This window comes from Streptomyces sporangiiformans (assembly GCF_005768555.2).
GTDB lineage: Bacteria > Actinomycetota > Actinomycetes > Streptomycetales > Streptomycetaceae > Streptomyces > Streptomyces sporangiiformans.
In genome coordinates, this window is the sequence record NZ_VCHX02000046.1 from 1 (window position 1) to 56,002 (window position 56,002).

Sequence of the window (56,002 nt, forward strand, 5' to 3'; positions counted from 1 at the left end):
GGCCCAGGGCCCGCTGGTGCCGTAGCCGGAGATGGTGCAGCAGATCAAAGACGGGTGCGCCTTGGCGAGGGTGGGCGCGTCCATGCCCAGCCGGGCGGCGGCGCCGGGAGCGAGGTTCTGCACGAACACGTCGGCATCCCTCAGCAGTTGCTCCAGCACCGCCCGGCCCGCATCCGACTTCAGATCGAGGGTCAGGGACTCCTTGGAGCGGTTGAGCCACACGAAATAGCTGGACTGGCCGTGCACGGTGGTGTCGTACCGGCGCGCGAAGTCGCCCTCTCCCGGACGCTCCACCTTGATGACCCGCGCGCCGAGGTCGGCCAGCTGCCGCGTCGCGAACGGAGCCGCCACCGCCTGCTCGACACTGACGACGGTGACACCGGACAGCGGCAGCCGTCCCAACGCCTCTTCGGGATGCTCGGGGTGCTCGGGGTGCTCGGGCATACGGTGACCTCCGGGAGCGGGCAGAGCACCATCATGAGCACTCATGACATCCTGAGTGAAATAGCAAGAACTGATGTCACCATGTCAGGACCGGATGGAGGTGAAGAGGACCGTTGGACATCAAGCAGCTCAAAGCGCTCGTCACCGTCGCGGAGGTGGGCAGTGTCACGCGTGCCGCGGAGCTGCTGCATCTGGTGCAGCCCGCCGTGACCCGGCAGATCCGCACCCTGGAGGAGGAACTCGGCGTCCCCCTCTTCGAGCGCACCCGGCAGGGCATGCGTCCCACCGAGGCCGGCGCGATCATGGTGGACCGAGCACGGCGTGCCCTGAACGAGCTCGAACGGGCCCGCGCCGAGGTGCAGCCCACCCCCGGCGCGGTGACCGGCATCGTCACCGTCGGTCTGCTGGAGAGCACCAGCGACCTGCTCTCCGAGTCACTCGTGTCGGCCGTCGCCCACGACCACCCCGGAGTTGAACTACGTCTGATGACCGCCTACTCGGGCCACCTCCAGCAGTGGCTCGACGACGGCGACCTCGACCTGTCCCTGCTCTACAACCTGGACAGCACGCCGTCCCTCAACGCCCGCCCGCTGGTCCGGGAGCACCTGTGGGCCGTCGCTCCCCCGTCCGCCGGGCTACGGGCCGACCGCCCCGTGCCGTTCTCGGAGGCCGCCTCGCACCCCCTGGTCATGCCCGCCTCCGGGCACGCCCTGCGTACGCTCATCGACGGCGCGGCGGCACGGGCGGGGGCCGCCATGGACGTCGTCGTCCAGACCAACTCCATGCGGGTACAGAAGCAGCTCGTCCTGGCCGGGCACGGCTGGACCGTCCTGCCCGGCGTCGGCATCGCCGAGGACGTCGCGCAGGGCACCCTGAGCGCCGCGCCCCTGTGCGAACCCGACGTATGGCGCTCGATCGTCCTCGGCACTCCACGGTGGGGCCGCACGCCGCCCGCCGTCCAGGTCGTCGCCCGGGAACTGGTCCGCCAGATCAACTCGGCCGTGGCGCAGGGCAGATGGCCCTCCGCCCAAGTCCACGGGACCGATGCGGACGTCTCGTCGCATCCCGGCGCGTCATAGTCCGCAGGCCGCCCGCCGTGCGGGGGCGCGTCATGGGGAAGGGCATGCGGGCAGGGCATGCGGGCATCACCGTTTTCTATTGTTCAACCTCATCCATCAGTGCTCATGATGAGTGCACGTTGAGCAGACCGAGGAGCGGAGTCGCTACGGATGAGCCAAACCCACGCACCGGCACCCTCCTGGCAGGAGGACGTGTTCGCCGCGCTGAAGAAGCGGGGCATCCAGCTGATCGCCCATGTCCCTGACTCCGGCCACTCCCACACCATCCTCGAAGCCCAGCGCGACCCGGCCATCCACGACGTGGTCCTGACCACCGAGGAAGAGGGCGTAGCCGTCGTCAGCGGCGCCTGGCTGGGCGGTCAGCGCTCCGTGCTTCTGATGCAGAGCAGCGGCGTGGGCAACTGCGTCAACATGTTCTCCCTGCTGCAGATGTGCCAGTTCCCCTTCCTCACGCTGGTGACCATGCGCGGCGAGTACGCCGAGTTCAACCCGTGGCAGGGCCCCATGGGCCGTACCACCCGGCAGGCCCTGGAACTCATGGGTATCACCGTCGTACGGGCCGACCGCCCGGAGGATGTCGAGGAGGCCGTCGAGGCGGCGCTGGACTCGGTGTTCGAGGCGGGCGAGCGCGTCGCCGTACTCCTCGGGCAGAAGCTGATCGGCCGCAAGAAATGGGAGCGCGACTGATGACCGCCCTCGGTACCCCGGCCCGCACCGGCACCCCGGCCCGGATCGACCGCCGCCGCTTCGTCGCAGACCTGATCGCCCGACTCCCCGAGGACGCCCTGGTGGTGTCCGGGCTCGGCTCGCCCAGCTACGACGTGTTCGCGGCCGGCGACCGTCCCGGCAACTTCTACCTCTGGGGCGCGATGGGCGCCGCCGCGCCGCTCGCCCTCGGTCTCGCCCTGGCCCGGCCGGAGCACCCGGTCGTCGCGATCACCGGCGACGGCGAACACCTCATGGGAATCGGCGCGTTGGGCACCATCGGTGCCCAACTGCCGCCCAACCTCACCGTCGTCGTACTGGACAACGCCCACTTCGGCGAGACCGGTATGCAGCCCAGCCACACCGGGCTGGGCACCGACCTGGTCGCCGTCGCCCGGGGCTTCGGCATCCGCGACACCGTACGGATCAGCGGCCTCGACCAGGCCGAGGATCTCGCCGCCCGCATCAGGGCCGGCACGGCGACCACGTACGCGCAGGTGCTGATCACCACCGACGAGCCGCCGCGCGCCCTGCCGCCCCGTGACGGCGTGGCCAACAAGAACTCCTTCCGCGCCGCGCTGGGCCTGAGCACTTTCTGACCCGTGCCCGACCGCACCGGGCCGATGAATCGAGATTCGCCATGCAGCGCTACGACATGTTCATCGACGGGGAGAGCCGGGGGCACGCCGGGGGCGCATGGTTCCCCACCGACAACCCCTACCTGGGCACCCCGTGGGCCGAGATCGCCCAGGGCGGTGCGCAGGACGTGGACGACGCGGTACGAGCCGCCGACCGCGCCCTGCACACCGGCCCCTGGGCCGAGTCGACCGCCAGCGCGCGAGGTGCGCTGTTGCGGCGGCTCGGTGACACGATCGCCGGCAACGCCCGCCGTCTCGCCGAGACCGAAGTGCGTGACAACGGCAAGCTCTTCACCGAGATGTACGGTCAACTGAGCTACGTGCCGCAGTGGTTCCACTACTACGGCGGGCTCGCGGACAAGATCGAGGGCACCGTCCCCCGCTGGACAAGAAGGGCTACTTCACCTACACGAAGAAGGAGCCCGTGGGGGTGGTCGCGGTGATCACGCCCTGGAACTCCCCGCTGTTGCTGCTGGCCGGGAAGATCGCCCCGGCACTTGCCGCCGGGTGCACCGTCGTCATCAAGCCGTCGGAGTTCACCTCCGCCTCGACCGTGGAGCTGGTCCGGCTCTTCCACGAGGCGGGGCTGCCGCCCGGCGTGGTCAACGTCGTCACCGGGTTCGGCAAGGACGTCGGCGCCGCCCTCGTCGAACACCCGCTGGTCCGGAAGATCACCTTCACCGGATCGGACGCCACCGGCCGCCACATCAACCAGGCCGCCGCCCGCGACTTCAAGCACGTCAGCCTCGAAGCGGCACACAAGATCTGAAGGACGGAAGGACCATGCTGCCCACCCCGCCCCCGCTCAGTTCGTACGTGGAGTCCTGGACTCCCGGGCCGGTCACGGACGGCGACTCCCTGCCCACCGGCCCGGTGACCGCTCTCTCGGCCGTACTGGACCTGCCCGGCGCCGTCGCCGAGGCCGGTGAGCCGCTTCCCCCGCTGTGGCACTGGCTGTACTTTCTGAACTGGCCCGCCGGGCGGGATCTCGGAGCCGACGGCCACCCCCTGCACGGACACTTCCTGCCGCCGATCCCCCACCGGCAGCGCATGTGGGCCGGAGGCCGTTGTGAGGTCGCCGAGCCGCTCCGCCTCGGCGAACCGGCCGAACGCGTCAGTTCCCTGAGTTCCGTCACCGCCAAGCACGGCCGCACCGGCGAGATGCTCTTCGTCACCGAGCGCCGGGCATTCCGGCAGCACGGCCGGATGTGCCTCGTCGAGGAACAGGACATCGTCTACCGGTCCGGACGCGGCGCCGGACAACACCCCGGCCCAATCGACGAGTCCGCCTTCCCGCGGCCCGAGGACCCCTGGCAGCTGCCGCTGCGCCCCGACCCGGCGCTGCTCTTCCGCTTCAGCGCCCTCACCGCGAACGCCCACCGCATCCACTACGACACCCCGTACTGCCGGGACGAAGAGGGCTACCCCGGGCTCGTCGTCCACGGCCCGCTGCTGGCCCTGCTCATGCTCGAACTGCCCCGCCGCCACACCCCGGAACGCCAGGTGCGCACGTTGTCCTACCGGCTGCGGCGGCCGGTGTTCGGCGGCGAGCGCCTCGTGGCCTGTGGCACCCCTTCCGAGCAGGGCGCCGAACTGCGTGTCGCCACCCACAGGGAGGCACGGCACGCCACGGCGCAGGTGGCCTTCGTATGAGCACGCTCCCCGACCGCATCGCCACGGCCAGAAGCCTGCTGTTCGTGCCGGGAGACCGGCCCGACCGCTTCGACAAGGCGGTCTCCTTTGGAGCCGACCTGGTCATCGTCGACCTCGAAGACGCGGTCGCCGCGGAGGACAAGGACCGTGCCCGCGACCACGCCGCCGCCTGGCTCGCCCTCGGCAACCGGGCGATCCTCAGGATCAACCCGCCCGGAACTCCCTGGGCCGAGGCCGACCTCGGCACTGCGGCCGACCACGGATGCCCGGTGATGGTGCCCAAGGCCGAGGACCCCGCCGTACTCGCCGACCTCGCAGCCCGCACGGCCGGACGGTGCGACCTCATCCCTCTCGTCGAAACCGCCCTCGGGGTGGAGCGGGCCCACGACGTGTGCGCCACGCCCGGCACAACGCGCGCCGCTTTCGGCAACGTCGACCTGGCCGCCCAACTCGGCGTCGCCCACGACGACCACGCGGCGCTGGCGTACGCCCGTGCCAGACTGGTCGTCGCCTCGGCCGCGGCAGGCATCAGCCCGCCCGTCGACGGCGTCACCACCGCCGTACGCGACGTGGTCGTGCTCACCGCGGACATCGCCCACGCCCGGCGGCTGGGCTTCACCGGCAAACTCTGCGTCCACCCGTCCCAACTCCCCGCCGTCGCCAGCGGGTTCGCCCCGTCAGCGGAGGAACTGCGGTGGGCCCGCGCCCGCCTTGACGCCGGTGGCTCCGTCACCACGGTCGACGGAGAGATGGTCGACAAGCCGGTGCTGGATCGCGCCCGGCGCATTCTGGCACTGGCCGACGAAGGCCGACCTGTCCCCCACGAATGAGTCCAGTTCACTCGAAGATGCTTCCAACTCCTGGGGCACAGAGGTTTTCTGACGGATCATCGGGTAACTCGGCGGGGCGTCGGCCGGGAGGGACCCGGTCGGGAGAGGAGTTTCGATCATGAACCGGACAGTTGGCCGGACGGCCGCGATCCTGGCGAGTGCGACGGCCATGGCCGTCCTGCATTCGGTCAGCGCGGCGGCTGCTCCCGCACAGGCCCAGCCCTGCGTGCAGAAGGTGGCCGTCGTCAACAACGCGGGCTTTGTTCTTTCATGGACCCCCACCGCCCGCACCGGCGAACAGTCGGCCCCCTCCGACGACTACCCGATCAACCAGACCAGGATCATCGATCTGTCCACCACGGCCTTCTCGGAGGGGACCGACGTCCGTCCGTATGCCCAGGCGGTCGGCGGGACCAATGAGTTCGGCAGCTCCTACGTGTCCTATTGCGACAACGGCCAGACGGCCACGTACACCGTCACCGGGACCACCTTCGACTACTCGGTCACCCGGCTGACCTGACCAGCCTTCCACGGAGGCCGCGCCGGAAGCGGACGTGAGGTGACCGCCGCATCTCTCGTCGGGCCGGCCGTCGTCAGGCGCGCGACGGACCCCAGCCCACTCGTCGCGCAGTTCGTGCGACAGGCATCGCCGAGTCCGCTTCCCCGGCTCCCTGGAGGGCGTTCCGCCCCCGCACGTGCGGTGATTCTGGGAGAATCGGGTCAACGTCCTTTTCTCGTAGGAGTGCATGTGCGTGTCGGTTCGGTGGGGCCGGGCCTCGTGCGGCACCGCCCCGTGCGGCATCGGTGACGCAGTTTCCCCGGCAGCGCCCCCAGCCGGAGACAACGGCCCGTCTGCTGGGATCGCGCCTGCGCCAACTGCGCGTCGCATGCGGCGAGACCCTGGAGCAAGCGGCCGTCGTGATCCGCGGCTCGGCCGCGAAGGTCAGCCGTCTGGAGCGAGGCATCACCTCGGCGAAAGCGCGCGATGTGCGCGATCTGGCGATTCATTACGGGGCGAGCCCTGAGGACACGGCGGAGATCGAGTACCTGCTGTCCCAGGCTCACAACCGCGCCTGGTACAGGCAGTACAGCGACGTCACACCAGGTTTCCTGCGGCGTCTGATCAGCCTTGAGCAGGGCGCCGAGCGCATCATCACTTACGAGGCCTTCGTAGTGCCGGGCCTTTTGCAGATCCATGACTACGCCCGAGCCGTGGTGGAGGCGGCACTGCCGCAGGACAGCGCCAACGAGCGGCGCGTCGCACTCCGTATGGAGCGCAAGCGGATCTTGAAGCAGCCGGACCCGCCGCACATGACCGCGCTGCTGGACCAGGGTGTGCTGATGCGGCCACGTGGCGGACCTGAGGTCATGTGCCGCCAGCTGGAGTACCTGCTGGAGATGGGGCACATCCCGGGAATCAACATCCGCGTGATCGAGTTCGAGCACAGCGGCGCCGTTTCACCCCCCTACCCCATCACCCACCTGCGCCTTCGTGACGGCGGACCGCCCGAGGTGGTCTATGTGGAGAGCATCGACAGCGCGCACTACCTGACGCGTCCCGCAGAAACCGAGACCTACCGGTTCGTCCTCAACCGGCTGATGGACGCCGCCGCCGACCGACTGCGCAGCGAGGAGCTGCTGAAGCAGGCCGCGACGCGCTATCGCGCGATGACCTACCAGAGCCGCCGCGGTTGACGGACGGCTCGTGACCGGGGCCGGGTGCCCGCCGTCGAAGTGCCGGCATCACAGGCGTACGACGCCGCCCCACTCCTCCCACTCGTTGCCCTCGCGCCACACCGTCAGGTCCGAGTCCGGGCGCCACGTACTGACTTCGACCAGTCCGGGATCCAGCAGCTCCCAGCCGTCGAGGAAGGTCCGCACCTCGGCCTTGGACCGGACTCGCCCCCACCGCCCGCCTGTCGCACCGGCCATGAGGTCGGTGACGCCTTCGCGCACCCGGGCGTCGTCGCTGACGAGTTGGCAGACCACCATGTAGCTTCCCGGGGCCAGCCTGTCGGCGACACGGCGCAGCAGCGCTGCCGGGTCGTCCTTGTCGGGCAGGCAATGCAGCACGGACACGAACAGCGCGGCGGTGGGCTCGTCGTCGCGGATGAGACGCCGCACGTCCTCGTGATCCAAAATCTCGTCGGTGTCACGCAGGTCGGCGCAGAGAACGGCTGTCTGATCATTCTCGGCGAGCATCGTCCGCCCGTGAGCCAGCACGATGGGGTCGTTGTCCACATAGGCGACTCGCGCATCGGCATGAATCCGCTGAGCGACCTGATGGACGTTGTCCCGGGTCGGGAGACCCGAGCCATGGTCGAGGAACTGCCGGATCCCGCAGTCGTCGGCCAGGAAGCGCACGACACGGCGCAGGAACGCGCGATTGGTCAGCGCCAGTTCCCTGCTGCTGGGAGCGATCTCCAGCAGCGCGCCGCAGGCCTCACGGTCACTCGCGTAATTGTCGGTCCCACCCAGGAGCCAGTCATACATCCGGGCCACACTTGGTGTGCTGATATCGAAATTCGGTTCGCTCTGTGCCCCTTGGCCCATACGTCCTCCCCGATGCGGCACCGAGTGCAGCAGGCGCTGCGACAACTGGTCATCGTATAGGCCCAGTTACGACTCCGGAATTGCCTCAGCTGATCCTTCACAGGCACAGTTCGGGGCCGCAGCCCAATGCGGTGTGACGCAGGAGAGCAAGGAGCCAGGGAGGTGCCGCACGCTCGGCCACCGCGACAAGGGCGCCCATCTCCTCGGATTTCACGCCCATGAGGTCGGCGGCGTCGTCCCGCGACAACTCCAACGCGTGACGCAGCACCAGGGCGTCGGCATAGGAGGGACTCAGCAGGTGATGCGCGAGCCCCGCCGCCACGGCACTGCAACAGCACGGTGCGTGCCGGGCCAGGGCGGAACGCAACAGATGCCACACGACAGCTGCCGGCCCGGCGCTGCTGAGCACTCGGGGCCAGACGGCGACGAGATCGTCGAAGAGCGCATCCACCACCTGAGCGGCCGTGTCGTACCGCCCGGTGCGAGCGACGGCATACCGCAGATACCCGTGATACGTACGCTCACGGAAAGCCGCATAGTCCAGCGGTCCACTGGACACCTCACCGGCCGGCAACCGCCTTCCCCTCCCCTCCGGTAGGCAGACCTTGGTCGGGCGAGCCCCGGATTTCCCCCTGATGGACCCGGTCACATTAGCTGCGGCACGGGAGCCGTGCCACACCTTCGAACACCATGCAAGGCGCACCTCGGCGCCCCTGTCGACGCGGGATGGAGAGGGCTGAAAAACAAGCCCGCACACACTCGCCCCAAGTGGTCACTTTTCATGGACGATCTCGCTCGATGCGATCAATTTTTACAGCCAGCGGAGGCTTTTCGGAAATTCTGGAGCCACTTCAGCCATTCACGTGGCGCATGCACATTGCATCTGGTAGGACGCCCGCCCCGGAGAATATCCGAACTGATGCTCATCAGTTCAGCCTTTGGCCTGACGGGCGGAGTGGCGAATTCCATTCCACTGCACGTGCAGATGCAATGCGGAGCCATTTTTGAACACGTTCAACTTCTTGCGCTAAGCTCGCCCCCACACACAGAGGGGGAACTTGGTGAAGATAGTGATACCGGGAGGAACCGGGCAGGTGGGCACGGTCCTCCACCGCTCGTTGACCGCCGCGGGCCACGACGTCGTGGTCCTGACCAGACGGCCGGTGCGCGACTGCGAAGTCCACTGGGACGGCAAGACCCTGGGGCCGTGGGCCGAGGCGATCAACGACAGCGACGTCGTGATCAACCTGGCCGGACGCAGCGTCAGCTGCCGCTACACCGCGACCAATCTGCAAGCCATGATGGATTCGCGGGTGCACTCCGCACGAGTCGTGGGAGAGGCGATCGCCGCGGCCGCGCGGCCTCCTGCAGTCTGGATGCAGATGAGTACGGCCACCATCTACGCCCACCGCTTCGACGCGCCCAACGACGAGGCGACCGGCGTCATCGGCGGCACTGAACCCGGCACCCCCGGCTACTGGGCCTACAGCGTCGAGATCGCCAAAGAGTGGGAGCAGGCACAACAGCAAGCCGAAACCCCCCACACCCGCAAGGTCGCCTTGCGTTCCGCCATGGTGATGAGCCCCGATCGCGGCGGCGTCTTCGACGTTCTGTTGCGGCTGGCGCGGCTCGGGCTGGGCGGCCCGGTCGCGGGCGGCGCGCAGTACGTGTCATGGATTCACGACCGTGACTTCGTCCGGGCCGTCGAGTTCCTGGCCGACCGCGACGACCTCGCCGGGCCGGTCAACCTGGCCGCTCCCGCCCCGGTGCCGCAGCGCACGTTCATGCGCGCCCTGCGCTCCGCGTGGGGTGCTCCGGTGGGACTGCCGGCGACGAAGTGGATGGCCGAGCTCGGCGCGTTCGTGCTGCGCTCGGACACCGAGCTTCTGCTGAAAAGCCGCCGCGTCGTCCCTGGCCGCCTTCTCGACGCGGGCTTCGCCTTCGACTTCGCCCAGTGGCCGGAGGCCGCCGACGACCTTGTGAGGCGTGTCCGTGGCTAGGGGTTTCGTTTGGATCACCCATACACATCCACGGCTGAGGGCGGAGTGTCCGGGCGCCCGGGCACTTCGTACAATTTGGTGCCGAACGATATCGTCGGTCCCATGCGCCGCGGTGGCGCCGAAGGAGTGTGCCCGTGCCCGGCCAACGATCCATCACCGAAGCGGAGAAGCTGGCCGCGGCAAAGCTCGGTGGCATCCCGATCCGCCGTGAGCAGATGGCGGTGGTGGCCAACATCTACCGCGCGGCCTCGGCCGTCCGGCAGCACTTGGAGAACTCGGTGCTGCGCGGGTCCGATCTGACCTGGACGGCGTTCGTCGTGCTCTGGGTGATCTGGATCTGGGGCGAGTCGGAGACCCGGCACGTCGCGGAGGAGGCGGGCATCTCCAAGGGCACGCTGACCGGGGTCTCCCGCACTCTGGAGGCACGTGGCCTGGTCCGGCGGGCCGGTCACCCCACCGACGGCAGGCTGGTGCTGCTCAGCCTCACGGAGGAGGGTGAGCAGCTGATGCGGCGGGTGTTTCCGCAGTTCAACGAGGAGGAGGCCTTCGTCGCCGGGCAGCTCAGCGACGAGGAGTGCCGCAGCGTCGCCGACGGACTGCGCCGCGTCGTGCTCCAGGTCGAGGAGCACGGCGAGGAGCGCCGCCTGGCGCTCCTGGACGGAGCGGAGCCCGCCCCGCGCCGCAGCGGACGCCGCCCCAAGGCCTGAACCGACAGGCCTGAGCCCCCAAGCCTGAACCCGACGAGCCAGAACCGACAGGTCTGAAACCGACCCGCACCCGGACGTGCCGCGGCGACGTCAGCAGCGGTCGCGCGGGGGGCGGCTGCGCTCGCGCGCGGCCCGTACGAGCGTGTCGAAGAGGCCCTGCTGCGCCGGGTCCTCGTGAGCGGTGTCCTCGGGGTGCCACTGCACGGCCGCGAACCAGCCGTGGGAACCGGGGAGTTCGAGGGCCTCCACCGTGCCGTCGGCGGCGCGGGCGGCGACCGTGAGGCCCGCGCCGGTGCGGTCCACCCGCTGGTGGTGGTAGCAGGAGGCCTCGACCTTCCCCGCGCCGGTGGCCTGCTCCAGCAGCGTGTCCCGCTGGATCGCGACCGGGTGCACCACATGGCGGTGCTCGCGCTCCGGACCGCCCATGTCCTGGTGCAGGGTGCCGCCCAGGGCGACGTTGACGACCTGCAGGCCCCGGCAGATCGCAAGGGTCGGCAGACCCGCGCCCAGGGCCTGCCGGGCGAGTTCGAGGTCGAAGCCGTCCTGTTCCTCGTCCACGTCGTAGACGCTCTCGTGGGCCTCGCCACCGCCATAGCGATACGGGGCGAGATCACCGCCGCCGGGCAGCAGGACGCCGTCGAAGCGGGCGAGCCGGGCGGCCACTTCGGCCGGGTCCGCGGTGCCGCCGGGGGCGTGCGGATGAAGACCGGCGGGCTCGCCGCCGGCCCGCCACACCGCCTCGATCAGGGCGCGGGCGTTGACCTCGGCGGCGTACCGCAGCGCGGAGGTGGAGGCGGCGAAGCGGGCGGGGATCGCGATCAGCGGCCGGTTCACGGGGCTCACAGCTGGATCCAGGTGGTCTTGATCTCGGTGTACTTCTCCAGCGCGTGCGCCGACTTGTCGCGGCCGTTGCCGGACTGCTTCATACCGCCGAAGGGCACGGTCAGGTCGCCCTCCTCATAGCAGTTGACCCAGACCGTGCCGGCCTTCAGCGCGCGGGAGACCTGGTGTGCGGTGGACAGGTCACTCGTCCACAGCCCGGCGGCTAGCCCGTACTCGGTGGCATTGGCGAGCGCCACCGCCTCGTCGAGGTCGTCGAAGGTGAGGACGGACAGCACCGGGCCGAAGATCTCCTCGCGGGAGAGCCGCATACCGGGGTCCACCTGGTCGAAGACGGTCGGCTCCAGAAAGGATCCGCCGCTGTCGGGCCGTGTCCGGTCGCCGCCCGTGCGAAGCCTGGCTCCCTCGTCGAGACCGGTACCGATGTGGTCCCGTACGCGTTTCAGGTGCCCCTCGCCGGCCAGGGCGCCCATCTCGGTGCCGGGGTCGAGCGGATCCCCGACCCGGAGTTCCCGGGCCCGCCGCACGACGGTCTCGGTGACGCGCTCGGCGATCGAGGAGTGCACGAGCAGCCGGGAGGGCGCGGTGCACATCTCGCCCTGGTTGAAGAAGATGCCCCAGGCGGCGGTGGCGGCGGCCTTCTCCAGGTCCGGGGCGTCCGGAAGGATGATGTTGGGCGACTTGCCGCCCAGTTCCAGCCACACCCGCTTGAGGTTGGAGTCGGCGGCATAGCGCAGGAAGTGCCGCCCGACCGCGGTCGAGCCGGTGAAGGCCAGGACGTCCACGTCGGGGTGCAGGCCGATCGCCCGCCCGGCGGTGGGGCCGTCGCCCGTGACGACGTTCAGGACGCCCGGCGGCAGCCCGGATTCGGTCGCCAGCCGACCCAGCAGGAGGGCGGACAGCGGTGAGTTCTCGGAGGGCTTCAGGACGACGGTGCAGCCGGCGGCCAGCGCCGGGGCGATCTTCCAACTCGCCAGCGTCAGGGGGAAGTTCCAGGGGACGACCGCGCCGACGACCCCCGTCGGCCCCCGGGTGACGAGCGCGAGCGCGTCGGGTGCGGTGTGCGGCGACTCGTCGGTGAGCTTGTCGGCCAGCTGTCCGTACCAGCGGAAGGTGTTGATCGCGGCGCGCAGCTCGATGGCGTACGCGTCCGTGATCGGCTTGCCCATCTCCAGGCTGACCGTCAGCGCCAGCCGGTCGCGCCGCTCCTCCAGCAGCTCCGCGATACGCAGCAGCGCACGCCCGCGGTCGGCGGGCGCCAGGCGCGGCCAGGGGCCCGTGTCGAAGGCCCGGCGGGCGGCGGCCACGGCCGCGTCCACCTCCGCGGTTCCTCCGTCGGCGACCTGTGTCAGTACCTGGCCGTCCCGGGGCGAGACGACGGCGTAGCTCGCGCCACCACCGGGTTCGTCGGCGCCGGCGATGTGGTGGGCGCCGGGCAGGTCCAGCTCCTTCGCGCGGCGCAGCCACTCCTCGTGGGTGACATCCAGCATGCGGGGCCTCCAGGTCACACCCAATACATTTGGACTCAAACGATATGCCCGCCGGGTAGACCCTCGCAAGGCTCCACCGACCGGGAACCGGTCGGTATCATTTGGACCCGTACGATCAATCGAAAGGGGCGCACACCGTGCGAGCACTCATCGTCCGGCACGAGCACGTCACGGAGCCCGGGCTGGTCGGAGACCGGCTCGCCGAGCACGGATACCGGCTCACAACCGTGACGGTCGTGCCCGAGCCGCGCCACCACGCGCCGGACGTGCCGTTCGACTTCCCCGACGCCGCTGACTGGGACCTCATCGTGTCCCTCGGCGCCCCCTGGTCGGTCTACGACCACGCGGCCGTCGGCAGCTGGATCGACGGCGAGCTCGCCCTGCTGCGCAAGGCCCACCACCTCGGCGTTCCCGTCCTCGGCGTGTGCTTCGGAGCCCAGGCGCTCACCACCGCCCTCGGCGGCTCGGTGGAGGCGGCCCCCCGCCCCGAGATCGGCTGGACCGAGATCGAGACCGACCTCCCGGCCCTCGTACCGCCGGGGCCGTGGTTCCAGTGGCACTACGACCGGTGCGTCCTGCCGCCCGGCGCGGTGGAGTTGGCCCGCAACGCGGTGTGCACGCAGGCCTTCAGGGTGGGGCGCAGCCTGGGCGTGCAGTTCCACCCGGAGATCACCACGGCGATGGTGCGCGGCTGGCTCGGCCTCGGCGGCGCGGAGCAGTGCGTACGGCACGGGGTCGACCCGCACGCACTGCTCGCGCACAGCCGCGCCATGGAAGCCGACGCACGCGCCAACACCCGTCTGCTGGTCGACGGCTTCCTGGAGCAGGTGGCGAACACGACCGCCTGAGACCGAGGCGGACACGATCGCCTGACATGGCGGACCCGACCGCCTGGACGCGGGCCGCTGCCGGCGCGGGGATCAGGTGGCCGCCGAGGCCCCGCCGCGCACCACCCGTGCCGTCACGGCGCCCAGCAGCAGGATCACCGGGACGCTGAGCGCGAGCCAGGTCGCGGTGCCCGAGTCGCCGCCGATGAGCGTGGTGAAGTTGGCGAGGATCAGCCAGATGGCGCCCGCGATGCCCAGTGCGCCCAGGGCCGGGGCGATCAGGGTGTTCCACGGCCGGGTGTCGAGGCGCGTGCGGCGGAAGTAGACGATCACCGAGACCGACGTCAGGAAGTACATGAGCATGATCCCGAGGACGGCCACCCCGCTGAACCAGGAGAACAGGGTCAGTACGGGGTCCTTGCCCAGCAGCGCGAACGGCACGACCAGCACCGCCGCGATCGCCGTCTGCACGCCCCCGGCGACCCAGGGAGAGTGCCGCTTGTTGAGCGTGGAGACCCTGCGGGGCAGCAGCCCCTCGCGGCTGAGCGAGAACAGGTAGCGGTTGGCGGAGTTGTGGAAGGCGAGGATGCCCGCGAAGAGCGAGGTGGCGAGCAGGATCGGCAGGACGTCGTTGACCCAGCTCCCGAACTGGTCGGCGACCGGCGCGAAGACGAACGCCGTCGCGTCGCCGCTTTCCAGGGCCTTCCCGGCGGCCGCGGTGGCTTGTGACGCACCGTAGGAGGAGATCAGCATCCAGGAGACGAAGGCGAAGAAGCCGGTGACGACGGCGACCGACAGATAGGTGGCCCGGGGGACCGTCCTGCGTGGCTCCCGCGCCTCCTCGCCGTAGATCGCGGTGGCCTCGAAGCCGAACATCGACGCCACGGCGAACATCAGCGCCACACCGGGCGCCCCCTGCAGGGCGGCCTTCGGCGAGAAGCTCTGGGCGAGGCCGAGCCCCTCGGGCCCGCCGCCCTTGAACAGCGTGACCAGGGCGAAGACGAGCAGGATGCTGAACTCCGCGAGGACGAAGACCGCGAGGACCTTGGCCCCCATCTCGATGCCGACGGCGCCGAGGACCTGGACGACCACCATGGTGGCCACCGCCCAGACCCACCAGGGCACATCCAGTCCGGCGTGGTGCGCGACGAGCCCGCTCACCAGGGATCCGTACAGGCCGTACATGGCCGCCTGGATCGTGCAGTAGGCGAAGAGGGCCACACCCGCGCTGCCGGTGCCGGTGGTCCGGCCCAGGCCCTTGCCGATGTACGTGTAGAAGGCGCCGGCGTCCACGACATGGCGGCCCATGGCGACGAAGCCGACGGAGAAGAGCAGGATCACCAAACCGGCCGCGGCGTACGCGGCGGGGACACCCGCTCCGTTGCCGATGCCGACGGAGATGGGGACGGCTCCGGCTATGCCGGTCAGCGGGGCCTGCGCGGAGAGGACGAAGAAGAGGATGCCCAGGACGCCGAGGGCGTTGGGCTTGAGCTTGCCTGCGGTGGGCGCGTCATGCGCGGCCTGCTGTCTCACGACCGTGTGACTGTCCACTCGGATCACCTGCCGGGGAAAGGGGAGAGGGATTTCATTTCAGGCCAAACGAGTTGCCTCATAGTGGGCTGGAACTATCCGTTTGGCAAGGGGGTGCTCCCGGATTCCTGCGGCGCCCTCGCGGCCGAGCGGGACCCGGGAGAAAACCGAGCGGAACCGTGTGGCCCCGTGCGGGAACATGGCGGAGGCCCTGGACTCCGTATCGGATCCAGGGCCTCGTCATGCGCGGGTCAGCCGGCCGGCTCGGCGTCCCCGTCCGGCTCGGCGTCCCCGTCGGCGACGTCCCCGTCGGCGACGTCCCCGTCGGCGGCGAGCAACCGCAGCAGAGACCGCAGCTCCTCCAGGGCGGCGTCGGTGACCTGCGGTTCGCCGAGCACGAGCTGGTGCAGGACGAGGCCGTCCAGGGCGGCGAAGACGAGCCGCATGAGCGCCGGGCTCGCACCACCCGGCAGCATGCGGGTCAACTCGCGCTGGGTGGCGTCGAAGTACTCGTCGTACAGCGCGCGCAGTTGTGGCAGCAACTCCGGCCTGCGGCGGGACTCGAGCATCAGTTCGTACTGGAACGCCTGTATGTCCGGGTCCGCGGTGACCATCTCGGACAGCCCGGCCGAGAAGTCCGCGACCTTGCCGGTACCCGGCTCCACCGCGCTGGTACTCAGGCTGGTGCGCACCGCGTGGGTCAGCGCCTCCTCGATGAGCGCGTCGCGGGAGCCGAAGTGGTGCACGACCAGGCCGTGGGTGACCCCGGCCTCCTCCGCCACGGCGCGATAGGTGAGCTTGCGCAGACCGGCCCGGGCCACCACGCGCACGGCGGCGCTCAGCAGGGCCTCACGTCCCGCTCCGTAGTGCACCCGCTTGCGCGGCCGGCCGCGCCTGCCGGTGCCCTTGCCCTCGGTCGTGTCGTCGGCGGATTCGGTCACGTGAGGGACCCTACCCGGCGGTTTCGGGCTCCGGCCGTCCGTGCGAGCATGCGGAAGATGCCCGGCGTGCTCTGCGTCAGCCGCGCTTCGGCGGGCGGATACCGCGGAACTCCCAGTCGCCGCCGAGGGCGGTCGACAGGACCTCCTCGGACTCGGTGGGCTGGGCGCCGACATCGGTACGGATCGGGGTGGGGCCGGTGACGATGTGGTTGGTGAGCCGGCCCAGGCCCTCGACCTCGACCTCGACGACGTCGCCCGGCTGGACGGGGCGCGAGTTGGCCGGGGTGCCGGAGAGCAGGACGTCGCCGGGGTAGAGGGTGATGGTGCGGGCGATGTCGGCGACGAGGTAGTGCATGTCCCACTCCATCTCGTCGGTCGAACCGTCCTGCACCACCTCGCCGTTGACGTACGTCCGCAGGTGCTTGCCGCGGAAGTCCCAGTCGGTGACCAGGCCGGGGCCGAGCGGGCAGAGGGTGTCGGAGCCCTTGACCCGGAGCATGGAGCCGGCGTCGGTGTCGCGGAAGTCGTGCAGGCCGTAGTCGTTGGCGATGGTGTAGCCCGCGATGTACTCCCCCGCCTCGGCCTGCGAGATGTTGCGCGCGGCCTTGCCGATGACGATGGCGACCTCGCCCTCGTAGTTGAGCCACTTGCAGCCCTCGGGGCGGACGACGGCTCCCTTGTGGGAGTTGAGGGCCGAGGTCGGCTTGTGGAAGTAGGTGGGTGTGCCGGGCAGTCCGATCTGGAACTCGTCGACGCGGCTGCGGTGGTTGAGGTGAACGGCGATCACCTTGGACGGGAGGACCGGTGGCAGATGGTGTGCCTCGTCGGTCTTGACGCGGCGGCCGTCCCCGGCGACGAGCTCGTGCCCTTCGACGGTGACCTGGACGGCGGCGCCGTCCAGGAGGATGCGGCGGTACTCAGGCATGGGTGGGCTCCTGTGCGGGGGTGCGAGGTGCGGTCCAGCCGCCGGCGGGGCGGTCGAACCAGAGGTGGACCTGGCCGGTGCCGACGGAGTTCTCGTACTCGCCGTACTGGCGGGCCCCGGCGGTGCAGGCCCGTTCGCCGAGGGCGCCGGCCATCATGAGGTAGTGGAAGAACTTGGCCTCGGGCTTGTACTTCCAGAACTCGTCCATCGTGTCGAGGACCTTGTCGTGGCGGCCCTCCTTGAACCAGGCGATGCGTTGTTCGTCGGCCGCGCGGGCCTGAGGAGTGAAGATGTGGCTGAGGTCGCTGGCCTCGTGGTCGCGGATCTCGCGCAGCGGCCAGAAGGTGTGCGAGAGAGCACCGGAGGCGATCAGCAGGACCCGGCGGCCGGGTGTGGCGGCGATGCCGTCGGCCAGCGCCCGCCCGATTCTGAGGTGGTCCTCCATGTCGCCGGTCTGGCAGACCCCGATGGTCACCCACCGCTTGTCGGGCAGGCCCTCGCCGAGGAACTTCCAGAGGTTGATGGTGGCGTAATAGATCGGCAGGTACTCGTCGTCGATCGCGGTGATCCACGTGCCGTGTTTGTCGGCGAACTTCTGGATGTTGTAGGCGAGTTCGGGATCGCCGGGGAAGTCGTACGGCATCCGGCACATGCCGCGCGGCAGTTCCTCGGAGGTGAACAGTCCCGCGCGCCGCGCTTGCGCGGTGACAACGAACTCGACGGTCGTGGCCCAGTGGGAGTCCAGCACGACGACGGTGTCGTAGTCGCCTGCGGCATCGCGCTCGAAGACCTCCCGGCGCAGCTCGTGCAGCCCGGTGACGAGGGTGATCTCCTTGCCCTCGTTGAGCTCCAGCCGGTCGGCCTCCGGCAGCACGATGGTGGGGACGTGGGCGAGGAGCCCCGCCCCGACGATTTCACCCATGGTCGGCCCATCCCTTCGGAGCGGTCACGGTGTTCTTCACGTCGCAGTAGAAATCGAAGCTCCATGTGCCGCCCTCGCGCCCGACTCCGGAGTGGCGGGAGCCGCCGAAGGGCGCCTGGAGGTCGCGTACGAAGAAGCAGTTGACCCACACCGTGCCCGCGACGAGCTGCGCGGTGACCCGCTCGGCGCGCTCCGGATCGCCCGTGGCGACGGTGGCGGCCAGCCCGAAGCGGGTGTCGTTGGCGAGACGGATCGCCTCCCCCTCGTCGGCGAAGGTCTGCAGGGTCAGGACCGGTCCGAAGACCTCCTCCTGCACGATCTCCGAGTCCTCGGCGACATCGGTGAGCAGGGTCGGCGCGTAGTACTGCCCCTCCTTGCGGTGCCCGCCGATGACAGCGCGCGCCCCGGCCTCGACCGCCCGCCGCACGAAGCCGTCGATCTTCTCCAGCTGGCGGGGATGGATGTTGGGCCCGATGTCGGTGGCCTCGTCCCGCGGGTCGCCCTGCTGGAGCCGCGAGGCCTTCTCCACGAAGCGGCGCGTGAACTCGTGGGCGACCGCCTCCTCGACGAGGATGCGGGTCGCGGCCAGGCAGACCTGCCCGGCGTTGTCGTACTGCTCCACCGCCAGGTCGACGGCGAGGTCGAGGTCCGCGTCCGCGAAGACCAACAGCGGTGATTTACCGCCGAGTTCAAGGCTGAGCGGGGTCAGGTTGGCGGCCGCCGACGCGGCGATCCGCTGCGCGGTGGGCACCGACCCGGTGAAGCTGATCCGGCGTACGTCCGGATGTGAGGTCAGGGCGTCACCGATCTCGGCCCCGTACCCCTGGACGACATTGAGGACCCCCGCCGGAAGCCCCGCCTCCGCGGCGATGTCCGCGAGCAGCGAGGCGGTCAGCGGCGACCACTCGGCCGGCTTGAGGATCACGGTGTTCCCGGCCGCCAGGGCCGGGGCGACCTTCCAGGTCGCCAGCATCAACGGGGCGTTCCACGGCGTGATCAGCACGGACGGACCCGCCGGATCCCAGCTGACGTGGTTGGTGTGCCCGCGCGTCTCGAAGTCCTCGTGGTCCAGCTTCACCAGCCAGTCCGCGAAGAACCGGAAGTTGTGCGCGACACGGGGCATCACACCCCGACGGTGCGACCGCAGCAGCGCACCGTTGTCATGGGTCTCCACGGTCGCGAGCTCTTCGAGACGCTTCTCGACGCCGTCCGCGATGGCGTGCAGGACGCGGGCGCGCTCGGCGCGGGCGGTGCCGGCCCAGGCGGGGAACGCGGCCTTCGCGGCGGCGACAGCGGCGGCGACCTCCTTGGGAGTGCCGCGCGAGATCTCACCGAGGACACTTCCGTCGATCGGCGAGGAGTCGGCGAAGGTCTCGACGGAGGCGACACGTTCGCCACCGATCCAGTGCCGGGTGTCGACGGAAACACCGCCGACGGTGGTGTTGTCAGGCATGAGAAGGGCTCCGTATCAACGAAGGGTGGGATTGCGCCCGTTCAGGGGCGCGGGGCTGTGTCGATGTGCGGCTCCGCCGCGGCGCGCGACCAGACACGCATGGTTCGCAGCAGGCCACATGCCTCACTCGGCAGACGCTCCCGAGGTACCTGATTCGAGCAGCCGCCCGCCGTCCCAAACCACCCCCACCTGCCGGTAGTACGCGGCGATCGGCTCCCGAACCTCCAGCCGGGCAAGCTCCTCCGTGGGCGCCTCGAACAACTCCAGCTCGGCCTCCCCCACCCACGGCCGGCCGCCCTCGAAGGACGCCGCACCGGACTCGATGAGCTCGTCCAACGCCAGCCCCTTGCCCTTCTCGATGGACGGCAGCCAGCGGTGGTGCGCCATCGGATGGCCGTTCACGAAGCCACCACTCTCCGACGGCTCCCGCAGCGTCACCACCGCCTGGGCGAGACGCCGATCCGCCGCGGCCAACGTCGCCCCGAACCGCGCCCCCGCCGAAATCCGCGGAGCGGGCCCGTACGGATGGGGTCGCGTCTGGTGGATCGAGCCGAGCTTCTTCGGGTAGCCCTGGTGCAGTCCACGCGCGATCGCGAAGTCCTTGTCGACCCAGATGTAGACGCAGCGCGAGTACGTCCGACCCTCGTACCGGCAGCGGACGACGGCGAACGCCTCCTTGTACTGGGAGAGCACCGGGTCCAGCAGTTCCTCCCCCGCGGCCGAGCAGGACTGCCAGTCGGCCCAGATCAGCGCGACCGCGCCCGGGTCCTCGTCCGCCAACTCCAGTGGTTCGGGGAGGAGTTCGCGTACACGGGCCGGATCGGTGCGGTACTCGACGGTGAGCAGGTCGCCGGAGTAGAGCCAGGGCGGCGAGGGGATCAGCGACGAGTCGCCGGACGCCGTCTTGGGGTGGAGGTAACCACGGACGCTGGCCATGAGGTGGGTTCCTTACGCGATGAGGGCGGGCTGCTTGAGCAGCTGTGCGCGGTAGCGGGCGGCGCCCATGGCGGCGGACTGGCCGCCGAGGGCGACGACGCCGGTCAGACGGTCTTCGCGGTGGTAGCCGACGAGGACGTCACCCTCCGGGTCGCCGTCCAGGACGCGGACGTCGTCGAGGCCGAGCCCGGGCGCACCGAAGGACTGCAGCCGGAAGTCGTGCTGGTCGCTCCAGAAGGTGGGCAGCGGCGCGAAGGGGGCCAGGTCGGCGTGGTCGCCGCCCAGATGGGCGACGAGAACCCTGGCCGCGTGCTTGGCGGTGTCGGTGGGGATGGACCAGTGCTCGACCCGGCGGGGGACGCCGTCGTAGCGGGCGTTGGGGAAGCGGGCGACGTCGCCGACCGCGACGACGTACGGCCATCCGCCCACCCGGAGCAGCGCGTCGGTCAGCACCCCGTCGGACAGGTCGAGGCCGTTGCCTTCCAGCCACTCGGTGTTGGCGACCGAGCCGACGGACTCCACGACCACGTCGGCCGGAAGGACCGTACCGTCGCCGAGGACGACACCGGTGACACGGTCCTCGCCCTCGAAACCGGCCACGCCCGTGCCGAGCGCGAAGCGTACGCCGCGCTCCTCGTGCCGCCTGCGCAGCGCACCGGCCAGCAGTTCGCCGAGCGGCCCGACCATCGGCAGCGGCAGCGGGTCGACCACGGTGACGTCGTCGACGCCGAGACCGACCGCCGTGGCGGCCACCTCGCAGCCGATGAATCCGGCGCCGATGACGACGACCCGCGCGCCCGGCCGGGTCAGCTCGGCCCGCAGGGCCTCGGCGTCACTGAGGGTGCGTACCGTGTGACGGCCGGCCGAGGGGCCCGCGCAGCGCAGTCGCCGGGGGCGCATCCCCGTCGCGACCACCAGGCCGTCGAAGGGCAGCTCCTCGCCACCGTCGAGCACGACGACACGCTCGGTCAGCCGGGCGGCGGTGACGGAGGTACCGAGCCGCCACTCCACATCGGCGGCGCTCGCCCTCGGGGTGAAGGCCAGGGACTCGAAGGGCGCCTTCCCGGCCAGCACTTCCTTGGACAGCGGGGGTCGGTTGTAGGGCATGTGGGGCTCGTCCCCGACGACCGTGATCGTTCCGGTCCAGCCGGCCGCGCGGAGTTGTTCGGCGGCGCGCAGGCCTCCCATGGAGGCGCCGGCGACGACGATGCGTCCGGTGGTCATGTCAGGCCTCGACCCGGATGGCCTGCAGGGGACAGACGTCCGCGGCCTCCTCGACCTCGTCGCGCAGCGCGTCGTCCGGGTCGCTGACGTAGGCCAGCCGCCCGTTGTCTTCCAGCTGGAAGACGTCCGGGGCCGCGAAGACACACTGGCCGTGGTCCTGGCACTTGTTCATGTCGACGACGACCTTCATGGCCGGTCCTCCTGGAGGTGAAGTACGTCGGAGCGAGGGATGGTGGGAAGAGAGGGCCCGGCGCGCGGCCGGGCCCCGGGGCCAAAGGGGTCCGCGGAACCGAACCCCCTACTCGTTTGGCTTCAAACAACATAGGAAGCAGCCGGCCCCTGGTCAATAGCTATCCGTATGGATAAATTTTTGGCCCGCACCTCTTGCGAGTGGGCGGGGCCGTCCATACCGTTTGCTATCAAACGACTTGCACCGGGCCACGCGCCCGGCAGCCCCGTAGTCCGGCAGACCGTCAGCCCGGCGGGCCCCCGGACCGTCGGCCACCACGCCCCGTTCCCATCCGCCGAGGAGACATCGGTGAGCGCTCAAGACACTCCGGACGTCCGCCCCCATATGGAGCGGCTCGCCGCCGACGGCATCGACGTGGTCCGGGTGACATACCCGGATCTCATCGGCACCGACCGCGCCCGTGACGTCCTGCTGGACCATCTGCCCGCCGCCTGCGACCACGGGCTCGCCTTCTGCCGGGCCGTCTACCACACCACTCCCCGGGGCGGCGTCGTCCCGGTCACCGGCGGTCTGGAGGCCGGGCTGCCCGACATCTGCGTACGCCCCGATCTCGGCACCCTGCACGCCCTGCCGTGGGAACCCGGCGTCGCCTGGTGCCTGGGCGACACCCTCGACCCCGCCACCGGTTCCCCCTCCCCCGAGTCGCCGCGCGACCTGCTGCGCTCCGTGCTCGCCCGGTGTACGGAGGCGGGTCTGCGGCCCGTCGTCGGCCCCGAACTGGAGTACTTCCTGCTCGATCAGGACCCCGGATCGCCCGGCGGCTGGCGCCGCTACGCGCAGGCCGAAGCCGGTGTCGTCTACACCGCCGGGCTGCGCGCCGACGCGGACAACCATCTGCTGCGTACGCTGCGGCACCTGCGTGATCTCGGGATCCGCGTGGTCACCGGGAACCACGAGTTCGACGCCGGACAGTTCGAGATCAACCTGGCCCACTCGCACGCCATGGACGCGGCCGACCGCGCCTTCCTCCTCAAGGCGGCCGTCAAGGAACTCGCCCGCAAGGAAGGCAAGTTGGCCACCTTCATGGCCAAGCCGTTCAATGACGCGGGCGGCTCGGGCTTCCACCTGCACTTCTCCGGCGAGTCCACCGAGGGCGACGCGGGCCGCAACGTCTTCGACGACCCGGCCGGTGCCTTCGGGCTGTCGGACACCGGCCGCCACGCCATCGCCGGCATCCTCGCGCACGCCCCGGCCCTGGCCGCGCTGCTCAACCCGACCGTCAACTCGTACAAGCGGTTCGGCCCGGACACCCTCGCCCCCTGGCTGATCGACTGGGGCCTGGACAACCGCAGCGCCATGGTCCGTGTCCCGCCCGAGCGCGGCTCCGGCGCCCGCCTCGAAGTACGCCTCGGCGACGCCAGTGCCAACCCCTACCTGGCCATCGCCGCTCTCTGTGCCGCCGTACTGATCGGCGTACGGGAGGGCAAGGAGCCGCCGGCCCCGCTGGAGGGCTACGGCTACGACACCGAGAAGTCCCGGATGCTGCCGACGACGCTGTCCGCCGCGCTCGACGCCCTGGAGGCCGACGAAGCCCTCACCGCGGCCCTCGGCAAGGACTTCGCCGAGTCCTTCCTCACCTACAAGCGCGACGAGGTCGCCCGCTTCAACCGCCATGTCACCGACTGGGAGTTCGCGGAGTACTCCTCCCACCTCTGATGATCCGTCCCGCCTTCAGGAGCACTTCATGACGAACCCCTTCGAGCCCATGCCGCTCGCCGAGGTCGACCTCGCCGACAACGACAAGTTCCTCGACGGCGTCACCCCGTGGCGGATGTTCCACACCCTCCGCCATGAGGACCCGGTCCACTGGCAGCCCGAAGAGGCCCCCAACTCCGGCTTCTGGGCCGTCACCCGGCACGCGGACATCGCCACCGTCGACCGCGACGCCGAGACCTTCACCTCGACGAAGTTCGTCAACCTCGAAGAAGTCGACGAGGACCAGATCAAGAAGCGGGCCTCCATCCTGGAGCTGGACGGAGTGCGTCACCGCGCGTTGCGCAGCCTGCTGCAGCGTCAGTTCGGCCAGGGCGTCATCAACCAGTACGCCGACTTCCTGCGCGGACTCACCGCCACCACCCTGGACGCCGCGCTCGCCAAGGGCACCTTCGACTTCGTCGCCGAGGTCTCCGCCGACTTCCCCATCAACGTCCTGGCCCGCCTGCTCGACGTACCGCCGGGGGACAACCAGCAGCTCATCGACTGGGGCAACCGGATCATCGGCAACACCGACCCCGACTACGCCGACGTACTGCTGCACAGCGAGGAGAGCGAGAAGTACCGCGACCTGCCGTTCCGCTCCCCCGCCTCGCTCGAGGTCTTCGAGTACGGGCGGGAGCTGGCCCGGCAGCGGCGCGGCGGCGACGGCACCGACCTGGTTTCCCGGCTCGTCAACCAGACGCCGCGCGACGGAATCCCGCTGTCCGAGCAGGACTTCGACAACTACTTCCTGCTACTGGTGGTGGCCGGCAACGAGACGACCCGGCACACCATCTCCCACTCCATGCTCGCGCTCATCCAGCACCCCGAGCAGCTGGCCAGGCTGCAGGCCGACCCCTCCCTCATCCCGACCGCGGTCGAGGAGTTCCTGCGCTGGGCCTCCCCCGTCTATCACTTCCGCCGCACAGCGACCCGCGAGGTCGAACTCGGCGGCAAGCGGATCAAGGAAGGCGACAAGGTCGTCATGTGGTACGCCTCCGGCAACCGCGACGAGAAGGTCTTCGGCAACCCCTACGACTTCGACGTCAGCCGCGAGCACAACGACCACGTCACCTTCGGCAAGGGCAGCCCCCACCTGTGCCTGGGCAACCTGCTCGCCCGCACCGAGATCCGCATCATGTTCGAGGAGCTGATCCCGCGCCTCGCGGACATCCGCCTCGCCGGCGACGTCCCCCGCGTCCGCTCCAACTTCGTCAACGGCATCAAGAAGCTCCCGGTCGAGGTCACGCCGGCCTGACGGGCGCAGTCACTCACGTACGGCCGATGGGCGCCGTGGCGGCCCAGCCCCTACCGTGGTAGGCGGAGGACCTGATGGGCTTCGCCGACGATCATCTGATTCACCTCGTCGACGAGGGGCTGGGCAACAACGCGTACCTCGTCGACCTGGGCGACGGCCGGGCGCTGACCGTGGACGCCGGCCGCGACCTGCGGGCTGTACGTATCGCCGCCGAACGGCACGGGCTGACGCTCACGGTGGCCTTCGCCGCCGACACGCACCTGCACGCCGACTTCCTCTCCGGCGCCGTACAGCTCGCCCACGACGACGGCGCCACGGTGCTGGCCTCCGCAGCCGGACACCGGGCCTTCCCGCACCAGGGCCTGGGCGACGGCGACGAGGTCGACCTGGGCGGGCTGACCCTGCGGGCGCTGGCCACCCCCGGCCACACCGACGAGCATCTGTCCTTCCTGTTGCTGGACGGCGCCCGGGAGCTGGGCGTGTTCACCGGCGGCTCGCTGATCGTCGGCTCGGCCGCCCGCACCGACCTGCTCGGCGGCGACCGGGCCGAGGAGCTCGCCCGCGCCCAGTACCGGTCCCTGCGACGACTGGCCGAGCTGCCGGACCCGGTCGCCGTCTGGCCGACCCACGGCGCGGGCTCGTTCTGCTCCGCCCCGGCCGGTGCCGAGCACACGACGACCATCGGCGATCAGCGGCGGTCCAACCAGTTGCTCGCCGCACCGGACGAGGACACCTTCGTACGGCAACTGCTGGGCGGACTCGGCTCCTACCCGGCGTATTTCGCCCGCCTCGCCGAAGCCAACCGGCGCGGCCCCGCCGTCCTCGGCTCCGCACCCGGACTCGCCACGCTCACGGTCCCCGAGGTGCGCCGGCTGCTCGGCGAGGGCGCACAGGTGGTCGACGTACGGCCGGTCGCGGACTTCGCCGCCGGTCATATCCCGGGCGTTCTCGCCATCCCGCTGCGCGACCAGTTCGCCACCTGGCTGGGCTGGCTGCTCCCCGACGACGTACCCCTCGTCTTCGTCACGGCTCCCGGGCAGGACCTCGCCGAACTCACCTGGCAGGCTCTGAAGATCGGCTACGAGCTGCTGCCGGGTCACCTCCCGATGGCGGCCTGGACCGCCGACGGCGGCGAGCAGGAGCGCGTCGAGCTGCTGACCGCGGACCGCGTGGCCGACCGTCCGGTTCTCGACGTCCGCCAGCGGGCCGAGCGCGGCGCCGGACACATCCCCGGATCGGTAGGCATCGAACTCGGCGAACTCCCCGAGCGTACCGGCGAGGCGCCGGGCGGCGCGGTCGTGCACTGCGGGCGCGGCCTGCGCGCCATGACCGCCGCCAGCGTCCTCCAGCGCGCCGGACATCAGGACCTCGCGGTCCTCGACGGCGGGCCCGACGACTGGGCCGAGGCCACCGGCCGTCCCCTTCAACAGGGCACGTGACTGGGTGAACGGCGACGGCGCGTTCAGGCCGTTGCCGCAGCCCGGCCGGGTGGGCTCATGGGACTCGTGAGGCTCATGGGGCGCGGGCTCATGAGGGGCATGGGGCCCAGAGGGACATGGGGCCCGTGGGGCTCATGAAGGCCGGTTTCCCAGCAAGCGGTGCGTTAAGGTCCTGCCGGTTGTGTCGATCTTTGGGTGGTTCGGGACGGGAGGCCGGTGGCGGTGACGGAGTTCGATGAGAGTGAGCGGTTGATCTGGGCGGGTCGGGCCGCCGCCTATGCCGCGAGCTTCGCCCGGCTGTGTGCCTGGCCGGTGCCGAAGCTGCTGGAGGCCGCCGAAGTGGGCCCGGATGTGCGGGTGCTGGATGTGGGCACCGGGCCCGGGACCGTGGCCGTTGCCGCGTGCTCCCGCGGGGCGACGGTGACGGCCGTGGACGCGGAGCCCAGCATGGTCGAGCTGGCCAGGCGGGCGGAGCCCGCGGCGGACATCCAGGTCGCCGCCCTGCCGGAACTTCCCTTCGATGACGGGGAGTTCGATGCCGTCGTCGCCAACTTCGTGCTGAACCACGTGGGCCGGCCCAAGAAGGCGCTGGCCGAGTTGCGCCGCGTGGTACGGCCGAACGGATGGATCGCGCTGACGATCTGGGCAGCACCTCCCGCGGCAGGGCAGGCCCTGATCGGCCGCGCCCTTCAGGCGGCGGGCGCGGTACGGCCACCTCACCTGCCGTCCCTCGCGCCTGAGGACGACTTCCCGCGAGATGAGGACGGCCTGACGGAGCTGCTGGCGACGGCCGGGCTGCGCGACGCGGCCTGCGAGACGCTCAGGTGGAACCACCGTGCCAGTGCCGAGGAATGGTGGAGCGGTCCGGCGGCCGGCGTGGCGTCCGTCGGGCAGCATGTGCAGAGCCAGCCACCCGGGACGCGTGCCGAGGTCAAGCGCCACTTCGATGTGTTCAGCTCGGAGTTCGCCGATGCCGACGGCGTGCTGTCGTTGCCGCATGCCGCCTTGCTGGCCCGCGCTCGTCGCTGACCGGCCGGCGACACGTGCGGCTCAGCGCAGACTCAGCCGGTACGTCAGCGGCGACCTCCCGGTGATCAGGACCCGGATGCCGGCCGGTGTGAGCGAACCGCTCATCCACGAGTACCGCTCCCCCGCGTCCACCACCGGCGGCTGCTTCCCGCCCTTTCCGTTGCCGGGACCGAAGGTGATCCGGTCGTCGCCGACGGCGTAGGTGGCTTCTCCGCCGACGAGTTGGTACGTGTCCGGGGAGCCGCTGACGGTTTCCAGGCCGTCGCCGGTCAGAGTGCCGCCAGGGCGGAAGCAGAGCTCCAGGGCGAACGGCACCTCGGAGCCGGCCAGTTCGACATCCAGCGTCCAGGAGCCGTCCGCCACCTCCCTCACCGTCACTTCGGTGCGGAGCGTGCGGTACTCCTTCGGCCGGTGCGGGAAGTCCATCGCCGACCAGAAGCGGCCGTCGTCGGTGAGCGGATAGAGGCCGTCTCGGCGGCGGTGCTGCGGCGGCAGCGGCTGGTGGAACGCGGCCCGGACCTCGGCGGTGAGCCGCCAGCCCCCGTCCGCCGCCCGCTCCAGGTTCTCCGCCCGGAAGTGACCGAGCGCGAAGAACTGCGGCGCCAGCCGGAGCGAGTCCAAAATCGCCGCACCCTTGCGCATCTTGAAGAACGTGGGGTTGGTGGACAGCCCGGAGGAGATGGCGTGCACGTCGGGGAAGTCGGTGCCCCCGAAGACGCTCGCCGTGGCGTCCTGGCGGCGTACCCGCACCAGCGCGCAACTTGGGTCGTGATGCTCGTAGTCCGTGGGCAGCTCGGTGGGTCGCGGCAGTTCCCGGGCCAGTTCGGGCCGGTCGAGGACTTCGGCGAGCCGGTCGCCCAGCGGGGTCTCGCCGAAGGTCTGCCCGGTGCCCCGCTTCCGCAGCAGCGCGGCCACCGCCGCGAACCGCCCGTCACCGTCGCGGATCGCCAACTCCCGGTACTGAAGCCAGAACTCGGGAAGGTGACGCGGCGTCGTCTGGTCCTGGCGTCGTGAATGGACCGTCTCCACCTCACCGTTGGGCTCGATGACGTAGAGAGAGGCGTTGAGGTTGTCGCGGACGTGTCCGTACAGGTCAGGACGGTTGTGGAAACGGGCGAGGGTCAGCAGGGCCGGATTCGACACGGCCGCCGCGTAGTTGGGGCTGCGCTCGCTGTACTCGCCGCCCGGCAGCTGGTCGATGCCCTCCGCGAGCCAGGCGTCGATGCGCCGCCGGTACGCCGGGTCGGGCCAGCGGTGGTGGATGCGGGCGAGCGCCGCGCACACCAGCCATCGGTGGTTCGGGGTGTGCAGCCCACCGGTGGCGAGCCCCGGGCCGGCCGAGCGCAGAATCCCCTCGACCGTCGCCCGCAGCTTCTCCGTGGGCCGGTGATCGTCCTTGTCGAGCAGGCTGTACGCCAGATTCAGGTCGACGATCGAGAACGCGGTGTCCGGCGGCGAGTGGGCCGCTCCCTGGTCCCAGAGCCCGTCGTCGAACTGCTCCTGAGCCAGCGCGTCCGCGAGTTCCCCCAACGGCCCCAGCAGCGCGCCGTCACGGTGACGCGCCGAGCCGTCGTGCACATAGACCGAGGTGAGGGTGCGCAGCGCACGGGCCGAGGAGCGCGCCTTGCCCCTGTCGCGCAGTTCGGTGAGGTACGTGCCGTACCCGTCGAGGATCGATGTGGCGCGGGCGTCCGCGGCGGCGGTGAGAAAGGTAAGGAAGTCGGTGTCCTCCCGGCCCGCCTCGACTCCCGTGCCCGCTACGGCGGTTCCTTGACCGGCGGCGGCCGTGGCGGCCGCGGCGGTGACCCCGGTGGTCGCGGAGGTGAGGAAGGTCCTGCGGCCCATCATGCGGCCTTCTTTCGAGAGATGTCGGAGTGGGAGGGCAGCCGTACGTCGATCGCCGTCAGCGCCAGCGCCAGCGGCCCGGGGACCAGGAACGCCAGCGGCAGCAGCATCCACGCGCACAGCGCGGCCGCCGCCACCGCGAGGAGTACGAGGCCGGAGCCCCCCACGTCCCGTACGGCGTCCCGGGCCGCCGCGCGTACCGCGGCCCGCCAGTCGGTGAGCGACTCGGGGCGGGCGCAGGCGCGCAGGCCCACGACAGCGGCGTACGCGGCGATGCAGGCGGCGACGGCGGCGAAGAGCGGCGCGCCCGGCAGTCCGGCGCCGGCCAGCGCCAGGTCGGCCAGCACCAGCAGCAGGCCCGCCGTGGCCAGCACACCCGCCACGAGGTCACCGGCCCGCAGCCGTTGCCGCAGCTCCGCCAGGTACCGTCCCGCTGTGGCGGGCCTGTCCTCCCGCGCCCCGCGCAGGACCGCGCACGCCGTGGACAGCGCCGCCGGCAGCGTGACGACCGGCAGCGACACGAGGGCCGTACACACACCCACGCTCAGTACGTCCGCGAACAGGGTCATCCGCGGTCCGAAGATCTCGCCCGCCTCGCGGGTCTGCCCGACGCTCATCCCTTGACCCCCGAGTTCGCCATGCCCTCGACCAGGAACCGCTGGAAGGCCAGGAAGAACAGCACGATCGGCAGCAGCGCGATCACCGACATGGCGAACATCGGGCCGAAGGCGGACTGGCTGGACGCGTCCACGAACTGCCTGAGCGCCAGCGTGAGCGTGAACTTCTCGGGCGAGAAGAGATAGATCAGCTGGGTGAAGAAGTCGTTCCATGTCCAGATGAAGGTGAAGATCGCCGTGGTGATCAGCGCGGGCCGGGTCAGCGGCAGGATGACCAGGAAGAAACTGCGGAACGGCCCGCAGCCGTCGATCCGCGCCGCCTCCTCCAGCTCACGCGGCAGTCCCCGCATGAACTGCACGATGAGGAAGACGAAAAAAGCCTCCGTGGCAAGGAACTTGGGCAGGATCAGCGGCCAGTAGGTGTTCACCATGCCGAGCTGGTTGAAGAGGATGTACTGCGGGATCAGCACGGCGTGGTGGGGCAGCATGATCGTCGCGATCATGAAGGCGAACAGCGGCCCGCGAAACCTGAAGCGCAGGCGCGCGAAGGCGTACGCGGCCAGGGAGCAGCTGAGTACGTTGCCGATGACGGCGCCGCCCGCGATGAACAGGGAGTTGCCGAGCAACCGCCACACGGAGACCTCGTTCACGCCCTCCAGAGCGGTCGAGTAGTTGGACCACTCCAGGCTGCTGGGCAGCAGGTCGAGGCTCGCGATCACCTCGTCGGCGGGCTTGAGCGAGGTGGCGAGCAGCCACGCCAGCGGATACAGCATCACCAGGAGCGCGGCGAGACAGCCGAGGTGAAGCGCGACGCGCCGCCAGGCAACCGGCTTGCGCACCACGGTCGTTGAGGCGGTTGAGGTGGTCATCAGGCACCCCCATCGGTGTCGGACGCGTAGAAGACCCAGGAGCGCGAGGTGCGGAACAGCACCGCGGTGACGGCGCCGATCGCGAGGAGCAGCGTCCAGGCCATCGCGGAGGCGTAGCCCATGTGCGAGGCGACGAAGCCGCGGTCGTAGAGGTAGAGCGTGTAGAAGAGCGTCGAGTCGGCCGGGCCGCCCTTGCCCGCGCTGACCGCGAAGGCGGGGGTGAAGACCTGGAAGGCCTGGATGGTCTGGAGCACCAGGTTGAAGAAGATCACCGGGGACAGCATCGGCACGGTGATGGACAGGAACTGCCGCCATCTGCTCGCCCCGTCCACGGCCGCGGCCTCGTACAGCTCCGACGGGATCTGCTGGAGTCCGGCGAGGAAGATGACCATAGGCGCGCCGAACTGCCACACCGTCAGCAGCGCGACGGCGAACAGCGCCCAGCCGGGCTGGTTGACCCAGCCGCCGGTGCCGAGCAGGTTGTCGACCGTGCCGCCGTCGTTGAAGACGGCCCGCCACACGAGGGCGATGGACATGGAGGCGCCGAGCAGGGACGGCGCGTAGAAGGCCGAGCGGTAGAAGCCCTTGCCCCGTCGCATGGACTTCAGGGCGAGCGCGACGATCAGGGCCAGGCCGAGTTGGAGTGGCACGGCGATCACGACGTAGGTGAGCGTCGCGACGACGGAGCGCCAGTAGCGCGGGTCCTCGGTGAACATCTGCGTGTAGTTGCGCAGGCCCACCCACTGCGGCGGGTTGAACAGGTCGTAGTCGGTGAAGGAGAGATAGAGCGAGACGGCCATCGGGAGCAGGGTCAGTACGGACGCGCCGAGGACCCACGGGGAGAGGAACACCCAGGCGGCGCCTTCGCGCCTGCGGCGCGGTGGTTTCTTCACGGCGGCGTCCTGCCGAGTACGCGAGGCCGTCGGTATCTCGGTGGTGGTCATGACCTCAGCTCCGCCTTCGCCTCGGTGATGTAGTTCTCGGCCGCCTCGCGGGGCGACATCCGCTCGTACGACACCTGGTCGTAGTCGCGCTGGAAGGTGGTCTGCAGCGCGTTGTCGCCCGAAGGAGGCGCCTTCGGCGGGGCGTTGAGGTCGCCGTCCAGGGAGGCCTGGAAGTCGGCGACCGTCTTGTCGAAGTCCTTCAGCTCGGGAGTGATCGCCTCGCGGATCGACTCGTTGACGGGGATGCCGCGGGTCGCGCCGAGGGTCTTCGCCGCGTCGGCGTCGTTCAGCATGAAGTCGATGAACTGAGCGGCCTGCTCGGGGTATCCGGAGTTGTCCGCGATGCCCATGAACATCGACGGCTTGAAGTACTGGCCGGGCGTGCCGTCCTCACCCGACGGCATGGGCGCGAGGGTGACTCCGCTCGGGACGAGGGCCAGGAAGCCGCTGGACGGCGCGTCCCAGTTGTTGTCGGAGATCGCCTTGCCGCCGCGCCCGAGCGGGGTGTTCTCGACGGTGCCGTCGAGCTGGGTGGTCTGTTCGGCGGGCGAGACGGCTCCCTCGCGGCGCAGCTTGTCCGTGAAGGTCCACCATTTCGTCAAGTCGTCGGCGTCGAAGCCGAGTTGCTGGTCCTTGGTGTAGAGGTTCTTGCCCTGGCCACGGAGCCACACCTCGAAGGCGTCCTCGCTCCAGCCCGGGTCGGTGCCGCCGGGCTTGCCGGACTTCTTCGCCAGGGCGCGCATGGTGTCGGCCCAGTCGTTCCATGTCCAGCCCTCGCGCGGCAGTTCGACGCCCGTGGCCTTCCACTGCTTCGTGTCGTACACGATGGTCTCGGTGCCGCGTGCCTGGGGAACCGCGTACTGCTTGCCGTCCACGACGCCCGTGGCCAGCAGCCCCGCGTCGATGTCGGCGGTGCTCAGCGCGGACCGCTGCTTGGCCAGGTCCAGCAGCACGCCGCCGGACGCGTACTGGTCGATCATGCGGTAGTCGAGCTGCATCACGTCGGGGGCGTCGCCGCCGGCGGCCTGCGTGGCCAGCTTCTGCTTGTACGCGTCGTATCCCGCGAACGACGTCTGTATGTCGATGCCGGGGTGCTGTTTCTCGAACAGCGCGACCGCCTCCTCGGTGCGGGCCGCCCGGTCCGGGTTGCCCCACCAGGTGTAGCGGAGCACGGCCTTGCCGCCGCCGCCCGAGTCGCCGGACCCCGAACAGCCGGAGAGCGCCGCACAGAGTGCCAGCACCGCGGCCGTCGCGCAGGACCTCATTGTCCTGTTTCCGGGCATACGCAGAGTCACCTCTCCCAGTCAGAAAGCGCTTGCACCCAGGCCGACCCTAGGGAACGTCCGGATGTCACGACAAGACCCGTGTAGCGAGAAACGGAATGCGGCCGATCGCGCGTGCGGGGCGGACCCCTGCCTTGCAAACGTTGCCACTCCATTTCCAACGGGTCCGGAAGCTATGCCCGAGGTGGCCACCCAGTCAATGAAGTAGCGCCGATCTGCAGGGAGTTGTGCACCAGGAACACCTCTTGTCCTGGGAACCCTCACATGCAATCGTTGCCGCTGTCACCCATCTCATCCGCAGCGAGGCACGCCCGCCGGGAAACGGAGACCGCATGACCGCCGACACCGCACGCCCCCGCCGCTGCGCCGTGGTGGGTCTGGGCGCCCGCGCCCAGCTCTTCACCCAGGCGCTGACCGGCCCGCACGCGGACCGTACGGCACTGGTGGGCTTCTGCGATGTCAACACACACCGCATGGCCGTCCACAACGACTGGCTGGCCGCCGACAGGCCCGGCCGGGAGCCCGTACCGGCGTACGCGGCCGAGGACTTCGACGAGATGCTGCGCCGCGAACGTGTCGACCTCGTCGTCGTCTGCAGCGTGGACCGTACCCACGACGACTACATCGTGCGCGCGCTGGAAGCGGGGTGCGACGTGGTCACCGAGAAGCCGATGACCACGGACGCCGACAAGGCCCGCCGCATCCTGGACGCCCAGCGGCGCACGGGCCGCGAGGTGCGGGTCGCCTTCAACTACCGCTACAACCCGGTCCATTCGGCCGTACGGGAGGCCATCGCGGCCGGTGAGATCGGCGAGGTCGGCTCCGTGCACTTCGAGTGGCTGCTCGATCTGCGGCACGGCGCCGACTACTTCCGCCGCTGGCACCGCGACAAGGCCAACTCCGGTGGCCTGATGGTCCACAAGGCCACCCACCACTTCGACCTCGTCAACTGGTGGCTGGGCACCGAGCCCGAGACGGTCTACGCCCAGGGCGGCCTGTTCTTCTACGGCGACACCGCGGGCCGGCGGCGCGGTCACGCCCGCCCGTACACCCGGGCCCACGGCTCTGCGGCGGCCGACGGCGACCCCTTCGCCGTACACCTCGCGGACTCGCCCGTGCTCAGCGCGCTGTATCTCGACGCCGAGCGGGAGGACGGCTACCACCGCGACCAGAACGTCTTCGGGCCCGGCGTGACCATCGAGGACGACATGGCGGTACTCGTGCGGTACGCGTCCGCTGCGACGCTGACGTACCACCTCACGGCGTACGCCCCCTGGGAGGGCTACCGGGTCTGCTTCAACGGCAGCGAGGGGCGGCTCGAGCTGCTGGTCGAGGAGACGACATGGGTCCGCCCGGACGTCCGGGCGGAGGGCTCGGGCCCCGTCATGCACGGCTCGGCGGTGGGCGAGGACGCGGGCCGCACCGAACTGCTGCTCCGGCGCTTCTGGGAGCGTCCGCGTGAGGTGAAGGTCGCGACCGGCGAGGGAGGGCACGGCGGCGGGGACATCCGGATGCTGGCGGATCTGTTCGGCGAGCGGACCGACGCCCCTGATGCCCTGGGGCGCGCGGCGGACGCGACGGACGGAGCGCGGTCCCTGGTGACGGGGCTGGCGGCGAACCGGTCGTTCGAGACGGGGCTGCCGGTTCGGGTGCGGGATCTGCTGGACGTCTGACCTCGGGCCGCGGAAGCCGGCCCAGTCACCGGTGATCAGCCGAACACCGACAGCGCCAGCGCCGACGCCGCGTTGATGACGAGCAGGGGCAGGCCCACAGGCCTGCCCCTGCTTTCCATGGTGCTTTCCTCTGTCGGGCGCAGAGCGGCATCGGCCTGCATGGCGCGGATACCGTCGACGGCACGCAGCGCCACGGGTCTGCGGCGAAATCGACCGTTGAGCCAGGCCGGGGCGACCACCCCGTAAATCTCGATGCCGCGGGCGCCCTCGCCGGAGCGCAGGATGTTGAATCCGCGCTCCCACAGCCGGACTTGGTCGAGCTCGCCCCAGGGCACGTGTCTGACCTGCCGCCATCCGGGAGCCCACAGGCCCGTGCTGTCCGCTGTGACGCGCCAGCTGAACTGGGTGGCGATCACAGGGGTGTTGGCGAGGACGAAGATCGCAAGGACTATGCGAAGCTGGAGGGGCGCGGCGCCACCCCACACGGCCAGAACAGCGACCACGCAGGCGATCAGGGCGGCCTCGACGACGACGGCGCACAGCCGGCTTCCGGTTCCGGGCCCCCAGCTCACCGGCGCCGCGCCGGGCCCCAGTCGCTCGGGCCGGTCGACGGAGTACTCCTGACGTGCCGGTTCCGAGTCCCACTCGATGCACAGTCCCGGTGCTTCCTGTCCGTCGGAGGAGACGAGGACGAGCCCGCCGCCGGGGTGAGGCGGGCCGAACAGCACCGCTTCACGCAGCCGGTTGTGCACGGGAGCACGCGACTCGCTGCCTGCGAGCCTGGTGTAGCAGCCGAGGAGCGGCCTGTTCCCCTCCAGGTCGTCAGCCGCGAAAACGTACGTACGCCGGTCGTTGTGCCCGCCTCCCTCGCGAACGAGCACACGCAGTGCGGGCACCGGTTCGCGGCGCAGCACAGCGGCTCGTCGTCGGTCCCTGACCTGGTACGCCAGGCTCAGGCAGCCGATGAGCGTGCCGAAGACCGCCACCCACTGCCAGCCCTGGGCCCCGATGAGCGGTGTGACGCCGAGCGGCGCGATCACGAAGGCGACGACGGCGGCAACGGCCGTGACGATGCCGCAGCCCAGTTGCCCAGCGTCGTCCGGGAGGGTCATCGCCGCTTCGGGCAGTGCATACCGCGCGGGGCCGGCGGTCTCCAGCCCCAGCCGACGCTGTCTGCGTGCGGCGGCAAGCCGGTGCAGACAGCCGAGGCAGGCGTAACAGGCCGTGACTGCCACAGCGATGGCCGGTGTGGTGGGGCTGTCCGGATCGAGGAGTACCCAGACGGCAATCAGAGGAAGTGCCACGGCGGTGGCCAGGGGCAGCAGCCTGATTCCGCGGTACAGGACGGCGAAGACGAGTGTCCCCATGGCCGTGGCGAGCCAGTCGGGGGTGCAGTGGCCGTCACCGCAGAGGTAGGCGTTCTCCGGGGCCAGCCAGAGAGCGGCCAGGCACGCCAGCGCCAACGCCAGGACCGTCGGAAAGGGATGCGCCCACCAACCGGGGCGCAGCGCACGCCATCGCTCCGCGTCGGAGGAGAGCCAGGCAGCGGCATCCGTTGGAGCCGCGTTCGGGGGCAGGGGAACGGGTTTTTCGGCCACGGGCTGCATTGTCAGGCCCGGCGCTCGACGGCCCACCCCTCACCGGCCGACGGGATCATGTACAAAGTGCGACGGGCGGGCGAACGGTGGGTGCGCGGGCTCGGGGAACGTGTGTGCGGGGAGCGCCAGTTGGCCGCCCCCGCGCCCCACCTGATCCGCCGGACGTACCCCGGTTCCCGTTTCCCGTTCCCAACACCAACACCAACACCAACACCAACACCAACGGCTACGGCTACGGCTACGGCTACGGCGTCACCAGGTTGAAGACCGGGTAGATCTTCGGCTCCACCTCTGGAGCACCGGCCTCTCGCAGGAGAGGCAGGACGATTTCGCTGAACCGTCGGAACGCCTCTTCGGACTCCCAGACGTCGGCGACAAACCAGCCATCGGGAGTGGGGGCGGAGGTGTGCGAGATGAGGCCGGGTACGGGCCAGTCCGTGGGGCTCTTGACCAGGCCATGGCCTTGGTTCACCTTGTCGGCGACCTGCTCGTACTGGGCCTGGGTCATGCCGGGTTGGTCGAAGATCGCGACGATTGCCATGGGGTGCTCCATTGCGGGCAGGTTTGCAGAGTCAGACTCAGCCGACCATCCCGGTAGGCCGGCCGCACCTCGGACTGCGCCGTACGTGATGGACAGCTCGAAGCTGTCCACGCCGGTCGAGCGCTTCGGGTGTCGCGCTCGACCGGGGTGGCGGGCTCTGCGTTCCGAGTTCCTACGGTGCTGTCGTGGCCTCGGAGTATTTCTTGATGAGTTCGTAGGAGCGAAGGCGGTCGCGGAGGTCGTAGACGGGTGTGGTCAGCATCAGTTCGTCCGCTCCGGTCTCACCGGCCAGCTGCGTGAGGCGGTCGACGACGATCTTGGGTGTGCCGACCGCTTGCCGGGCACGGAAGCCGGCCAGCGCCGGTCGCTCCTGCGCCGTGAAGGCGTGGTCGGCCGCCTCCGCCGGCGTGGGGAAGGGCGTCTCACTCAGTCCTTTGAGGAGCCCGGCTCTCACGACGTCCATCGGTCCGACTCGCCACGCGGCTTCCTCTTCCGTCTCGGCACACACCGTCTCCACGCACAACAGCACCCGAGGTTGCTCACACCAACGGGATGGGGTGAACGCCTCCCGGTAACGCTCCAGGACCGCGGGGGTGTTGTCCGGCCGGATGTGGTGTGCGACGGCGATCGGCAGGCCGAGTCCCGCGGCGAGTGCGGCACCCGCGGTGCTGGAGGCCAGCAGCCATGGCTCCGGCAGCGGGCCGAGTGCGACTTCGTCGACCAGAAAAGACAGGATCGCATCTACGTCGCCCTTGTACTCCGCGTCCGTCGCCGGTCCGGCTCCGCGGCGAAGTGCCCGTGCGGTGGCCTCGTCAAAGGTGCCAGGACCGCGGCCGATGCCCAGGTCGATGCGGTCCTCGTGCAGGGCTGCCAGCGTTCCGAACTGCTCCGCCACCGTGATGGGTGCGTGGTTGGGGGCCAGCACTCCACCCGAACCGAGACGGATGACCGAGGTGGACGCGGCGGCGTGCGCGGTCAGCACGACGGGTGGGAACGCGCCGATCGCGGGCGAGTGGTGATGCTCGGCGTACCAGATCCGGTGGTAGCCCAGCCGTTCCAGTTCCTGTGCGAAGGCCGCCGTGTCCCGCAGAGTGTCCACGGCTCGGGCGCCCGTTTGGACCATCGCGACTTCCAGCGCTGAGAGAGGTAATCCGACCATGGCGTCAGCTTAGAGATCACGCGTTCGGCGAGGGAGCGGCGACCTCTTTTCGCGCCACGGAGCGGCCGGGCGGACCTCACTGCTCGAATCGGGCAAGCACCGTGACCGGTACGACGACGGGAGAGCCGCTTCGCTCATGTGCTCGGCCCGCCTGCCTACGATCGGTCCGTGGCCCTCTTCCTGCTGGAACGCGTAGCTCCGAGTCCGGTCGACGAGGTCTGGCGGCGGCTCACGACATGGGAACGCCACGGGGACGTCGTACCGCTCACCCAGGTCACCGTCCTCACCTCGCCGCCGACCCGCGAGGGCACGGTCTTCGTGGCGCGATCGGGGATCGGACCCGTCGCCTTCGACGACCCGATGGAGGTCGTGACCTGGCGACCGCCGGCGGACGGACACTCAGGGATGTGCCGTCTGGTCAAGCGCGGCACGTTCATGGCGGGGTGGGCGGAGATTGCCGTGCATCCGCACAGGGACGGCGGTTCACGGGTGGTGTGGCGGGAGGAGCTGCGCGTGCGCCTGCTGCCGGCCGCTTTCGACCGGACACTGGGGTGGGTGGCCCGGGGGATGTTCGGGCGGGCGGTCGACGGGCTGCTGAAGCGGCCTTGATCTTGACGGTACGTTCGACCGCCGGCAGGGGTCGGGGCATCGTGTGCCAAAGTGATGGCCATGTCGACGGCTGATCATCACGACTGGTCATTCACCGCCGCGCGCGTGCCGGCGTCCTTTACCGCGTGCCGGGGGACGGACGCACCGGCCGCGGAGCACGCGTTGGCGGGGAGCGCCACGCTCTGCGGCATCCCACGGGATCAAGTGACCGTGTATCGGCACCTGTTCTCCGCCAGGAAGGCCGAGGCGTGTCCGGAGTGCAGGACGAGGGCGGCCGACGCGCCTGCCGAACCGGGAGTCCAGGAACTCCTTCACGGGCGGCTTGAACACGCGGCGCCGACCGGCCTGCGGGACGAGCTGCTCGCGGCACTCCGCCAGGGCGCCGACGTACGGCTCTGGATCAACGGGCCGACGCAACAGGTCGTGCGGAGTTACGCGGAGCTCCATCGGATCGTCGAGGGTGGTGAACTGCTCACACCCGTGGTGCGCGGGGGCGGCCGGCTGGGTCTGGCACGTGTGGTTCACGGTGCTCAGGAGTTTGTCGTGTTCCTTCCAGAGGGCGGGGTCCCGTTGGTCGCCCGCGCGGCGCCGGCGTAGTCGCCTCAGGAGCGAAACCCGCTGCGCGGCTCCAACGGGGCCGGGTCGGCGGCGCCTTGTCCCGGCGTGCTGATGGCGTGGCTGATCGCAGAGGCGACGTCGTCAGCGATATGGGTGGGCCGGCAGGAGTCCTCGGTCCACCGTCGGCCGTCCGACACCCACACGCTTCGAAGTCCGAGCGCGTTGGCGCCGGCGATGTCGGCATGTGGAGCATCGCCGATGACCCACGCGCCACAGAGGGAGGCGCCGACGGTTTCCGCCGCCGCCCGGAAGATCTCTGGTTCCGGTTTCTTGTGGCCGATGGCTTCGGAGATGACCCAGCCCTGTACGAGCTGGTCAAGTCCGGTGTGACGAATCTTCGCTTCCTGTTGGGCCGTACGGCCGTTGGTGACGATCACGCAGGTCCAGCCGACCGCCTGTGCTGTGCCCAGCGCCTCGCGGGAGGACCGCGCCAGGACGACGCGATCTGCGGCACCGTGGTCGAGCAGGGCACGGATGGCGGCGGTCGGCGCAACGTCCCCGTATCGGTCGGTCAGGGCTGCGGCGACCTCGTGACGGGCGGTGTAGCCGCCGGCGTCGACGGTCATCACCCACCCGACGTCGGCGTCGGGCAGGCCGTACTCGGCAAGGAAGGCAACGACGGCGGCGCGGAAGGCCGCATCGCGGTCGACCAGAGTGTTGTCGAGATCCAGCAGCAGCAACGGCATGTCCGGAGTAGATCACGGGCGTCGGCTTCGGGGCGTTGGGTTTCCGTCCGCCATGAACGTGTTCGGCGAGGCGCGGTCCGCCGGTGGCGGTTGACTCTCGGGCAACCCGAAACCCGATGCTGTTGCAGTGAGCAACGACAACCTCCTGAGCATCGGCAGCTTCGCGCTTCTCAGCGGCCTGTCCCTCCACGCCCTGCGGCACTACGACGAGGTCGACCTCCTGCCTCCAGCCGCGGTCGACCCTGACACCGGCTACCGCCGCTACCGACCGGACCAGGTCCAACGCGCCCGGCTGATCGGCGCCCTGCGCAAGGTCGACCTGCCACTCAACGAGATCCGCCGGCTCCTGAACGCCCCGGACCCCGTCGCCGGCCAGGCCGTCCTCGCCCGCCACCGCCAGGAGCTGGCAGAACGTGCTCACACCCTGTCCCGCATGGTCCACACCGTGGATCACTTCATCGAACATGGAGTCGCTGTGCCCCAGGTGACCAGCCCGCGCATCGTCCAGGTGACCATCAACGTCCGCGATCTGAACGAAGCGCGGGCCTTCTACGGACACGTGTTCGCGGCGGAGTTCAACGAGGAGATCTTCTCCTTCCAGATCGGGACCTGGCCCGGTGAGGAATTCTTCCTGCTGACCGTCGCGCACGAGCCCGACCACCCCGGCCCCGCGGGCCCCTCACGGTTCGGCCTCCTGGTCGCCGATCTCGACACGGTGCACCAACGGGCCCTCGACGCAGGCGCCACCGAGGTCGAGGCTCCTGTCGACCGGCCCTGGAAGCCACGCTCCTCCTGCCTGACCGACCCCAGCGGCAACCGCATCGACCTCTTCCAGAGCTGAGCCCGCAGTCACAGCGGTCGTAGATCGTGATCGGTGATCGGTGATCGGTGGTCGGTGATCGTTGTCGGACCTGTGACCCGGCTGTGACGCGGAACTATGGCCTCCGCCACTGTCGGGTACGCCGGGCCCTGATGAGGTGGCCCGATGCGCAGAGACGTCCCCCTCTTACTGGTCCTCGCCTCAGGCCTCGCCCTCGCGGCGTGTGGGCAGCAGACCGAGCCGCCCGCGTCCCACGCGCGGCCCACCTCGTCGGACGACCCGAGGTTCCAGCCGCTGGCGGCGTATGACATGCCCGACGACGACGGCCTTGCGGTCGGCAGGGCCCGGTGGACGCTCGCCAGGGAGTGCATGGTCCGCCTCGGGTTCGACAGCCTGAAGGACCTCGACATCGACCCCCCACCCGCGTGGCCCAAACGCCCCGCCGGCTCGGGCGTGTTGATGGTCGTCGCGTACTCCTCGGACAACTTCCGCTACGGCGTCCAGGACCCCGAGGAGGCCGCGCGGTACGGCTATCAGGGGGCGCAGGCCGAGTACGAGCGCCTCTACCCGGAGAAGAAGTGGACCCTCTCCGAACACCTCGCGCTCACCGGCGAGTTCGTCGGGGACGATCCGAAGACCGTTCACGGCCACCGGATCCCGAAACGCGGCTGTCTCGGCGACGCGGACCGCACGGTCTTCGGGTCGAACCGCCAGGACCGGAAGGATCCGATCCTGAACCTGGAGACCAAGAGCCTCCGACAGGGGATGCGGGACCTCGCCTGGAAGAAGGCGGACAAGGCGTGGTCGGTCTGTATGCGGAAAGCGGGCTACCACTACGCCACACCCAAGGATGCCGAGACCGGCCGCGACCGCGATACCCCGGAGCTGCAGAGACGGCTGGCCGATCCGCAGTACGCCCCCGACGAGCCGACCGCCCCCGAGAGGAAGACCGCGATCGCCGACGCCCGCTGCAAGCAGAAGACCGGCTACGTCCGCACCGTGCACGCCATCGACGTACGCATCCAGAACCAGCTCATCCCCAAGAACCGGACGAAGCTGGAGGAACAGCGCCGCTGGAACCGCGACGCGACCCGCAAGGCCCACGACATCCTCGAGGACCGGTCTTGAAGTGCCCTCCCGGCAGCCGGGATGAGCGCGAGGCCCATCCGGGCGATGGCGGTGGTCGTCTGGTGCTGCGGTCCAAGGCCCGACGCTTGGCTTTCGCGCGAGATCGCGCCCACCGGCCTCGGCCCCCGAGAGGAGCACCGACGAAACTGCTCTTGAAGCACGGACGGAACGTCTCCGAGGAGCGGTCGCACCGCCACTTCTTACAGGACCTGGGACAGCTCGATGCCGGGCATGAACCCCGCGTCAGCGATCGTCATGACTCAGCTGTGCTGTACGCGTTGGTGGCGGGGCCGTCGGTGAACGCAACGCTTCGCGCAGGAGCGCGACGGCCGGGGGGATCTCCGTGTCGCTGATGTTGCCGTACCCGAGGACGAGAGTGGGTTCCGCCGGCCGATGCACGCGATAGTCGTCGAGGTCCGCCAGGTGCAGCCCGGCTGCGGCCGCAGCCCGGACCGCCCCGCGGGTGTCGGCGCCGACCGGTAGGTGGAGCAGGATGTGCAGCCCGGCGGCGGTGCCGGAGACCCGGCCCTCCGGCACCTGGGCGCCGAGCGTCCGGATCAGCAGGTCGCGGCGGGAGCGGAACCGCCGCCGCGCCGCGCGCAGGTGGGCGTCGTACCATCCGCGGTCGATGAAGGTGGCGAGCGCGAGTTGGTCCAGTACCGGTGGCGCGGCGGCGACGAGGTTCGCTGCCCGGAGCGCCGGGGACATCGTGGCAGGCGCGACCAGCCAGCCCAGGCCGAGGGCCGGCGACAGCGTCTTGCTGACCGAGCCGAGGAGGAAGACCCGGCTCGGGTCCATCCCCTGCATGACGGCGACGGGGTGGTGGTCGTAGCGGAACTCGGCGTCGTAGTCGTCTTCGATGACGAAGCCGTGCACCTCGCGGGCCCAGCGCACCAGACGTGCCCGGCGTGCCGGGGACAGCACCGTGCCGGTGGGAAACTGGTGTGCCGCGCCGACGACGACGGCCCGGGCCGGCGTACGCGCGAGGTCGTCGACGTGGAGGCCGTCGTGGTCCACGGGCACCGGGTGTACGCGTAGGCCGGCGCTCGTCGCTGCGTCCCGCAGCCGCCCCCAGCCCGGGTGTTCCACGGCCAGGTCGGCGAGCCCCTCGGCGCGCAGCGCCCGGCACGTGCGTACCAGACCGTCGGTGACGCCCGCGCACACGGACACGGACGCGGTGTGCGCGTCCGCGCCGCGTGAGCGCCGCAGGTACTGCGCGACGGTGGTACGCAGCACCGCGTGCCCGGCGGGGTCGGGCAGGCCGAGGTCGTAGTGGACGGCCGAGCCGGTGACCGCCCGGACGGCGTCCGCCCAGCGGCGGCGGGGAAACGCCCGCAGATCGGGCAGGCCGGGTGCGAGGTCGTACCGGATCGGTGGCCGTGGTGGTGTGCGCTGCGCGCGAGGCCGCGGCGGCGCGGTGTCCGGTGACCACGAGACACGCGTGGCGGAACCCACCCGGGCGGAGAGGTAACCCTCCGCGATGAGCTGCCCGTACGCCTCCGTCACGACCCAACGGGAGCAGCCGAGCTCCTCGGCGAGCGCTCGGCTCGGTGGCACGGCGGCGCCCTCCGCCAGCCGGCCGTTCCGGATCGCGGTGCGCAGCGCGTGAGCCAGGCGATCGTGCAGGCGGTGCGGCCCGTCATCCGGAGGACCGACATCCAGCAGCGTCGCCCACGCGAGATTGGTCTGGAAAACAGCCACAAGATTGGAGCGTACCGCCGATCCGAATCCGCCTAGCGTGAGGGACATGATGGAGAACCTGGCTCTTGGGGCCATGCTGTTCGGCACGGCTCAGGACGAGCGCCGATCGTTCGAGCTCCTGGACCGCTTCGTGGACGCCGGAGGCGTCTGGATCGACACCGCCAACTGCTACGCGTTCTGGGACGACCCGACCGGCTTCGGCGGGCAGAGCGAGACGTTGCTCGGGCGCTGGCTGGCAAGCCGCCCGGGCGTCCGTGACCGCGTCAGGATCAGTACCAAGGTGGGCTGCGAGCCGACCGTGGCCGGACGATTCCCGGAGACGGCCGAGGGCCTCTCGGCCGAGGCCGTCAAGAGCGGGATCGAGGGCAGTCTCCGACGACTGGGTACGGACCACGTCGAGCTGTTCTGGGCCCACAAGCCCGATCCGGCCACACCGCTGGAAGAGACGGTCGCCGCCTTCGACGAGCTCGTGTCCGCGGGTACGGTCGGCCGCTTCGGCTGCTCCAACTACCCCGTCTGGCAGATCGAGCGGGCACGGCAGATCGCGCGGGCCCACCGCAGTGCCGGCTTCACCGCGGTGCAGCAGCACCACACGTACCTGCAACCGCGCCCCGCGACCCGGCCCACCGTGGTGCACCGGTTCGGTGCGGTCACCGACGAGGTGCTCCACTACCTGGAGCACCATCCGGACATGGCTCTGTGGGCGTACACGCCGCTGCTTAGCGGCAGCTACACCCGCGCGGACAAGCCTCTGCCCGCGGAGTACGACCACCCCGGCACCGCCCGCCGCCTCGCGGTGCTCGACAAGATCGCCACAGAGACCGGCACGAACCGCAACCGGGTGGTGTTGGCGTGGCTGACTGGAGGGAACCCGGCTGCCACGCCGATCGTCGGCGTCAGCACGGTCGAGCAGCTGGACGAGGCGGTGGCGGGGGTGTCATTGGAGTTGACCGCCGATCAGCGCGAACGCCTGAATTCCGTGGTGTGACCTGCGAGGCGGTGCTGCCGGCAGGGGTGGAGGTGGTGAACAAGGGTAGAGACAAGCCCGGCCACCAACACCGTCGTCGGAGCCGCACCAAGTGCGGGAAAAACTCAGGACGCTGGGATCAACCCCCTGCGGCGCCCCCTGAGGACGACCCTGACCATGTCCCGGTCCCTTCCCTGATTCCTGTCTTGCGCGGTTGTGACCCCGGTCGGCTCACTGCCACGTTCACCGGGGGCCACCCCCCGTGATCGTTTTCGTAGGACCCTCGGAAGGGACTTCATGCAGTTACTCTTCAGGGCGCTCACCGGAGTGCTCGCCGCTGGAGTACTCGCCGGAGCGTTGACGCCGGGCGTCGAGGCGGCAGCTGCGGACCCTCCTGGCAGAAGCCTGACGACACGAGAAGCCATCGACTGGAAACCGTGCCCCCGGGACGCCGCAGCGGAATGCGGGACCCTGCGCCTGCCCGTCGACTGGGCACGCCCGTCGGGCGAAAAGTTTGATCTCGCAGTGGCCCGTCGCAAGGCGACCGATCCGGATCGCCGGGTCGGCGTGCTGCTGGTCAACCCGGGTGGACCGGGCGATTCGGGTGTGGACTTCGCCGTACGGCGTGCCCCGTCCCACTTCAGCGCGGACGTTCAGGAGAAGTTCGACATCGTCGGGTTCGATCCACGGGGCGTCGGAGGTAGCCAACCGGTGAGGTGCTCGCAGGAGTTGCTGAACCAACGGCCGTCGGCGTACCCCCGCAACCAGGCGGAGTTCGATCAACTCGCCGAGTACAACCGCACGTTGCGCGAGGACTGCCGACGGCACAGCGGTCCGGTCTTCGACCACGCCGACACCTTGAGCGTCGTCCGGGACATGGAAGCGCTGCGCAGATCTCTGGGCGAGAAGAAGATCAACTACTTCGGCCACTCCTACGGCACGCTGATCGGCGAGCAGTACGCGGAAGAGTACGGCGACCGGATCCGGACCATGGCCCTCACCGCGAACATCGACCACAGCCTGGGCGCCCGCGAGTTCCTCGTCTCCTCGGCGGCCACAGCGGAGGACTCGTTCCACCAGTTCGTGAAGTGGTGTAAGTCCACCAGCTCCTGCGCGCTGCACGGCCGTGACGTCACCGCCATATGGGACAACCTGCTCGCCAGGGCGGACCGGGGGGAGATACGCGATCCCGAGAACCCGGACCAGGTTCTCACCGCGAACGCGATCGCGTTTGCCGCCTTCAAGGAGTACTTCTACGGCCCGGACTGGGACGAGCTGGCCACATATGTGGCGGAGCTGGACGCACAGGAACCGAAGGCGCGGCCGCCATCTCAGCAACCCCAGCAACCTCGACCGGAGACGTCGCAGGGAGCGGTGCAGCAGACGACCGCGTATCCCTTCCACGCGGTGTTCTGCCAGGACTGGCGATTCCGGCCGAAGGACTACCGCGAATTCGCCGGCCTGACCAAAGCAGAACTACGGGCCGCACCGCACATGCGCGGCGCACCACGTACCCACCCCGCGGTGGCCGGCTGCGTCGGCTGGCCGAACGAGGTGAACAACCCGCAGCACCGTCTGCGCATCACCGAGGCACCCAAGATCCTCATGCTGCATTCGCTGCACGACCCGGCGAACAACTACGCGTGGGCGACCAATGTGCACCGGCAGACCCGCAGGACGACGGGCCTGCTGCCCTACGAGGGCGCGGGACACAGCGTCTACGGCCGCAGTGACTGCACACGCGACGTCGTTGATGACTACCTCACGGAGCTGAAGATCCCGAGCGCCGGGAGTCGTTGTGGCCCCGCCGCGATGAATTGATCGCAAGGGGCAGGCCGCCCCGGCAGAGCACAACGCCGGGGCGGCCTGAACCGTTCACTCAAAGGCTGCGGAGCGGCGTTGCGCACGCCTCACGCGCTCGCAGGCGGGGCCGCCCCGGCAAGTTCCCGGAGGCGCCGTCAGCCTCTGCCCAGGATGGGCGGATTGGCGAACCGCACCAGTTCCAGGGCCTGTTCGGGGAACCAGTCCCCCGCCTTCGGGTCGACCATCCCGCGTTCCGGATCCTCCGGTCCCTCCGTGCCCCGCAGGCACAGCCCGTCCGACTCACCGGGGATCTTGATCCAGAGCCTCGCGTCCTGGAGCGGATCGCCCGTGCGGAGAGTGGGGCGCGCGCCGAGTCCGCGGTCGGGCGGGTTGCACCAGTCCTGTGGGTCCGTGTACTTGCCCGGGGGCGGCGTCCAGGGGCCCCGGCCGTTGCGGCTGGAGTCGGTGACGAAGTGCTTCATACGGGAGGCCGGCACCTGTACGTTCTCGTCGAGCCAGGCCCGCGCGTCGGCACGTGGCCACCACTGGTTGGGGCAGGCGGCCGCGTCACCGCCTCCGTCGACGTAGGCGACGCACGACGAGATCAGCTTGCCGTACCAGGAGTTGGCGTCGTCGGTCTGGTAGTTGGACGTGTTCGTGTAGAAGCCCGACGCGCGGGCGACGCCGCCCTTGAGGAGGCGGGGGACGATCGAGTTGACCGAGTGCCAGCCGGGGTGGCCGGTGTCCAGGTACACCCGGGTGCCGCGCAGCGGTTCCAGCTGGTCCACCGCATAGTTGACCTCGGTGTAGCGCGCCGCGGTCAGCGTTCCCTGGGCGTCGTCCTGGCCGCAGTCGGCGGGGAGCAGGGCGAGGGAGTCGGGTTCGAGGACGACCAGCGCGTCACGGCTGCCGATGCCGCGCGCGATCGCGTCGATCCACGCCTTGTACTCGGCCGTGTTGGCGGCCCCGCCTGCCGAGTAGTTGGAGCAGTCGCGGCCGGGCACGTTGTAGAGCGCGAAGACCGGGAGTGTGTCGCCCCGGTCCGCGTCGCGCGCCACCGCGCGGATCTGCCGCTCGACCTCGCGCGGCGTCTGGTCGCCGTACCAGACGGCCTGCGGTGTGTGCGCCATGGCCAGGATGCCCGCCGCGTCGCGGAGTCGGCCCGCACGCCCGAGCTCGAAGGCCTGGCGGTATGCCGCCGGGTTCGCGTCGGGGACGTACAGGCCGGGTCTGTGCCGTTCGGAATCCTCCGCGTCCGCAGCGCCGGCAGTCGCCGCGCTCAGCAAAGAGGCCAGGCCAACCACTAGGGCAGCCAGGCCTGTTGAGATACGTCTCATGGGTTCACTCCTGGTTCGCAACGGTCGCCAAGGACTTGCGGGAGCGCTCCCACACGAGACTCGACGAGGGGTGGGCTCTCGTCAATACGAGCGCGGGACAACGGGGAAGGGGAGAAGGATGAGGCGCGATGACGTGGCTGCGGTCGGGACTTCCGGCAAGAAGACCACACGATCGCGGCCTGGATCCGCCGACAGCGCCTGGACCGCCGCAGACTTCACCCGATCGTTTCGCGCCACGTACGGCATGCCGCCCAAGGACTACCGTGCCCTGGCCCTCGGCAGCTCGGAGCCGGCCCAGCCCTGCATGCGGTTCAGGTGACGCCAGGAGTCAGACGCTAGTAGGACTCCGTTAGGTCTTTCTCGATCTTGAGGCCGTCTGTGGCCTGCTGGGCAGAGGCTGTTGGCAGGTGCTGCAGATGCCGGTCCAGCACCTCAAGGTGTCCTGGAGGGCATCGAGGATCTGGTAGAGAGTGAGTCCGGCTCGGGTGCTTTTGGGGCCAGACGCTGCTCGGTAAGGAACGCGGGGGCGGCGGTCACGAGGGTGACGTGGTGGCGCCAGCCGGGCCAGGAACGGCCTTCGAAGTGGTCCAGGCCCAGGTTGTGCTTGAGTTCGCGGTAGTCGTGCTCGATGCACCAGCGGACCCTGGCCAGCCGGACCAGATCGGCGATCGGGGTGTCAGCCGGCAGGTTGGACAGCCCGTGGCAGGAGCAGCCGCCACTGCAGCGGGCAGGAGGCAGTGTCGGTGGCGGCGTGGACGCTGACCGCGACCTGGCAGTTGGCGCGCTTGCCCAAGGCCCCGCAGTACTGCGGGGCCACGGCAACCGACATTCTTCCGTCCTTGGGTACCGACACGTCATCGATCACCCAGGCCGTCGGGGCGATGAGCGGCAGCATCCGTTCGCAGATCCGACGCTGCACCGGCACCGGATCCCAGGTGGACTGGTTCACGAACTGCTGCAGGTACTGCTCGTTGCCGTCCTGCAGCCGAGCAGCCATGGCCTGGATCGACTTGCGGCGACCGTCCAACATCAGTCCCCGCAGGTAGCAGTCGCCCTTGGCCGGCTGGTCCTTACGCGGCACCGAGGGGGGCACATCTGCCACGTATAACGCCAACTTGGCCCGTACACGGTTCACTTCATGTGCGTTCTCTGAACTAGCAGCTGAGCTGTACGAGCGGCGCTGCTCACCACCACCCGAGCGTGCTGGAAGACATCGACCATGTCGGCCTGGTCACCGCCGGAGCCGATTGCTTGCCACCCAACAGGACCCCTCCCTCCTTCCGAGGCAGGCAGCCGCGCCGAAGGTATGCGCTCCACACCTGCTTCACGGCGCCGGTACGGCACCGATCTGCTGCATGACTCCGAGGAGGTCGGGCTGGCCTCGTTCGCCGACGATCCGGCCGTGGGCCAGGTAGTAGAAGTTCATGGCCTGCACCGAGACCTTGTTGCCGCTCGCAGGGATCCCGAAGAATTCGCCCTCGTGCGTGCCGCGCATGGTGAATCGCGCAGCCCCCGTGTCGCCTTCCCTGACCATCTCTTCCAGGGTCCATTGGACGTCCGGGAGTCCGCTGCGCATCATCCCGATGACTTCCATGTAGCCCTCGGGGCCTCGAAGCGGTTTCGGGTGACTCGGTGCGTGAAACACTGCGTCGGGAGAAATGACCTCGCGGGCAAGGTCCTCGTTGGCCGTGTTGATGAACTCGACGAAGCGGTTCATTACTGACTCGACAGGTTCCGGCGGCATCATTCTCTACCTTTCAGGGTGGTCGGTGGCGATCCGGCTTCCACGCTAACATCGAATCGATGTATACATCGATTCGATGTGGTTGTGGGATACTGGGGGCATGCTGGAACTAGCGATACTGGGCTTCCTGGCCGAGGGCTCCCTGCCCGGACACGAGCTACGCCGCCGGGTCTCGCAGTTGACCGGGTACACGCGGCCGGTCAGCGACGGCAGCCTGTATCCGGCGATCAGCCGCCTCGCCAAGGCGGGCCTGCTGGAGCGGTGCGCCGACCCGGGTGCGGGCGCAGCGAGGTACGTACTGAGCCTGACCGACGCCGGGCGCACTGAGCTGCTGAATCGGCTGCGCAAGCCGGCCGACCACGAGATCACCGACTTCACCCGCTTCTTCACCGTCCTGGCGTTCCTCTCCCACCTGCCCGACGTGTCCGAACAGCACGCGGTGCTGCGCAGACGGCTTGAGTTCCTGGAGGAGCCGGCGAGTTTCTTCTACGACGGTGACAGGCCGCTGCGAGCCGAGGAGGTCCCGGACCCCTACCGGCGCGGCATGCTGCTCACCGCCCGCGCCATCAGCAGCGCCGAACGCGCCTGGCTGCACAGGGTTCTGGATGGCGGCGAGCCCACCGAGAACGCTTCCTTCCCGCTCGACGAACCTGCAAGCTGACGGCCCACGGAGGTACCCATCCATGCTTGCCTCCTGGTACGACGAACAGGGCCCTGCCGCCGATGTCCTGCACGTTGGCGACCTGCCCGACCCCACCCCCGGCCCGGGCGAGGTCCGCGTCCGCGTCAACGTTTCGGGCGTCAATCCCGGCGACACCAAGAAGCGGCGCGGCTGGCTCGGCTCCTCGATGCCGCACCCGCGGGTGATCCCGCACAGCGACGCCGCCGGGGTCATCGACGCCGTGGGCGACGGGGTCGACGCCCGCCGCGTCGGACAGCGGGTCTGGGTGTACGGCGCCCAGTCCTACCGCCCCTCCGGCACCGCCGCCCAGTTCACTGTCGTACCCGCGGATCTGGCCGTCACGCTGCCCGACCACCTCAGCGACGAACTCGGCGCCAGCCTGGGCATCCCCGGGATCACCGCCCACCGCACCGTGTTCAGTGACGGCCCCGTCGACGGACACCTCGTGCTCGTGCACGGGGTGCTCGGCGGCGTCGGCTCCCTGGCCGCGCAGCTCGCCCGGTGGGGCGGCGCGACGGTGATCGGGACCGTGCGGCACGGCAGCGACCTGGACCGCGTCGACCCCGCCGTGGTCACCCACGCCGTGGCGCTCGACGCGGACGACCCCGTCTCCGCGATCCGCGCGCACGCTCCCAACGGGGTGCACCGAATCGTCGAAGTGGCCCTGTCCGACAACGCGGACCTGGACAACGCCGTCGTCGAGAACGGCGCGGTTATCGCTGCCTACGCCACCAGGGACGATCGGCCCCGACTTCCCTTCTGGCCCCTGCTGTTCAACAACGTCACGCTGCGCATGATCGGCAGCGACGACTTCCCCGTTGCGGCGAAACGGCAGGCGGTGCGCGACCTCACCGGCGCAGCCGCGGTCGGCATGCTGACCGTCGCCATCGGCGACCTGTACCCGCTGGAAAAGATCGCCCAAGCCCACGACCGTGTCGACGCCGGCGGCCGAGGTCGTGTACTGGTGACCATCCCCAGCTGAACTGCATCGGCGCGACGCGTCCCGTAAGGCCCCGGCTGCCAAAACTGTCACCATCCGCGGTCAGCCGTGGACCACGAACGAGATCAATAACTTCACCTCGGTTTGAGATCGGGACGGGGTGTGGGGGTGGGTCGTCCCCCCAGCGTGGAGCGCGAGGATCTCATGTAAGGCGAGTGGGAATGTCGTTATCTAGGGTTGTCAAGTCTTCTTTGCAGCTCAACATGGGTTACTGCGCTTCTGGCACGTGAGGCAAGTAGCCGGCGGCACGTGAGACTCATGTCTTCGGCGTGGTACTGGTGGGCTCGCCTCATTCGAGAGGGCGTCGTCGTAGGTCAGCCGAAGCCGCGGAGCGAGGTGGCGACGTACCCCAGCAGGACGAGGCAGAAGCTGCCGACGGCGACGAGCATCTGCGGAAGGCTCGGCTGACTCCCCAGCATCAGGGGACTCCAGCCCCAGAACACCAGCACGGTCAGCGCCGTGCGCACGGTCTGGAACGGCGCCGACCAGGCCACCTCCTGAAGGTCGTCGGCGTCGGGCACGAGGGCGAACACCGGGGTCAGGATCGCGCCGATGAGCGCGACGACGATGAAGGCGATCAACGAGCCCATGCCCAACTCGTCGTCCTGGAAGGCCTTCCAGCGGTTCTCGGCGAGCGTGGGCAGGTCCTTGCTCTCATTGACGTAACCGCCGAGACCGGGGTCGGACCGGGCCCACAGGACGTCGACCTCGGTTCCTTTGCCGGGCTTGTCGTGCGTGAAAGCACCGCGCACGGTGAGCCGTTCGGCACCGCCGGGCACGGAGACCACGGGCCGGGACGCGTATCCCTTCACGACGCCGTCGCTCAACTCCTGTCGTGTCGACTGCCGTTCCACGACCGCCGCGGTGCTCACCTCCGCGCCCGCGTCTCGCAGGGCGTCGAGGTTGTCGCCCGCGTTGGACGAGGTAAGGAGAGCGACGGCGAAAACGGCGGAGGAGAACGCGACGAGGACCCAGAGGGCACCGGTGCGAAGCTTGATCCAGAACTCGTCCGTGAACCCGTCGTCCTTGGGCTCGCCGCGCAGCACCCACAGCGCCACAACCCGCACCACCGCACACCCTACGGCGACGGCACCCCACACGAAGGGTTCGTGCCAGGGCCGGGCCATGGCGGTGGCCCCCAACAGCCACATGCAGGCGACGCCGGCCGCGACCGACGCCGCGAGCGAGCACAGCCGTACGAGCCATATCAGCGCCGAACGCACAGATCCTCCCGATGAACATGTGAAACGGCCTCACCGCGGCGCGCTCATCGACGTGCCGACGTACGCGGCCGGAACGAGCAGGAAACCACCCCCGGCGAACGCATCCCCGTCGGGGGTGGTTTCCTGCCCCAGCAGCAGCTTCGGGTAGCGCTCGCTGCAGGCCACCACCCGCCCCATGGCCCAGCGCGTGGTCAACGGCGTGAGTAGGCCCCCGGTCTACGGGCCGTACGAGCACGGGAATCCGGCACACGAGGCCATCTTCGGAGTGCCGGCCGAGCGCGTTCACCAAGCGCTCCAGCGCACCCGGGCCGACTGGGAGGCCGATTGCGCAAAGTGGCGCCGGGAGAAGCGGGATCTCGCCGCAGACCTGGCTCAGGCCGTCGCACCGAACCCGCAATAACCGGGACTTCCCTCACGTGGCCAACGTGCCTGACGACCCATCGGATAGCCGTTAGGCACGTAGGGAAACGGCCTCATACCTCACATGCCTTCTCCGAACTAACTGCGCCAGCAACTAGACGGGACGCCAAGCAACGAAGGTCCGATGAACCCAGCGGTCACACCTGTTCGGATTCGTTTTCGAGCTGGCTCGTCTTGGCCCGCAGCCATGCCGTCAGTTGGCGGACACGTCCGTCTTGTTCGGGTGGTTGGCGGCTGAGGAGGTGGTAGCTGGTGCCGTCGGGGACGAAACCGAAGGGTGCGACGAGTTGGCCCCGCTCCAGGTCGTCGCGGACGACGGCATACGGGGCGATCGCGATCCCGACGCCGGCCGCGGCGGCCTGGAGGGTCAGGTAGAAGTGCTCCAGGGTCTGCTGGGAGGCGGGCTCTGCTTTCATGCCGGTGATGCGTCGCCAGTCGTCCCACGCCTGCGGCCGCGTGCTGGTGTGCAGAAGGGCTGCCCCCGTCAGGTCGGCGGCGCCGGTCAGGCGGGCCGCGAGATCGGGCCGGCAGACGGGTCCGATCCTCTCCGCGAACAAGCGGGTCCGGCTCACCTCTTCGGGAAACGGGAAGTCGTCCCGGCGGATCGCGAGGTCGATGTTGTCCCGCTCGAAGAAGACGGGGCCGCCGCCTGCGGACAGGTGGACGGTGACGTCCGGCACGTTCACGGCCAGGTCGGGCAGCCGGGGAATGAGCCACCGCATCAGGAGTGTGGGCTCGCACGAGAGGGTGAGCGGTCCTGCGGGTGTGTGCTGTGAGATCTGCCGGGCGGCCGCATCGATCTGATCAAGTGCGTCTCTGACGATGGCCGCGAGCTGGCGCGCCTGCGGGGTCGGGCGCAAGGCGCGTGTCTGCCGCTCGAACAGTGATGTCCCAAGGGACCGCTCCAGGTTCTGGACCTGTCGGCTCACCGCGCCGTGCGTGACGTGCAGCTCCTGCGCCGCCGCGGTCATGCTCGCGTGCCGGACGGTCGCTTCGAAGGGCAGCAGAGTATTCAGAGGAGGCAGACCCGACCATCGCATACGTGAATTTTACTCACAGGTCTTGTGAGAATGAATCGCTTGTCCAGCTCTTTTGGCTGCCTGACTATTGATCCAGTCACAGAAAATTGCTGACCAATGGAGAGGTGGGGCATGACATTCCGCAACGACGAGCGGTCGGCCATCGCCATCCTGGCGGATGACCTCACCAGCGCCGGGGACGGCGCCGCACCCTTCCGCCGGGCCGGCCACGACGCCCGGATCCTGCTCTCCACCCCGGCAGCGGTGCCGCAGTACGCCACGGGCGTGACCGCGGTCGACCTTGGAAGCCGCGTACGGGACGAGGAGGCCGCCGCTCTGTGTACGTGGCGGGCGGCGCGCCTGTTCGCCGACTCCGAGCTGCTCTTGAAAACGGTGGATTCCACCCTGCGCGGTCATGTCGCGGTCGAGGTCCGGGCTGCGTGGGCGGGATCGCGGCGGAGAGCCGCCATCATCGCCCCGGCCTTCCCGGCGGAGGGCAGGGTGACGGTGGAGGGAGTCCAGTACGTGCGGGGCGTACCGGTCCACGAGAGTGACTTCGCACGCGACCCGGTACACCCCGCGCGGTGCTCGGACCTCGCGACGCTGTTCCCGGAGGCCGTTCCGGCAGGGCCGGGCCGGGCGGCCGAGCTGCCCGAACTGATCGACAACGGTGACCTGATCGTCTACTCCGCAGCGGATGATGACGACCTCGACCGCCTGGTGGCAGCGGTGCCGCGCCTCGACGACGTGCTGTGGGTCGGCTCCCCGGGGCTGGCGGCCGCCCTGGCCCGAAGGTGCGCACGCGCTGCTGGCAGCGCTACTTCGGTGCCTGCGCCCGCCCGACGCCCACTGATCGTCGTCGGCAGTGCCAACCCGGCGACCCGGCGGCAGCTAGCCGCGCTCCGCGCCCGGACGGATGTCCAAGGGATCACCGTCAGCGGCGATCCGGCCACGGCGGTGGAGACGCTACGCGGCCTGACGGCCCCCGTCCTCACCCTCCACACACCCGACGAACGCCACCCGCCACAGACCGCGCAAGCACTCGCCCGCTCTCTGGCAGCAGTCGTCCAGGCTCTCACCGAAGAGCACACGGTCGACGCTCTCATCGTCACCGGGGGAGAAACGGCCGCGACCGTGCTCCAGACCCTCGGTGCCACGGGCATCGGCCTGCTCGACGAACCCGAACCCGGCGTCGCCCGCGGAACGCTGCTCGGGCAGCTCCCCCTCCCCGTGCTGATCAAGGCGGGCGGCTTCGGTGACGACGCCATGCTCCTGCGCCTGTGCCACCTCATCCGACATCCCCTCGCCTCTGGAGAGCACACATGACCCCGATCGCCATCACCATGGGCGACCCCTGCGGAATCGGCCCCGAGATCACCCTCAAAGCGTGTGCCGATTCCCGGCGCACCGTGCCGGTTGTCGTCATCGGTGACATGGGCGTCCTTGCCCGCACCGACCGGGTCGCCGGAACGGGCCTCACCCTTCGCCCCATTTCATCCGTCGATCAGGCGGAGTTCGCGCCCGGCACGGTGGACGTCCTTGCCGAGAACGGCCTCCCGGCCGACCTGTCCTGGGGCACGCTCGACGCCCGAGCCGGAGCAGCGTCGTTCCAGTACGTCCGCCGCGGTATCCAGCTCGCGATGGCCCACGAGATACGGGCTCTGGTGACCGCGCCGATCAACAAGGAAGCACTGCGCATGTCCGGCGTCCCCTACCCCGGGCACACCGAGATCCTCGCCGACCTGTCCGACACCAAGGACTACGCGATGATGATGGCCACCGACGAACTGCGGACCGTCCTGGTCACCGTGCACCAGTCCCTCCGTACCGCGATCGACGCGATCACCACCGCCCGCGAACTCGACATCATCCGCCTCACCCACCGCACACTCCAGCGCAGCGGCCTGCCCACCCCGCGCATCGCCGTCGCCGGCCTCAACCCCCACGCAGGGGAGAACGGCCTGTTCGGCCGCGAGGACCTGGACATCATCACCCCCGCCATCCAGGCCGCACAGAGCGAAGGCATCCAGGCCAGCGGACCCTGGCCCGCCGACACCGTCTTCATGCGAGCGCGCGCCGGAGCCTTCGACGCCGTGGTCGCCCAGTACCACGACCAGGGCCTGATCCCCGTCAAGTACCTCGGGATCGAACACGGCGTCAACATCACCATCGGCCTGCCCTTCGTCCGCACCAGCGTCGACCACGGCACCGCCTTCGACATCGCAGGCCTCGGCACGGCCGACCACACCAGCCTGCTCACCGCCCTGCGCCACGCCGACCGCCTGTCCTCAGGGGCACCGGCCCGCCCCTGACCACCGACTCACACCACCCCGGAACAGAAAGCCGAA

At 69.9% G+C, this 56,002-nt stretch carries 54 protein-coding genes and 2 pseudogenes; 27 read left to right on the plus strand and 29 right to left on the minus strand.

Going from position 1 to position 56,002, the window contains the following annotated elements; translation table 11 throughout:
- The coding region (locus FGD71_RS03550; RefSeq protein ID WP_181359111.1) for a CoA transferase at window positions 1-444 on the minus strand (444 nt) is incomplete at its 3' end.
- 113 nt (window positions 445-557) lie between these two features.
- Between FGD71_RS03550 and FGD71_RS03555 the strand changes: the two genes are divergently transcribed.
- From FGD71_RS03555 to FGD71_RS03590, 8 genes and pseudogenes are all read left to right on the plus strand, one after another.
- Complete coding sequence (locus tag FGD71_RS03555) at window positions 558-1,523, plus strand: LysR family transcriptional regulator (protein ID WP_119098896.1); 966 nt, start codon at window positions 558-560, stop codon at window positions 1,521-1,523.
- A 150-nt stretch (window positions 1,524-1,673) separates the two neighbouring features.
- Entirely contained in the window at window positions 1,674-2,210 is a 537-nt protein-coding gene (locus FGD71_RS03560) for a phosphonopyruvate decarboxylase (RefSeq protein WP_119098897.1), read from the plus strand.
- A complete protein-coding gene (locus tag FGD71_RS03565) occupies window positions 2,210-2,827 on the plus strand; it encodes a thiamine pyrophosphate-dependent enzyme (protein WP_119098898.1) in 618 nt (205 codons plus the stop codon). Before FGD71_RS03560 ends, FGD71_RS03565 begins: the two co-directional genes overlap by 1 nt.
- Before the next feature lie 56 nt (window positions 2,828-2,883).
- Window positions 2,884-3,635 (plus strand): annotated as a pseudogene (locus tag FGD71_RS48405) (aldehyde dehydrogenase family protein).
- Window positions 3,636-3,649: 14 nt separating this feature from the next.
- The gene (locus tag FGD71_RS03575) at window positions 3,650-4,519 is read left to right on the plus strand and encodes an HTD2 family dehydratase (protein WP_119098899.1); all 870 of its coding nucleotides are present in this window, start codon (window positions 3,650-3,652) and stop codon (window positions 4,517-4,519) included.
- Window positions 4,516-5,349 (plus strand): HpcH/HpaI aldolase/citrate lyase family protein, encoded by an 834-nt coding sequence (locus tag FGD71_RS03580; RefSeq protein ID WP_119098900.1) that lies wholly within the window; start codon window positions 4,516-4,518, stop codon window positions 5,347-5,349. The genes FGD71_RS03575 and FGD71_RS03580 overlap by 4 nt, the downstream gene beginning before the upstream one ends.
- 118 nt (window positions 5,350-5,467) lie before the next feature.
- On the plus strand, window positions 5,468-5,869 hold the full coding sequence (locus FGD71_RS03585) for a hypothetical protein (RefSeq protein WP_119098901.1): 402 nt from the start codon (window positions 5,468-5,470) through the stop codon (window positions 5,867-5,869).
- 284 nt (window positions 5,870-6,153) lie between these two features.
- Window positions 6,154-7,044 carry a helix-turn-helix domain-containing protein gene (locus tag FGD71_RS03590; RefSeq protein WP_162931011.1) on the plus strand — a complete coding sequence of 297 codons (891 nt, stop codon included), beginning with the start codon at window positions 6,154-6,156 and terminating at the stop codon, window positions 7,042-7,044.
- Window positions 7,045-7,092: 48 nt separating this feature from the next.
- Here FGD71_RS03590 and FGD71_RS03595 read toward each other — a convergent pair whose 3' ends face one another.
- Window positions 7,093-7,902 carry an SAM-dependent methyltransferase gene (locus FGD71_RS03595; RefSeq protein WP_119098903.1) on the minus strand — a complete coding sequence of 270 codons (810 nt, stop codon included), beginning with the start codon at window positions 7,900-7,902 and terminating at the stop codon, window positions 7,093-7,095.
- A gap of 97 nt (window positions 7,903-7,999) precedes the next feature.
- Window positions 8,000-8,461, minus strand: coding sequence for a hypothetical protein (locus FGD71_RS03600; protein WP_140935815.1), 462 nt, complete (start codon window positions 8,459-8,461; stop codon window positions 8,000-8,002).
- A gap of 502 nt (window positions 8,462-8,963) precedes the next feature.
- Here FGD71_RS03600 and FGD71_RS03605 point away from each other — a divergent pair.
- On the plus strand, window positions 8,964-9,902 hold the full coding sequence (locus FGD71_RS03605) for a TIGR01777 family oxidoreductase (protein WP_119098905.1): 939 nt from the start codon (window positions 8,964-8,966) through the stop codon (window positions 9,900-9,902).
- Between the two features lie 134 nt (window positions 9,903-10,036).
- On the plus strand, window positions 10,037-10,609 hold the full coding sequence (locus FGD71_RS03610) for a MarR family winged helix-turn-helix transcriptional regulator (protein ID WP_119098906.1): 573 nt from the start codon (window positions 10,037-10,039) through the stop codon (window positions 10,607-10,609).
- A gap of 90 nt (window positions 10,610-10,699) precedes the next feature.
- Here FGD71_RS03610 and FGD71_RS03615 read toward each other — a convergent pair whose 3' ends face one another.
- Window positions 10,700-11,443 carry a gamma-glutamyl-gamma-aminobutyrate hydrolase family protein gene (locus FGD71_RS03615; RefSeq protein WP_119098940.1) on the minus strand — a complete coding sequence of 248 codons (744 nt, stop codon included), beginning with the start codon at window positions 11,441-11,443 and terminating at the stop codon, window positions 10,700-10,702.
- 5 nt (window positions 11,444-11,448) lie between these two features.
- The gene (locus FGD71_RS03620; protein WP_119098907.1) at window positions 11,449-12,939 is read right to left on the minus strand and encodes an aldehyde dehydrogenase; all 1,491 of its coding nucleotides are present in this window, start codon (window positions 12,937-12,939) and stop codon (window positions 11,449-11,451) included.
- A 137-nt stretch (window positions 12,940-13,076) separates the two neighbouring features.
- Here FGD71_RS03620 and FGD71_RS03625 point away from each other — a divergent pair, with 137 nt between their 5' ends.
- A complete protein-coding gene (locus tag FGD71_RS03625; protein WP_119098941.1) occupies window positions 13,077-13,787 on the plus strand; it encodes a type 1 glutamine amidotransferase in 711 nt (236 codons plus the stop codon).
- A gap of 72 nt (window positions 13,788-13,859) precedes the next feature.
- On the opposite strand, the gene FGD71_RS03630 is transcribed toward FGD71_RS03625, so the two are convergent.
- The 8 genes from FGD71_RS03630 to FGD71_RS03665 all read right to left on the minus strand — a co-directional run bounded on the left by FGD71_RS03630 (window position 13,860) and on the right by FGD71_RS03665 (window position 21,887).
- Entirely contained in the window at window positions 13,860-15,317 is a 1,458-nt protein-coding gene (locus FGD71_RS03630) for an APC family permease (RefSeq protein WP_119098908.1), read from the minus strand.
- A 230-nt stretch (window positions 15,318-15,547) separates the two neighbouring features.
- Window positions 15,548-16,237: a TetR/AcrR family transcriptional regulator gene (locus tag FGD71_RS03635; protein WP_119098909.1), complete on the minus strand. Its 690-nt coding sequence runs from the start codon at window positions 16,235-16,237 to the stop codon at window positions 15,548-15,550.
- A gap of 76 nt (window positions 16,238-16,313) precedes the next feature.
- Window positions 16,314-17,162, minus strand: a complete 849-nt coding sequence (locus FGD71_RS03640; protein WP_119098910.1) for a fumarylacetoacetate hydrolase family protein — start codon at window positions 17,160-17,162, stop codon at window positions 16,314-16,316.
- Window positions 17,155-18,084 carry a 3,4-dihydroxyphenylacetate 2,3-dioxygenase gene (locus FGD71_RS03645; protein WP_119098911.1) on the minus strand — a complete coding sequence of 310 codons (930 nt, stop codon included), beginning with the start codon at window positions 18,082-18,084 and terminating at the stop codon, window positions 17,155-17,157. The genes FGD71_RS03640 and FGD71_RS03645 overlap by 8 nt, the downstream gene beginning before the upstream one ends.
- A complete protein-coding gene (locus FGD71_RS03650) occupies window positions 18,077-19,537 on the minus strand; it encodes an aldehyde dehydrogenase (RefSeq protein WP_119098912.1) in 1,461 nt (486 codons plus the stop codon). The genes FGD71_RS03645 and FGD71_RS03650 overlap by 8 nt, the downstream gene beginning before the upstream one ends.
- 123 nt (window positions 19,538-19,660) lie before the next feature.
- Entirely contained in the window at window positions 19,661-20,473 is an 813-nt protein-coding gene (locus tag FGD71_RS03655) for an acetoacetate decarboxylase family protein (protein ID WP_119098913.1), read from the minus strand.
- Window positions 20,474-20,485: 12 nt separating this feature from the next.
- A complete protein-coding gene (locus tag FGD71_RS03660) occupies window positions 20,486-21,697 on the minus strand; it encodes an NAD(P)/FAD-dependent oxidoreductase (RefSeq protein WP_181359112.1) in 1,212 nt (403 codons plus the stop codon).
- A gap of 1 nt (window position 21,698) precedes the next feature.
- Complete coding sequence (locus FGD71_RS03665; RefSeq protein WP_119098914.1) at window positions 21,699-21,887, minus strand: ferredoxin; 189 nt, start codon at window positions 21,885-21,887, stop codon at window positions 21,699-21,701.
- Between the two features lie 348 nt (window positions 21,888-22,235).
- Between FGD71_RS03665 and FGD71_RS03670 the strand changes: the two genes are divergently transcribed.
- The 4 genes from FGD71_RS03670 (at window position 22,236) to FGD71_RS03685 (ending at window position 27,368) form a co-directional block, all read left to right on the plus strand.
- Window positions 22,236-23,603 carry a glutamine synthetase family protein gene (locus FGD71_RS03670; protein WP_119098915.1) on the plus strand — a complete coding sequence of 456 codons (1,368 nt, stop codon included), beginning with the start codon at window positions 22,236-22,238 and terminating at the stop codon, window positions 23,601-23,603.
- A 28-nt stretch (window positions 23,604-23,631) separates the two neighbouring features.
- Window positions 23,632-24,900, plus strand: a complete 1,269-nt coding sequence (locus tag FGD71_RS03675) for a cytochrome P450 (RefSeq protein WP_119098916.1) — start codon at window positions 23,632-23,634, stop codon at window positions 24,898-24,900.
- Between the two features lie 74 nt (window positions 24,901-24,974).
- Window positions 24,975-26,339 carry an MBL fold metallo-hydrolase gene (locus FGD71_RS03680; protein ID WP_119098917.1) on the plus strand — a complete coding sequence of 455 codons (1,365 nt, stop codon included), beginning with the start codon at window positions 24,975-24,977 and terminating at the stop codon, window positions 26,337-26,339.
- A 222-nt stretch (window positions 26,340-26,561) separates the two neighbouring features.
- A complete protein-coding gene (locus FGD71_RS03685; protein WP_119098943.1) occupies window positions 26,562-27,368 on the plus strand; it encodes a class I SAM-dependent methyltransferase in 807 nt (268 codons plus the stop codon).
- Between the two features lie 21 nt (window positions 27,369-27,389).
- On the opposite strand, the gene FGD71_RS03690 is transcribed toward FGD71_RS03685, so the two are convergent.
- From FGD71_RS03690 to FGD71_RS03710, 5 genes are read right to left on the minus strand one after another with little or no spacing between them, the layout of a single operon-like run.
- Window positions 27,390-29,216 carry a hypothetical protein gene (locus tag FGD71_RS03690; protein WP_119098918.1) on the minus strand — a complete coding sequence of 609 codons (1,827 nt, stop codon included), beginning with the start codon at window positions 29,214-29,216 and terminating at the stop codon, window positions 27,390-27,392.
- On the minus strand, window positions 29,213-29,830 hold the full coding sequence (locus FGD71_RS03695) for a hypothetical protein (RefSeq protein WP_119098919.1): 618 nt from the start codon (window positions 29,828-29,830) through the stop codon (window positions 29,213-29,215). Before FGD71_RS03695 ends, FGD71_RS03690 begins: the two co-directional genes overlap by 4 nt.
- Window positions 29,827-30,699: a carbohydrate ABC transporter permease gene (locus FGD71_RS03700; protein WP_119098920.1), complete on the minus strand. Its 873-nt coding sequence runs from the start codon at window positions 30,697-30,699 to the stop codon at window positions 29,827-29,829. Before FGD71_RS03700 ends, FGD71_RS03695 begins: the two co-directional genes overlap by 4 nt.
- Window positions 30,699-31,643, minus strand: a complete 945-nt coding sequence (locus FGD71_RS03705) for a carbohydrate ABC transporter permease (RefSeq protein WP_119098921.1) — start codon at window positions 31,641-31,643, stop codon at window positions 30,699-30,701. Before FGD71_RS03705 ends, FGD71_RS03700 begins: the two co-directional genes overlap by 1 nt.
- Window positions 31,640-32,926 carry an ABC transporter substrate-binding protein gene (locus FGD71_RS03710; protein WP_119098922.1) on the minus strand — a complete coding sequence of 429 codons (1,287 nt, stop codon included), beginning with the start codon at window positions 32,924-32,926 and terminating at the stop codon, window positions 31,640-31,642. The genes FGD71_RS03705 and FGD71_RS03710 overlap by 4 nt, the downstream gene beginning before the upstream one ends.
- A gap of 332 nt (window positions 32,927-33,258) precedes the next feature.
- Between FGD71_RS03710 and FGD71_RS03715 the strand changes: the two genes are divergently transcribed.
- Complete coding sequence (locus FGD71_RS03715) at window positions 33,259-34,599, plus strand: Gfo/Idh/MocA family protein (protein ID WP_119098923.1); 1,341 nt, start codon at window positions 33,259-33,261, stop codon at window positions 34,597-34,599.
- Between the two features lie 35 nt (window positions 34,600-34,634).
- On the opposite strand, the gene FGD71_RS03720 is transcribed toward FGD71_RS03715, so the two are convergent.
- The 3 genes from FGD71_RS03720 to FGD71_RS03730 form a co-directional block, all read right to left on the minus strand.
- A complete protein-coding gene (locus FGD71_RS03720; protein ID WP_140935816.1) occupies window positions 34,635-36,197 on the minus strand; it encodes a hypothetical protein in 1,563 nt (520 codons plus the stop codon).
- A 244-nt stretch (window positions 36,198-36,441) separates the two neighbouring features.
- Window positions 36,442-36,738 (minus strand): hypothetical protein, encoded by a 297-nt coding sequence (locus FGD71_RS03725; RefSeq protein ID WP_119098925.1) that lies wholly within the window; start codon window positions 36,736-36,738, stop codon window positions 36,442-36,444.
- Between the two features lie 172 nt (window positions 36,739-36,910).
- On the minus strand, window positions 36,911-37,897 hold the full coding sequence (locus FGD71_RS03730) for an LLM class flavin-dependent oxidoreductase (RefSeq protein ID WP_119098926.1): 987 nt from the start codon (window positions 37,895-37,897) through the stop codon (window positions 36,911-36,913).
- A gap of 168 nt (window positions 37,898-38,065) precedes the next feature.
- On the opposite strand from FGD71_RS03730, the gene FGD71_RS03735 reads away from it, so the two are divergent.
- Window positions 38,066-38,506, plus strand: coding sequence for an SRPBCC family protein (locus FGD71_RS03735; protein WP_119098944.1), 441 nt, complete (start codon window positions 38,066-38,068; stop codon window positions 38,504-38,506).
- 60 nt (window positions 38,507-38,566) lie between these two features.
- The gene (locus FGD71_RS03740; RefSeq protein WP_140935817.1) at window positions 38,567-39,103 is read left to right on the plus strand and encodes a hypothetical protein; all 537 of its coding nucleotides are present in this window, start codon (window positions 38,567-38,569) and stop codon (window positions 39,101-39,103) included.
- Between the two features lie 5 nt (window positions 39,104-39,108).
- On the opposite strand, the gene FGD71_RS03745 is transcribed toward FGD71_RS03740, so the two are convergent.
- Window positions 39,109-39,810, minus strand: coding sequence for an HAD family hydrolase (locus FGD71_RS03745; protein WP_119098928.1), 702 nt, complete (start codon window positions 39,808-39,810; stop codon window positions 39,109-39,111).
- 127 nt (window positions 39,811-39,937) lie between these two features.
- Here FGD71_RS03745 and FGD71_RS03750 point away from each other — a divergent pair, with 127 nt between their 5' ends.
- Together FGD71_RS03750 and FGD71_RS03755 are read left to right on the plus strand one after the other, a co-directional pair.
- Complete coding sequence (locus tag FGD71_RS03750) at window positions 39,938-40,651, plus strand: MerR family transcriptional regulator (RefSeq protein ID WP_119098929.1); 714 nt, start codon at window positions 39,938-39,940, stop codon at window positions 40,649-40,651.
- A 144-nt stretch (window positions 40,652-40,795) separates the two neighbouring features.
- Window positions 40,796-41,758 carry a hypothetical protein gene (locus FGD71_RS03755; protein WP_119098930.1) on the plus strand — a complete coding sequence of 321 codons (963 nt, stop codon included), beginning with the start codon at window positions 40,796-40,798 and terminating at the stop codon, window positions 41,756-41,758.
- A 243-nt stretch (window positions 41,759-42,001) separates the two neighbouring features.
- Here the strand turns inward: FGD71_RS03755 and pdxR are convergent, their stop codons facing one another.
- The gene (pdxR, locus tag FGD71_RS03760) at window positions 42,002-43,459 is read right to left on the minus strand and encodes a MocR-like pyridoxine biosynthesis transcription factor PdxR (protein ID WP_240436378.1); all 1,458 of its coding nucleotides are present in this window, start codon (window positions 43,457-43,459) and stop codon (window positions 42,002-42,004) included.
- A 46-nt stretch (window positions 43,460-43,505) separates the two neighbouring features.
- On the opposite strand from pdxR, the gene FGD71_RS03765 reads away from it, so the two are divergent.
- Together FGD71_RS03765 and FGD71_RS03770 are read left to right on the plus strand one after the other, a co-directional pair.
- Window positions 43,506-44,447 carry an aldo/keto reductase gene (locus FGD71_RS03765; protein ID WP_162931012.1) on the plus strand — a complete coding sequence of 314 codons (942 nt, stop codon included), beginning with the start codon at window positions 43,506-43,508 and terminating at the stop codon, window positions 44,445-44,447.
- Window positions 44,448-44,951: 504 nt separating this feature from the next.
- Window positions 44,952-46,247 (plus strand): alpha/beta fold hydrolase, encoded by a 1,296-nt coding sequence (locus FGD71_RS03770; protein ID WP_240436379.1) that lies wholly within the window; start codon window positions 44,952-44,954, stop codon window positions 46,245-46,247.
- Between the two features lie 137 nt (window positions 46,248-46,384).
- On the opposite strand, the gene FGD71_RS03775 is transcribed toward FGD71_RS03770, so the two are convergent.
- Window positions 46,385-47,566, minus strand: coding sequence for a glycoside hydrolase family 6 protein (locus tag FGD71_RS03775; protein WP_119098932.1), 1,182 nt, complete (start codon window positions 47,564-47,566; stop codon window positions 46,385-46,387).
- A gap of 118 nt (window positions 47,567-47,684) precedes the next feature.
- Here FGD71_RS03775 and FGD71_RS47230 point away from each other — a divergent pair, with 118 nt between their 5' ends.
- Window positions 47,685-47,885 carry a hypothetical protein gene (locus FGD71_RS47230; RefSeq protein ID WP_162931010.1) on the plus strand — a complete coding sequence of 67 codons (201 nt, stop codon included), beginning with the start codon at window positions 47,685-47,687 and terminating at the stop codon, window positions 47,883-47,885.
- 113 nt (window positions 47,886-47,998) lie between these two features.
- On the opposite strand, the pseudogene FGD71_RS03780 reads toward FGD71_RS47230, so the two are convergent.
- Together FGD71_RS03780 and FGD71_RS03785 are read right to left on the minus strand one after the other, a co-directional pair.
- Window positions 47,999-48,701 (minus strand): annotated as a pseudogene (locus FGD71_RS03780) (IS701 family transposase).
- A gap of 189 nt (window positions 48,702-48,890) precedes the next feature.
- On the minus strand, window positions 48,891-49,283 hold the full coding sequence (locus tag FGD71_RS03785) for an ester cyclase (protein ID WP_240436380.1): 393 nt from the start codon (window positions 49,281-49,283) through the stop codon (window positions 48,891-48,893).
- Window positions 49,284-49,410: 127 nt separating this feature from the next.
- On the opposite strand from FGD71_RS03785, the gene FGD71_RS03790 reads away from it, so the two are divergent.
- Together FGD71_RS03790 and FGD71_RS03795 are read left to right on the plus strand one after the other, a co-directional pair.
- Window positions 49,411-49,971 (plus strand): PadR family transcriptional regulator, encoded by a 561-nt coding sequence (locus FGD71_RS03790; RefSeq protein ID WP_119098933.1) that lies wholly within the window; start codon window positions 49,411-49,413, stop codon window positions 49,969-49,971.
- A 22-nt stretch (window positions 49,972-49,993) separates the two neighbouring features.
- Window positions 49,994-50,974 (plus strand): NADPH:quinone reductase, encoded by a 981-nt coding sequence (locus FGD71_RS03795; RefSeq protein WP_119098934.1) that lies wholly within the window; start codon window positions 49,994-49,996, stop codon window positions 50,972-50,974.
- A 332-nt stretch (window positions 50,975-51,306) separates the two neighbouring features.
- Here FGD71_RS03795 and FGD71_RS03800 read toward each other — a convergent pair whose 3' ends face one another.
- The 3 genes from FGD71_RS03800 to FGD71_RS03805 all read right to left on the minus strand — a co-directional run bounded on the left by FGD71_RS03800 (window position 51,307) and on the right by FGD71_RS03805 (window position 53,675).
- Window positions 51,307-52,215, minus strand: a complete 909-nt coding sequence (locus FGD71_RS03800) for a hypothetical protein (RefSeq protein WP_119098935.1) — start codon at window positions 52,213-52,215, stop codon at window positions 51,307-51,309.
- Between the two features lie 30 nt (window positions 52,216-52,245).
- Window positions 52,246-52,410 (minus strand): hypothetical protein, encoded by a 165-nt coding sequence (locus tag FGD71_RS47235; protein ID WP_162931013.1) that lies wholly within the window; start codon window positions 52,408-52,410, stop codon window positions 52,246-52,248.
- A gap of 362 nt (window positions 52,411-52,772) precedes the next feature.
- Window positions 52,773-53,675 carry a LysR substrate-binding domain-containing protein gene (locus FGD71_RS03805; RefSeq protein WP_119098936.1) on the minus strand — a complete coding sequence of 301 codons (903 nt, stop codon included), beginning with the start codon at window positions 53,673-53,675 and terminating at the stop codon, window positions 52,773-52,775.
- 111 nt (window positions 53,676-53,786) lie between these two features.
- Here FGD71_RS03805 and FGD71_RS03810 point away from each other — a divergent pair, with 111 nt between their 5' ends.
- Together FGD71_RS03810 and pdxA are read left to right on the plus strand one after the other, a co-directional pair.
- The gene (locus FGD71_RS03810; protein WP_162931014.1) at window positions 53,787-54,980 is read left to right on the plus strand and encodes a four-carbon acid sugar kinase family protein; all 1,194 of its coding nucleotides are present in this window, start codon (window positions 53,787-53,789) and stop codon (window positions 54,978-54,980) included.
- Entirely contained in the window at window positions 54,977-55,966 is a 990-nt protein-coding gene (gene pdxA / locus FGD71_RS03815; protein WP_205571088.1) for a 4-hydroxythreonine-4-phosphate dehydrogenase PdxA, read from the plus strand. The genes FGD71_RS03810 and pdxA overlap by 4 nt, the downstream gene beginning before the upstream one ends.
- Window positions 55,967-56,002 lie beyond the last annotated feature (36 nt).

Excerpts from the sequence above, each read along its gene's own strand:
- FGD71_RS03810 (WP_162931014.1), top strand. The coding sequence starts at position 53,787 with ATGACATTCCGCAACGACGAGCGGTCGGCCATCGCCATCCTGGCGGAT.
- FGD71_RS03660 (WP_181359112.1), bottom strand. The coding sequence starts at position 21,697 with ATGACCACCGGACGCATCGTCGTCGCCGGCGCCTCCATGGGAGGCCTG.
- FGD71_RS03650 (WP_119098912.1), bottom strand. The coding sequence starts at position 19,537 with ATGCCTGACAACACCACCGTCGGCGGTGTTTCCGTCGACACCCGGCAC.
- FGD71_RS03665 (WP_119098914.1), bottom strand. The coding sequence starts at position 21,887 with ATGAAGGTCGTCGTCGACATGAACAAGTGCCAGGACCACGGCCAGTGT.
- FGD71_RS03775 (WP_119098932.1), bottom strand. The coding sequence starts at position 47,566 with ATGAGACGTATCTCAACAGGCCTGGCTGCCCTAGTGGTTGGCCTGGCC.
- FGD71_RS03575 (WP_119098899.1), top strand. The coding sequence starts at position 3,650 with ATGCTGCCCACCCCGCCCCCGCTCAGTTCGTACGTGGAGTCCTGGACT.
- FGD71_RS03785 (WP_240436380.1), bottom strand. The coding sequence starts at position 49,283 with ATGAACCGCTTCGTCGAGTTCATCAACACGGCCAACGAGGACCTTGCC.
- FGD71_RS03765 (WP_162931012.1), top strand. The coding sequence starts at position 43,506 with ATGATGGAGAACCTGGCTCTTGGGGCCATGCTGTTCGGCACGGCTCAG.
- FGD71_RS03695 (WP_119098919.1), bottom strand. The coding sequence starts at position 29,830 with ATGAGCGTCGGGCAGACCCGCGAGGCGGGCGAGATCTTCGGACCGCGG.
- FGD71_RS47230 (WP_162931010.1), top strand. The coding sequence starts at position 47,685 with ATGAGGCGCGATGACGTGGCTGCGGTCGGGACTTCCGGCAAGAAGACC.
- FGD71_RS03700 (WP_119098920.1), bottom strand. The coding sequence starts at position 30,699 with ATGACCACCTCAACCGCCTCAACGACCGTGGTGCGCAAGCCGGTTGCC.
- FGD71_RS03740 (WP_140935817.1), top strand. The coding sequence starts at position 38,567 with ATGTCGACGGCTGATCATCACGACTGGTCATTCACCGCCGCGCGCGTG.
- FGD71_RS03595 (WP_119098903.1), bottom strand. The coding sequence starts at position 7,902 with ATGGGCCAAGGGGCACAGAGCGAACCGAATTTCGATATCAGCACACCA.
- FGD71_RS03755 (WP_119098930.1), top strand. The coding sequence starts at position 40,796 with ATGCGCAGAGACGTCCCCCTCTTACTGGTCCTCGCCTCAGGCCTCGCC.
- FGD71_RS03680 (WP_119098917.1), top strand. The coding sequence starts at position 24,975 with ATGGGCTTCGCCGACGATCATCTGATTCACCTCGTCGACGAGGGGCTG.
- FGD71_RS03705 (WP_119098921.1), bottom strand. The coding sequence starts at position 31,643 with ATGACCACCACCGAGATACCGACGGCCTCGCGTACTCGGCAGGACGCC.
- FGD71_RS03690 (WP_119098918.1), bottom strand. The coding sequence starts at position 29,216 with ATGATGGGCCGCAGGACCTTCCTCACCTCCGCGACCACCGGGGTCACC.
- FGD71_RS03580 (WP_119098900.1), top strand. The coding sequence starts at position 4,516 with ATGAGCACGCTCCCCGACCGCATCGCCACGGCCAGAAGCCTGCTGTTC.
- FGD71_RS03620 (WP_119098907.1), bottom strand. The coding sequence starts at position 12,939 with ATGCTGGATGTCACCCACGAGGAGTGGCTGCGCCGCGCGAAGGAGCTG.
- FGD71_RS03585 (WP_119098901.1), top strand. The coding sequence starts at position 5,468 with ATGAACCGGACAGTTGGCCGGACGGCCGCGATCCTGGCGAGTGCGACG.
- FGD71_RS03745 (WP_119098928.1), bottom strand. The coding sequence starts at position 39,810 with ATGCCGTTGCTGCTGCTGGATCTCGACAACACTCTGGTCGACCGCGAT.
- FGD71_RS03710 (WP_119098922.1), bottom strand. The coding sequence starts at position 32,926 with ATGCCCGGAAACAGGACAATGAGGTCCTGCGCGACGGCCGCGGTGCTG.
- FGD71_RS03715 (WP_119098923.1), top strand. The coding sequence starts at position 33,259 with ATGACCGCCGACACCGCACGCCCCCGCCGCTGCGCCGTGGTGGGTCTG.
- FGD71_RS03790 (WP_119098933.1), top strand. The coding sequence starts at position 49,411 with ATGCTGGAACTAGCGATACTGGGCTTCCTGGCCGAGGGCTCCCTGCCC.
- FGD71_RS03725 (WP_119098925.1), bottom strand. The coding sequence starts at position 36,738 with ATGGCAATCGTCGCGATCTTCGACCAACCCGGCATGACCCAGGCCCAG.
- FGD71_RS03655 (WP_119098913.1), bottom strand. The coding sequence starts at position 20,473 with ATGGCCAGCGTCCGTGGTTACCTCCACCCCAAGACGGCGTCCGGCGAC.
- FGD71_RS03640 (WP_119098910.1), bottom strand. The coding sequence starts at position 17,162 with ATGCCTGAGTACCGCCGCATCCTCCTGGACGGCGCCGCCGTCCAGGTC.
- FGD71_RS03805 (WP_119098936.1), bottom strand. The coding sequence starts at position 53,675 with ATGCGATGGTCGGGTCTGCCTCCTCTGAATACTCTGCTGCCCTTCGAA.
- FGD71_RS03565 (WP_119098898.1), top strand. The coding sequence starts at position 2,210 with ATGACCGCCCTCGGTACCCCGGCCCGCACCGGCACCCCGGCCCGGATC.
- FGD71_RS03645 (WP_119098911.1), bottom strand. The coding sequence starts at position 18,084 with ATGGGTGAAATCGTCGGGGCGGGGCTCCTCGCCCACGTCCCCACCATC.
- FGD71_RS03675 (WP_119098916.1), top strand. The coding sequence starts at position 23,632 with ATGACGAACCCCTTCGAGCCCATGCCGCTCGCCGAGGTCGACCTCGCC.
- FGD71_RS03560 (WP_119098897.1), top strand. The coding sequence starts at position 1,674 with ATGAGCCAAACCCACGCACCGGCACCCTCCTGGCAGGAGGACGTGTTC.
- FGD71_RS03795 (WP_119098934.1), top strand. The coding sequence starts at position 49,994 with ATGCTTGCCTCCTGGTACGACGAACAGGGCCCTGCCGCCGATGTCCTG.
- pdxA (WP_205571088.1), top strand. The coding sequence starts at position 54,977 with ATGACCCCGATCGCCATCACCATGGGCGACCCCTGCGGAATCGGCCCC.
- FGD71_RS03730 (WP_119098926.1), bottom strand. The coding sequence starts at position 37,897 with ATGGTCGGATTACCTCTCTCAGCGCTGGAAGTCGCGATGGTCCAAACG.